The sequence below is a fragment of the Streptomyces cucumeris genome (assembly GCF_024295805.1).
GTDB classification, from domain to species: Bacteria; Actinomycetota; Actinomycetes; order Streptomycetales; family Streptomycetaceae; genus Streptomyces; species Streptomyces cucumeris.
In genome coordinates this window covers 1-43,392 of sequence record NZ_JANCLX010000036.1, presented here as the reverse complement: position 1 = coordinate 43,392, position 43,392 = coordinate 1, and the positions used below count along the sequence as shown (strand labels likewise).

The following is a 43,392-nucleotide window of genomic DNA, read 5'->3' as shown; positions in this document are numbered from 1 at the left end:
CATCCAGCGCGGGGGCCTCGACGGGCTCCTGGACCACCAGGCGCACCCCGTCCTCGGCCGCGGTCCGCCGGGCCCGGCGGACGCTCCACCGCTCGCCCTTGGGGAGCCGGGCGAGGAACTCCTCGTCGCTGCCCGTGGTTTCGGTGATCCAGCTGATCTTCTGGGGCTTGGGGACGAAACCCCGGGCGCGCAGCGCGGGCCAGGCGCCGCGCGGTGGCTCCGCCACCCGCAGCACATCGGCGTCCCCGCCGCGATCCGGGGCGGCCGTGCCGTCCAGCGCCTCGTCGAGCGTCAGCCACCGTATGGTCAGCCCGTCCTCCTGGCGTGTCTCCACCGGTCACCCCCGGCCGCGATGGGTGTGGGCGCGTGCGATCCGGTCGAACCGCCGGTGCTGGACGCGGTCGGCCACCTCCAGATCGGCGGCCAGTCCCGGGTCGTCGGCGGTCCGTACATAGGCCACCAGATGGCGCGGTGAGCACCCCCGGCTGCATTTCGTCTCGTAGGAGCCCATCGAGTACGAGATCGAGGAAATCCCCTCACGGATCGCCACCTGGATCGGATGGTAGAAGAGGAGGTTGAAATAGAGATAGATGTCCGGTCCCGCGGAATAGTCGAATCCGGGGAACCGGGCCCACCACACCGGCCCGTCCTGGAGGAATGTGACAAATCCCAGGGCTTGTCCCTGCCGCCGTGCGACAAAGACCGTCATCGCGTCCCCGATGTGTTCGCGCAGTTCCCGGTAATCGGCGACGGTGGCCTCCAGATCGGCCTTTCTTCCGTATTTCTGGCGCCATTGGAGTTCCAGACCGGCCAATTCACGGTCCAGCGCCTCGGCGCCGTGCCGCTCGACGGTCACCCCCGCCTCGGTGAACGCCCGCACCTCCCGCTGGACCGACCAGCGGCGCTTGGCGCTGAAGCCCCGCAGATACCCGTCAAAGCTGTCCCAGGTGACCGGAAGGTGGCAGTCCGCCCCCACCGACACCCGGGTGTACCCCCGCTCCCGCAGCACGGTATCGGCGGTCCCATCGGCGTCCTCGATGAAGTAGACCCAGGCCACCAGTGCCGCCGAGGCGGCCTCGGCCTGCCGCTCCAATGCGTCCGCGGCGAGCCCGAGCGCGGCCCGGCGGTCCCGCGCGGACAGCGGACCGGCATAGCTGACACCCCCCATCCGCCCCGGTGAACCGCTCACCACCGAGGGGCGGGGCGCCAGGGCCCCGAGCCGTCCGCGCAGCCGCGCCAGCGCCGCCGCGCCCCCCGGCTCGGCGGCGACGTCCTCCTCCGGGACGTCGTCCATGGCCAGGAAACGCGCCGGGTCATATCCCGGATGGGAGGAGCTGTCGGTGAGAAAGGCGGGGACCCCCAGCACCGCTTCGCCGTCCGGGCCCGCCACCCCGACGAACCGCGGCTTTCCGTGAAGGGTCGCGCTTCTGGCCCGTAACCAGTCGAAACCGAGATAGGGCGAAGGATGGGACAGACTCTCCCACCAGTCGCGGGGAATTTCCATGGGATCGGAATACACCTGGACGGTGCATGCGGATAACGTGCCCTGGTCGGAATCGCGGCCAGATGAGTACATCAAGTCTCCCCAATCTGCGACGATCAAACCCACCGTACCGCACGGCACGGCATTCCGGTGACCCTCCGTCAATTCCGGAAGGGAAATACCGCGGGGCCGGCGGAGCGCGGCGGGCAGCCCGCCGCCGTAGGGTGGATGCCATGGTGGACGCGGACCCGCCACCTCAGGACACCGACCCGCCGCCGTCGGCCGGGGCGGCGGAACGGCTGCTGGAAGAGCTGGTCAGAACCACCCAGGAGGCGTCCTCCGCGGAGCTGCCGGAGGTCCTGGACCGCTATGCCGGGGCCATGGGCATGGGCCGTGCGGTCGTCTACCTCACCGATCTCCAGCAGCGGCGGCTGCTGCCGCTGGCCGAGGACGAACCGGGCCTCGACGTCGACGCCTCGCTCGCGGGCTGGGCGTACCGCACCGACGCACTGCGGGTCGAGGCCGCCGACACCGGCGGACTGCTGGTGTGGCTGCCGCTGGTGGACGGCGCGGAGCGGCTGGGCGTGCTGTGTCTGCGGACGGACACCCTGGACGGGCTGCGGCTGTGGCGCTGCCGGGCACTGGCCTCGCTGCTGGCCCCCATCGTCACCTCCAAGCGCGCCTGCATCGACACCTTCGCCCGGCGCACCCGGACCCGCCCGATGCAACTGCACACCGAGATGCTGCGGGCGTTCCTCCCGCCGCGGTCGATCGGCACCGGTCGGGTGGTGTCCACCGCGGCCCTGGAGCCCGCGTACGAGCTGGGCGGTGACGCCTACGACCACTCCTTCACCGAAGACGTGCTGCACGCCACCATCCTCGACGCCATGGGCCATGACCTGGCCTCCGGGCTCACCACCTCGGTGGCCATGGCGGGCTGCCGCAACGCCCGGCGCACCGGCGCCGACCTGGCCGAACTCGTCGCCACCGTGGACAAGGCGCTCGCGCAATGGCTCCCGGACCAGTTCTGCACGGGCATCTTCACCCGGCTCCATATGCGCACCGGAGTGCTCCGCTGGGCCAACTGCGGTCATCCGCCACCACTGCTCATCCGCCGCCACCGGCTGCTGGACCATGCCCTGGAGCGCACCGCCGAACCGCCGCTCGGCCTGCCCGTCGGGCTCGCGGCGGAGACCCGGCACGTGTACGAGACGAGCCTGGAACCCGGTGACCGCTTCCTGCTCTACACCGACGGGGTGGTGGAATCGCGCGACGAGACGGGGGAGCCGTTCGGCCTGGAGCGCTTCGCCGACTACATCATCCGCTCCACCGCCGCCGGGCAGAACGCCACCGAGGTGCTGCGGCTGCTCATCCACGCCGTCCTGGAGCACCAGCACGACGAACTCACCGACGATGCCACGATCCTGATGGTCGAATGGCATCCGCCCGGCGGCTGACGATCACGCCGCAAGCACTCAATGTGTCGCGTCGCACACACTCCGTGGCCAGTGTCCGGGGTGTGGCGCCGTACCCGCCCCGCGCCCGGCCGTATGTCCTGGGAGGAGCACCGGGGTGCCGAGATTCGACCCCACAGGCGCAGGCGCGCCGCCCCCGGGCCTTGCGACGGTGAACGCGTAGGTCTTTCACCGAGCCCCGCCCGGATTTCCTCACCTGCACCGGGGCGGGTGTCCACCGGTGCCTCGGAAGGAGTGGCCATGGCCAAGGCAGTCGGAATCGACCTGGGCACCACCAACTCGGTGATCGCCGTGTGGGAGGGCGGTGAGGCCGCGGTCGTTCCCAACTCCGAGGGCAGCCGCACCACCCCCTCCGTCGTGGCGTTCACCGACGGTGGCGAGCGCCTGGTGGGCCAGCTCGCCCGGCGCCAGGCGATCCTCAACCCCAAGGGCACCATCTACTCGGCCAAGCGGTTCATCGGCCGGATGTACGACGAGATCCCCGACGAGGCCAGGGCGGTCGCCTACGACGTCGTCGAGGGCGAGGGCGGTGTCGCGCGCTTCAAGGTGGGCGACAAGCTCTACGCGCCCGAGGAGATCAGCGCCCTGGTGCTGCGCAAACTGGCCGACGACGCCGGGAAGCAACTGGGCGAGCGGGTGACCGAGGCGGTCATCACCGTCCCCGCGTACTTCAACGACGCCCAGCGCACCGCCACCAAGGACGCGGGACGGATCGCCGGTCTCGAGGTGCTGCGGATCATCAATGAGCCGACCGCCGCCGCCCTCGCCTACGGCATGGACAAGAAGGAACACGAGACGGTGCTCGTCTTCGACCTCGGTGGCGGCACCTTCGATGTGTCCGTCCTCGACGTCGGGGACGGAGTGGTGGAGGTGCGCTCCACCGCGGGCGACAGCCATCTGGGCGGCGATGACTTCGACCGCCGTCTGGTGGACCACCTCGCCGACTCCTTCCAGCAGGACAACGGCATCGACCTGCGGCAGGATCCGCAGGCGCTCCAGCGCCTCTTCGAGGCCGCCGAGAAGGCCAAGACCGAGCTGAGCACGGTGACCCGGACCCAGGTGAGCCTGCCGTTCATCACCGCGGACGCCTCCGGCCCGAAACACCTGACCCAGTCGGTGATGCGGTCCACCTTCGACCAGCTCACCGCCGATCTGGTGGAACGCTGCCTCGGCCCGGTCGAGCGGGCCATGGCCGACGCCAAGGTGGGCGAGCACGACATCGACGAGGTGATCCTGGTCGGCGGTTCCACCCGGATCCCCGCCGTACAGGCCCTGGTCCGCCGGCTGACCGGGGGCAAGGAACCCAATATGAGCGTCAACCCCGACGAGGTGGTGGCGCTGGGCGCAGCGATCCAGGCCGGGGTGCTCAAGGGGGAGGTCAAGGACGTCCTGCTGCTGGACGTCACCCCGCTGTCGCTGGGGGTGGAGACACGCGGCGGTGTGATGACGAAGATCATCGAGCGGAACACCACCATCCCGGTGCGCCGTACGGAAACCTTCTCCACCGCCGAGGACAACCAGCCCGCCGTCGATGTCGTGGTCCTCCAGGGCGAGCGCGAGCGCGCCGCCGACGACCGCGTCATCGGCCGCTTCCGGCTGAGCGACATCCGCCCGGCCTCGCGCGGTGAACCACAGATCGAGGTGACCTTCGACATCGACGCCAACGGCATCCTCAACGTCACCGCGCGGGACCGGGACACCGGCAAGGAACAGTCCATCCAGATCACCGAGAGCTCCAACCTGGACCGCACCGAGGTGGAGCGGATGGTCTCCGAGGCCGAACGCAACCGGGGTGAGGACCACGCGCTGCGCGAGGCGGTGGACGCGCGCAACGAACTGGACGCCGCCGCCTACCAGGTGGAGAAGCGCCTGGCCGAACTGGGCGCCGCGGCACCCGCCCATGAGAAGGCCCGCGCCGAGATGCTGGTCGCCGACGCACGGCAGTCCGTCAAGGACGAGGCGGGGACCGACCGGACCCGGCCGCTGATCTCCGAACTCCAGCAGGTCCACGCCGCACTCGCCGCCCATGGCGCGGCGGCCGCGGGAGGTGGCCCCGGAGGTGGCGTACCTCCTGCCGGAGCGCGGGGCGGCGGAGGGCCGGACACCGGACCGGGCGCGTCCGGTGGCGGCGACGACGACGTCATCGACGCCGACTTCGACAAGGGCTGAGGCGGCGCCCCGTGGCCACCCGCCCCCAGCCGCCCGACCCGGTGCCCGAGGGCGCCGTCACGGACCCCGCGCAGGACCTGCCCGCGCCCGCGGACGAGCGGGAGCGGCTCGCACCGGAGCCCGGACCCGACGCCGCCACCGGCCCGGACGGCGCCGGAGCGGACGACACCGGGCGGGCCCTGGCCGAGCTGGAGGACCGCTGGCGGCGCGCCCTGGCCGACCTGGACAACCTCCGCAAACGACACGCCCGGGAACTGGAGCGGGAGCGGACCGCCGAACGCGCCCGTACCGCCGCGGTCCTGCTGCCCGTCATCGACAACCTCGACCTCGCCCTGACCCACGCCGGGGCCGACCCCGGATCGATCGTGGACGGCGTCGAGGCCGTGCGCGACCAGGCCGTGGACGCCTTCGCACGCCTCGGCTACGCACGCCACTCCGAGACCGGGGTGCCGTTCGACCCGGCCCGGCACGAGGTGGTCGGCGTGGTGGAGGACCCCGAGGCCGAGCCGGGCACGGTCGTCGAGGTGCTCCGCCCCGGCTACGGCGACGCGGACCACCAGCTCCGGCCGGTCGCCGTGGTCGTCGCACGACGGGAGTGACCGGCCGTGGCACGGGACTTCTACGACGTCCTCGGCGTCTCGCGGGGCGCGAGCGCCGAGGAGATCCAGCAGGCGTACCGCAACCTGGCCCGCAGACACCATCCGGACGTCAACAAGGACCCGCGGGCCGAGGAGCGCTTCAAGGAGCTGGGCGAGGCGTACAGCGTGCTCTCCGACCCCGGCAGCCGCGCCCGCTACGACCGGTTCGGCGAGGACTTCCGCAAGGTTCCCCAGGACTGGGAGGAACGGGTGGGCGCCGGTGCCGGAGGTGGCGGCGGCCGCCGGGTCCGGGTGGTCCGCGGTTTCGACGGTGAAACAGGCGGAACGGGCGTGGACTTCGAGGACCTCTTCGGTTCGTTCTTCGGCGCCGGGGGCGGCGGTGCCGGTGGTGTCCGCATGGATGTCCCCGGGGCCGACCAGGAGGCCGAACTGCCGCTCACCGTCGAGGAGGCGTACCGCGGCGGACGGCGCGGGCTCACCCTCGGCGGAGCGGAGGGACAGCGCTCCTACGAGGTGGACGTGCCCCCCGGTGTCACCGACGGGCAGCGCATCCGGCTCGCTGGACAGGGCGGCCGGGGCAGTGGTGACGGTCCCGCGGGCGATCTGTTCCTGCGGGTGCGGATCGAGCCGCATCCGCGGTTCCGGCTGGACGGCCGGAACATCCACGTCCAGCTCCCGGTCACCCCGTGGGAGGCCGCACTCGGCGCCAGCGTCCCGGTGCCCGTTCCCGGCGGCACCGCCAAGGTCACCGTTCCGGCCGGTTCCTCCAGCGGAAGGCGGCTGCGGCTGCGCGGCGAGGGCATGCCCAACCCCCGTGGCACCGCCGGCGACCTCTACGCCGAGATCAGCGTCAAGGTGCCGCCCCACCCCGACGACCGGGAGCGGGAGCTGTTCGGGAAGCTGGCCGCCGCCTCCTCGTTCGACCCCAGGAGGGCGTCATGAGCACCCGTGCCACCGGACCGGGGACGACCGCGCGGGCCACCGCGCCCGTCGCCGCCACCCGCTTCGCCCTGGTGCCGGTCCGCAGACTGTCACTGGAGACCGTGGCCCGCCGCTCCGGACTCCACCCCGAGCTGGTGCGGCGCTTCGTCGCTCTCGGCCTCATCGGAGCCGAACGCGACGCCGCGGGGCGGCTGGTGTTCGACCCCACCGCTCCGGCCACGCTCGCCCGTATCCAGCGGCTGCGTGCCGGGCTGTGCCTGAACTACGCATCCATCGGTCTGGTGCTCGATCTGCTCGACCGCATCGACCGGCTCGAAACGGCGCTGCGCCGTGGCGGCACGAGGAGTGATCAACCACCATGGACATGAACCGCCTCACCCAGAAGTCGCAGCAAGCCCTCCAGGAAGCCCAGTCGACGGCCGGACGGCTCGGCCAGACCGAGGTGGACGGCGAACATCTGCTCCTCGCCCTGCTCGACCAGCCCGAGGGCCTGGTACCCCGGCTGGTGGACCAGGCGGGCGCCGATCCCACCGCGCTGCGCACCATGCTGGAGGCCGAGGTGGCCCGCAGACCGAAGGTCACCGGACCCGGCGCCACCCCCGGGCAGGTCTTCGTCACCCAGCGGCTGGCCCAGCTGCTGGACACTGCCGAGAAGGAGGCCAAGCGGCTCAAGGACGAGTACGTGTCGGTGGAACACCTCGTCCTCGCGCTCGCCGACGAGGGTCCGGGCACCCCCGCCGGGCGGGTGCTCAAGGACCACGGCATCACCAAGGAGGCGTTCCTCTCCGCCCTCACCCATGTGCGCGGCAGCCAGCGCGTCACCTCGGCCAACCCCGAAGTGGCCTACGAGGCGCTGGAGAAGTACGGGCGCGATCTGGTGCTCGAGGCCCGCACCGGCAGACTCGACCCGGTCATCGGACGGGACGCCGAGATCCGCCGGGTGACCCAGATCCTCAGCCGGAAGTCCAAGAACAACCCCGTGCTCATCGGTGACCCCGGTGTCGGCAAGACCGCCATCGTCGAGGGGCTGGCCCAGCGCATCGTCCGCGGCGACGTCCCCGAAGGGCTGCGCGAGAAGACCGTGTTCGCCCTCGACATGGGCTCCCTGGTGGCCGGGGCCAAGTACCGGGGCGAGTTCGAGGAACGGCTCAAGGCCGTGCTCGGCGAGGTCAAGGCAGCCGCCGGGCGGATCCTGCTCTTCGTCGACGAACTGCACACCGTGGTCGGCGCCGGAGCCGCCGAGGGCGCCATGGACGCCGGGAACATGCTCAAACCCATGCTGGCCCGCGGCGAACTCCACATGATCGGCGCCACCACCCTCGACGAGTACCGCAAGCACATCGAGAAGGACGCCGCGCTGGAGCGCCGCTTCCAGCAGGTCCTGGTGGAGGAGCCCAGCGTGGAGGACACCATCTCGATCCTGCGCGGACTGCGCGAACGCCTCGAGGTGTTCCACGGTGTGAAGATCCAGGACACCGCCCTGGTCACCGCCGCCACCCTCAGCCACCGCTACATCAGCGACCGGTTCCTGCCGGACAAGGCCATCGACCTGGTGGACGAGGCGTGCGCCCGGCTGCGCACCGAGATCGACTCCATGCCCGCCGAACTCGACGAGATCACCCGCCGGGTCACCCGGCTGGAGATCGAGGAGGCCGCGCTCTCCAAGGAGACCGACCCCGCCAGTCGGGCCCGGCTGGCGGAACTCCGCCGGGAACTGGCCGATCTGCGGGCCGAGGCGGATGCCGGGCACGCCCAGTGGGAAGCCGAACGGCAGTCCATCCGCCGGGTGCAGGAACTCCGTCAGGAACTGGAACAGGTCCGGCTGGAGGCGGAGGAGGCCGAACGCGTCTACGACCTCAACCGGGCCGCCGAGCTGCGCTACGGACGGCTCCAGGAGCTGGAGCGCAGACTCGGTGCCGAGGAGGAGCAGCTCGCCGCCAAACAGGGCGAACACCGGCTGCTGCGCGAGGTCGTCACCGAGGACGAGATCGCCGAGATCGTCGCCGCGTGGACCGGTATCCCCGTCTTCCGCCTCCAGGAGGGCGAACGGGAGAAGCTGCTGCGGCTGGACGAGATCCTCGGTGAGCGGGTCGTCGGCCAGGACGAGGCGGTCGGACTGGTCTCCGACGCCATCATCCGGGCCCGGTCCGGTATCCGCGACCCCCGCCGCCCGATCGGCTCGTTCATCTTCCTCGGCCCCACCGGGGTCGGCAAGACCGAGCTGGCCAAGACCCTGGCCGCGGCGCTGTTCGACTCCGAGGACAACATGATCCGGCTGGATATGAGCGAGTACCAGGAGCGGCACACCGTCAGCCGGATGCTCGGGGCGCCGCCCGGATACGTCGGCTTCGAGGAGGGCGGTCAGCTCACCGAGGCGGTGCGCCGCAAACCGTACTCCGTGGTGCTCTTCGACGAGATCGAGAAGGCGCAAACCGATGTGTTCAACACGCTGTTGCAGGTGCTCGACGACGGGCGGATCACCGACTCCCAGGGACGGCTGGTCGACTTCCGCAACACCGTCATCATCATGACGTCCAACATCGGCTCCGACCACCTCCTGGACGGTGTCACCTCCCAGGGCGAGCTGAAACCGGACGCCCGCAGCCTGGTCATGGCGGAGCTGCGCGCCCACTTCCGCCCCGAGTTCCTCAACCGGGTCGATGACATCGTGCTCTTCAAACCGCTCGGCGAACCGCAGATCGAGCGCATCGTGGAGCTCCAGTTCGACGAGTTGCGCGAGCGGCTGGCCGAGCGCCGGATCACCGTGGAGCTCACCCCGGCCGGCCGCGAGGTCATCGCCCACGAGGGCTATGACCCGGTGTACGGCGCCCGTCCGTTGCGCCGCTTCATCTCCCATGAGGTGGAAACCCTCATCGGACGCGCCCTGTTGCGCGGTGATGTGCAGGACGGTGCCGTCGTACGGGTCGACGCCCAACACGGTGAACTGGTGGTCACCTATGAACAGCCCGAGACCGAATGGCTGGGGAAGGCCGCATGAGGACCGTGCCGCCCCCGGCCGCAGGAGAAGAGGTGAACGCGTCATGACCAGCGAATCCGATCCGCATCTGAGCATGGTGCGCGAGGTCACCCCGCGCACCCCCGAGGGATGTGAGGAATGCCTGCGGATGGGCTCCCCCTGGGTCCATCTGCGGCTCTGCCTCACCTGCGGACACGTCGGCTGCTGCGACTCCTCGCCGCTGAAGCACGCCCGCGCGCACGCCTACGCCGAGCAGCACCCCATCGTCGAACCCCTGGAGCCGGGGGAGGAGTGGCGGTGGTGCTTCGCCCACGAGGCACTGGTCTGACGGGCGGCGACGGCCGGGTGGCGGGCGGGAGCCCGCTGGCGGGGGGTGCCGACCGGGACGATAGTGGAGGTGAGGAGGGATTCCCCGAAGATCGGAGGACGCACATGATTGTCCTCGGGCTCATTCTTCTCATCATCGGCGCGCTGACCGGCGTTTCCATCCTGTGGACCATCGGGATCATCCTGCTGGTCATCGGCGCGATCCTGTGGGTGCTCGGCGCCATGGGCCACGCCGTGGGCGGCCGTCGGCACTACTGGTAGCGGCCTCGACGCCGGTGGTTGTCCGGACAGCGCGTCCGGTATGGCGCGGGGTCAGATGATTCCGCGGATGGCCGTTTCGAACCCTTCCACATGGCCGGAGGCGAGGGCGGCGGCCTTCTGCGGATCGCCGTCGATGACGGCGCGCAGCAGCGGGCCGTGCTCGCGTACATGCCCGGCCAGCCCCGGCAGCCGGTCGATGAACAGGCACCAGATACGGGTGGCCAGGTTGTCGTAGCGGATCAGGGTGTCCTGGAGGTACGGGTTGTAGGTGGTGGCGTAGAGCGCCCGGTGGACGGCCATGTCCAGCCGGATCAGATCCGCGCCGCCGTCCGCGGTGGCGTGGCTCTCGTTCTCCAGCCGGGTCAGCAGCTCACCGAGTCCGGCGCGGTCGCGCTCGGTGGCGCGCTCGGCCGCGAGGGCGGCGGCGAGCGGTTCGAGCTGCTGGCGGACCTCGGAGATATGGCCGAGGTCGGCGATCTGGACCTCGGTGGCGAAGGTGCCGCGGCGGGGGTAGGCGACGATCAGCCGCTCGGTCTCCAGACGCTTGAGCGCCTCGCGCACCGGGGTGCGGCCGAAGCCGAGCTCGGCGGCGATCCGCTCGTCGTTGACGGGCTCGCCGGGCCGGATGCCCAGGGTGACGAGACGCTCGGAAATCGCCTGGTAGGCGCGGTCGGCCAGGCTCTGGCCGGTCTGGCCCGCGACGGATGGTGAAGTCACCCGGATCCCTCCCTTGACGTACCCGGAAGCGCACTCCTACGGTACCTCAACAGCCAACTGATATATCAGTCGCACTTCTCTTCGGTCCCCGAGGGAGTTCTCATGACTGCCGCCATCCCCGACCGGCGAGTGGCTCGCTCCGCGGCGCTCTCCGAACCGCTCCATGACGCCGACCCCGAGGTCCACGCCGCGATCGGGGCGGAGCTGGCCCGCCAGCGCGGGACGCTGGAGATGATCGCCAGCGAGAACTTCGCCCCGCTCGCCGTGATGCAGGCGCAGGGCTCGGTGCTCACCAACAAATACGCCGAGGGCTACCCCGGCCGCCGCTACTACGGCGGCTGCGAGCACGTGGACGTCATCGAACGGCTCGCGATCGAGCGGGTGAAGGAGCTGTTCGGCGCCGAGGCGGCCAATGTCCAGCCGCATTCGGGCGCACAGGCCAACGCGGCTGTCATGGCGGCACTGCTGGAGCCCGGTGACACCATCCTGGGACTCGATCTGGCGCACGGCGGCCATCTCACCCACGGGATGCGGATCAACTTCTCCGGGCGGCTGTACCGGGTGGCCGCCTACCAGGTGGATGAGGACGACCACCGCGTCGACATGGAGCGGGTCCGCGAGCTGGCCCGGGAACACCGGCCGAAACTGATCGTGGCCGGGTGGTCCGCGTATCCGCGCCATCTGGACTTCGCCGCCTTCCGCGCCATCGCGGACGAGGTCGGCGCCCATCTGATGGTGGACATGGCCCATTTCGCGGGTCTGGTGGCGGCGGGACTGCACCCCTCGCCCGTGCCGCACGCCCATGTGGTGACCACCACGACCCACAAGACACTCGGCGGTCCGCGCGGCGGAGTGATCCTCTCCACCCGGGAGCTGGCCAAGAAGATCAACTCGGCGGTCTTCCCCGGTCAGCAGGGCGGTCCGCTGGAGCATGTCATCGCGGCCAAGGCGGTCGCGTTCGGGATGGCGGCCCGGCCCGAGTTCGCCGAACGCCAGCGGCGCACCCTGGAAGGCGCCTCGATCCTCGCCGCGCGGCTGCTGGCCGAGGACACCAGGGCCGCCGGGGTGAGCGTGCTGACCGGTGGCACGGACGTACACCTGGTCCTGGTGGACCTGCGCCACTCCGCACTGGACGGACAGCAGGCCGAGGACCGGCTGCACCAGGTGGGCATCACCGTCAACCGCAACGCCGTGCCCTTCGACCCCCGTCCGCCGATGATCAGCTCCGGAGTACGGATCGGCACTCCGGCGCTCGCCGCCCGCGGCTTCGGCGCGGCGGAGTTCCACGAGGTGGCCGACATCATCGCCACCGCGTTCCTGCCCGGTTTCGACGCGCAGATCTCCGCCGCGCTGCGCAAGCGGGTCCAGGTCCTCGCCGACCGCTTCCCGCTCTACCCCGCCCAGGAGGCCGACGCGTGACGACCTACGCGAACACCCCGCACACCCCCGGGGACGTGCTGCCCGACCACCCGGACTTCCTGTGGCGCAACCCCGACCCCAAACCCTCCTACGACGTGGTGGTCGTCGGGGGCGGCGGACACGGTCTGGCCACCGCCTACTACCTGGCGAAGAACCACGGCATCACCAATATCGCCGTACTGGAGAAGGGCTGGCTGGCCGGTGGCAACATGGCCCGCAACACCACCATCATCCGTTCCAACTACCTCTGGGACGAGAGCTCCGGCATCTACGAGCACTCCCTGAAGCTGTGGGAGACCCTGGAGGAGGAGCTCGACTACCCCATCCTCTTCAGCCAGCGCGGAGTGCTCAACCTCGCGCACAGCCTCCAGGACGTACGGGACAGCAGGCGCCGGGTCCACGCCAACCAGCTCAACGGTATCGACGCCGAATGGCTGGAGCCCGACGAGGTGGCCAAGGTCTGCCCGATCGTCAATGTCTCCTCCGACGTCCGCTACCCGGTGCACGGTGCCACGTACCAGCCCCGCGCGGGTATCGCCAAACACGACTACGTGGCCTGGGGGTTCGCCCGCCGCGCCAATGACCTGGGCATCGACCTCATCCAGGACTGCGAGGTCACCGGCATCGACATCAGCGACGGCCGGGTGACGGGCGTGCGCACCACCCGCGGCCGGATCGCCGCCGGGAAGGTGGCGCTCGCCGCCGCCGGACACTCCTCCGTGCTGGGAGCCATGGCCGGGCTGCGCCTGCCGTTGCAGAGCCATCCGCTGCAGGCGCTGGTCTCCGAACTGCTTGAGCCGGTGCACCCCACGGTCGTGATGTCCAACGCGGTGCATGTCTACGTCTCCCAGGCGCACAAGGGCGAACTCGTCATGGGCGCGGGCATCGACTCCTACAACGGCTACGGCCAGCGTGGTGCCTTCCACATCATCGAACGCCAGATGGCCGCCGCGCTCGAACTCTTCCCCGTGTTCGCCCGCGCCCACATGCTGCGCACCTGGGCCGGGATCGTGGACGTCACCCCGGACGCCTCGCCCATCGTCGGACTGACCCCGGTCCGCGACCTCTACCTCAACTGCGGCTGGGGCACCGGCGGTTTCAAGGCCACCCCGGGGGTCGGCTGGTGTTTCGCGCACACCGTCGCCACCGGTGAACCCCACCCCTACAACGCGCCCTTCACGCTGTCCCGGTTCACCACCGGCGCCCTGATCGACGAACACGGCGCCGCCGCCGTCGCCCACTGACGACCGCCGGATCGAGGAGATTCCATGCAGCTCATCGAGTGCCCCTGGTGCGGCGCGCGCGAGGAGGCCGAGTTCCACTACGGCGGACAGGCACACGTCGCCCACCCCGAGGACCCCCACGCCCTGGACGACGAGCAGTGGGCCCGGTACGTGTTCTTCCGCGACAACCCCAAGGGCCCGTTCGCCGAGCGCTGGGCACACGCCGCCGGATGCCGCCGCTGGTTCAACGCCCTGCGCGACACGGTCACCCATGAGTTCCTCGCGGTCTACCGCGTGGGTGACCCGCCCCCGCCGGTCCCCGGCACCGCCCCCGCCACCCACCGCACCGCCCCCGGCGCACAGCCGCGGCAGGGCCAGGAGGCCACCTCATGAGCGACACCTACCGCACCGCGGACCACGGCCACCTCGACCGCGGCACCACCCTGTCCTTCGTCTTCGACGGTGTGAGGTACACCGGACACCCGGGGGACACCCTCGCCTCCGCGCTGCTGGCGAGCGGGGTGCACCGGGTGGCCACCGGCATCAAGTACGGCAGGCCGCGAGGCATCATGGCCGCCGGGGTGGAGGAGCCCAACGCGCTGGTCCAGATCGAGGCGCCGTTCCCCGAACCGATGCTCACCGCTACCACCGTGGAGCTCTACGACGGGCTGGTGGCGCGGGGCCTGGGCGGTCAGGGCAGACTGAGCGACCAGCCGGACCCGGCCCGCTACGACACCCTGCACGCCCACTGCGACGTCCTGGTCGTCGGTGCCGGACCGGCCGGACTCACCGCGGCGCTCACCGCCGCCCGCTCCGGCGCCCGGGTGGTCCTGGCGGACGAACTGCCCCTCCCCGGCGGTTCGCTGCTCGGCGGGGCGGAGACCCTGGACGGCGCCCCGGCGACCGCCTGGGCCACGGCCGTCATCGACGAGCTGGCCGCCTGCCCCGACGTCACGGTGCTCAGCCGCACCACCGCGTTCGGCCACTACGACGACGGTCTGGTGCTCGCCCTGGAGAAGCGCACCGACCACCTCGGCGCCGCCGCGCCCGCCCATGTCTCCCGGCAGCGGATCTGGCGGATCCGGGCCCGTCAGGTCGTCTACGCCACCGGGGCCTACGAGCGGCCCGTGGCCTTCGACGACAACGACCGCCCCGGCATCATGCTCGCCGGTTCCGCCCGCACCTACCTGGGCCGCTTCGGTGTGCTGGCCGGGCGGCGGGCCGTGGTGTTCACCACCGACGACTCCGCCTACCGCGCCGCCCTGGACCTGGCGGACGCCGGGATGCGCATCGCCGCGGTCATCGACGCGCGCGAGAGCGTGGCCGCGCATCTGCTGGCCGCCTGCGCCGAGCGCGGTATCGAGGTGCGCCCCGGCCATGTGGTGACGGGCACCAGCGGGATCGACCGGATCTCCCGCGCCCATGTCGCCCCCTTCGCCGACGGCGCACTGGGCGAACGCCAGGGCGTCGACTGCGATCTGCTGCTGGTCTGCGGCGGCTGGAACCCGGCCGTCGCCCTGTTCAGCCAGGCCGGTGGTCCGTTGGTGTACGACCCGGAGCCGGGCGCGTTCGTCCCCGCGGGCGCGCTGCCGACCGTGCGGACCGCCGGTGCGGCCCGTGGCACCACCACCCTCGCCGGATGTCTGGCCGACGGGGTGGACGCCGTCGCGGACGCGCTGGCGGCGCTGGAGCGCTCCGTGTCCCCGGCCCCGCTCCCGGCGGTGGCCGCCACCGCGCCCGCCGCGCCCGGCCGGGTGCTGTGGCGGGTGCCCAGTCCGCAGGACACGCCCGACGGCTCCCACCAGTTCGTCGACCTCCAGCGCGATGCCCTGGTGACGGATGTGCTGCGGGCCACCGGCGCCGGGCTGCGGTCGGTCGAGCACGTCAAGCGCTACACCACCATCGGCACCGCCCATGACCAGGGCCGTACCTCGGGTGTGATGACCTCCGGCATCGTCGCCGAGGCCCTGGGTGTGGACATCGCCGACCTGGGCACCACCCGATTCCGGCCGCCCGCCGTGCCGGTGGCCTTCGCCGCGTTCGCCGGGCGCAACCGGGGTGAGCTGTTCGACCCCGTCCGCGTCACCGCGCTGCACCCCTGGCACGTCGAGCACGGCGCGCTGTTCGAGGACGTCGGCCAGTGGAAGCGCCCCTGGTACTACCCCCGTGAGGGGGAGTCCATGGACGATGCCGTGCAGCGGGAATGCCGTGCGGCGCGCGAGGGCGTGGCCATGATGGACGGTTCGACCCTGGGGAAGATCGATGTCCAGGGTCCGGACGCCGGGGTGCTGCTGGACCGGCTCTACACCAACCTGATGAGCACCCTGAAGCCCGGCCGGATCCGCTACGGCGTGATGTGCGGGGTCGACGGTATGGCCATGGACGACGGCACCGTGATCCGGCTGGCGGAGGAGGAGTTCCTCCTGACCACCACCACCGGGAACGCCGCCAGGGTGCTGGAGTGGATGGAGGAGTGGCTGCAGACCGAGTGGCCGGAGCTGCGGGTGCACCTCACCTCCGTCACCGAACACTGGGTGACCATCCCCCTGGTCGGGCCGCGCTCCCGGGAGGTGCTGGCCTCGGTCGCCCCTGGACTCGACGTCGGCAACGACGCCTTCCCGTTCATGTCCTGGCGCGACACCACCGTGGCCGGTGCCGCGGCCCGCGTCTGCCGGATCAGCTTCTCCGGTGAACTCGCCTACGAGATCAACGTGCCCGCGTGGGACGGCCTCGCGGTCTGGCGGGCGCTGTACACGGCCGGCGCCCCGTTCGGTCTGACCACCTACGGCACCGAGACCATGCACGTGCTGCGCGCCGAGAAGGCGTACCCCATCATCGGCCAGGACACCGACGGCACCGTCACCCCGCAGGATCTCGGCATGTCCTGGGTGGTGTCCAGGAAGAAGGCCGACTTCATGGGCAAGCGCTCCTTCGCCCGGCCGGAGAACCAGCGCACCGACCGCAAGGAGCTGGTGGCACTGCTGCCCGCCGATGAGCGGAGGCTGCTGCCGGAGGGCGCCCAGATCATCGCCACCAGCACCGTCCCCGCACCACCGGTGCCGATGCTCGGACACATCACCTCCAGCTACCGCAGCGACGCCCTGGGCCGGACCTTCGCCCTGGCGCTGGTGCGCTCGGGCACCCGGCGGATCGGCGAGACCCTCTACGTCCCGCTGGACGGCGAGACCGTACCGGTGACCGTGTCCGAGCCCGTGCTCTTCGACAAGGAGGGAGCTCGCCGTGACGGTTGAGACGCCCGTACGCTCCAGCCCGCTGGACGGGTGGCAGAACACCTTCGACCGGCTGCCCGAGTCCCTGGCCATCAGGGAGATCCCCTTCCTGACCCAGCTCTCGCTGCGGGTGGAACCCGGCAGCCCGGCGGCCCGCGCCGTCGAGGACGCCCTGGGGATCGCCCTGCCCGGTCCCTCGCGCGCGGATATGTCCGGGGAGGTGAAGGCCCTGTGGCTGGGCCCCGACGAATGGCTGCTGGTGGCACCGCCCGACCAGGGCCACGACCTGGTCACGCGGCTGCGCGCGGCGATCGGTGACGCGTTCGCCACCGTCACCGATGTCTCCGCCCAGCGCACCACCCTCGCCCTCTCCGGCCATCTCACCCGTGAGGTGCTGGCCCGCGGCTGCGCCATCGACCTGGACCCGCGGGTGACCCCGGTCGGCTCCTGTCTCACCACTCTGCTCGCCCAGGCCGGGGTGACACTCGTGGTCAGGGGAGTGGCGGCGTCCAGCGCCTGGCTGCTGGTCCGTTCGTCCTTCGCCGGTTACCTGGCGAGCTGGCTGGTCGACGCCTGCACGGAATACCGGGGGGATGTATGAGCGGCCGCTATCTGCTCACCCTCACCTGCTCCGAACGCCCCGGCGTCGTCCACGCCGTGACCTCGTTCCTGGTGCGGCACGGCTGTGACATCACCGAACACCAGCAGTACGACGACACCGAGCACGGAACCGTCTTCCTGCGCACCGCGTTCACCGCGCAGGACGCCGGCCTCACCCTGGACCGGCTGCACACCGCCTTCGCCCCGGTGGCGGCGTCCTTCGGCATGGAGTGGCAGCTCTGGGACGCCGGGACCAGGCCCCGGGTGCTGGTGATGGTGTCCCGCTTCGACCACTGTCTGGCGGATCTGCTCTACCGCTGGCGCAGTGGTGCCCTGGACGCGGAACTGGTGCTGGTGGTGTCCAACCACCCGGACCTCGCGGGGACCGCGGAGGCCGCCGGTGTGCCCTACGCACATGTGCCGGTCACCGCCGACACCAAGCCGCGGGCCGAGGCCCGACTGCTGGAGCTGATCGAGGAACACCGGGCCGACCTGGTGGTCCTGGCCCGCTATATGCAGGTGCTCTCGGACGATCTGTGCAAGCGGCTGGAGGGCCGCGCGATCAACATCCACCACTCCTTCCTGCCGAGCTTCGCGGGTGCCAAGCCCTATCACCAGGCGTACCGGCGCGGGGTGAAGTTCGTGGGCGCCACCGCCCACTACGTCACGGCCGACCTCGACGAAGGGCCGATCATCGAGCAGGAGGTGATCCGGGTGGACCACCGTGCCACCCCGGACGACCTGGTCACGGTGGGCCGCGACGCCGAACGGCTGGCCCTGGCCCGCGCCGTCAACTGGCACTGCCAGGGGCGGGTGCTGCTGCACGGCAACCGCACCGTCATCTTCAACTGACACCGGGCGGTACCCTGCCGCGATGAGCCGACTCCTCCACCGCGACCGCACCCTGGAAGAGCTGGACGGCGTCCGCTGGCCGGACGCCCCGGACAATGCCACCGGACTGGTGCGGACCGTGCACGCGCTGCGTCGGCGCAAGCTGGGCGCGCTCACCGTCGAGGACCTGCGCACCCTGATCGCCCAGAACGTCGGTCTGCCCTTCCTGCTGCCCCTGGCGCTCGAGGTGCTGCGGGACGAGCCGCTGGCCGAGGCCCGCTACTACGAGGGCGACCTGCTCTCCGTCGTGCTGCGCTGCGACCCCGGCGTCTGGGCCGTGCTCCCCGACCTCGTCGGGGAACTGGTGGCGATCGTGTCCGGTCTGCCCGAGGTGGAGGACCATCTGACGGGCGACGCCCAGCACTTCCTCGCCACGCGGGGCGCGGCCACCACCCCCGAAGAGGCGGCCGCACACCCCTGTCCCTGACACCGTTGCGTGTCGCTCACCGCGGATCCGGAAAGGACTTGTGCGCAGTACTACGAAATCGTAATATCCGAAATCGTGAAGTCAGAGTCCGTACCCATGGAACCCTCGGTGCTGCTCGCCCTGCAGCGCGCCACTCATGCCACGCTCCAGGTGCTCGCCGCGGAGCTGGCCGACCTCGAGCTGACCGCTTCGGAGATCAACGCGCTGGCCAACCTCGCCGACGGGCGGGGGCGCACGGTGTCGCAGCTGGGTGCCGCCGTGGGCAGCCGTCCCACCACGCTGACCAGCGTGCTGGACCGGCTCGAACGCCGTGGGCACATCACCCGGGGCCCGCGTGCCGGGGACCGCCGGGCCGTGGTCGTCGAGCTCACCGACTCCGGCCGCCTGGCGGCCGCCACCATCCGGCGGACCCTCGCCGAGCTGGAGGAGCGCGCGCTCGGGGCGTTGCCGCCCGAGGCGGTCACCGGCTTCCACACCGTCCTGCGGGCCCTCACCGAGGAGTCGTCATGACCACCGACCGATCCGCCTCCGACTCCGCGTTCGACGCGTTGATGGGCGAGGTGATGGCAGGTGCCGAGCACTTCGGCCATCGCCAGCACATCCACCTCACCTGGCTCGCCGTCCGGCGCCACGGGGTGGTGGCCGCGGTGGACCTGGTCAGCGACGGCATCCGGCGCACCGCCCGTTACGCCGGTGCGCCGCAGAAGTACCACGTCACCGTCAGCCGGGCGTGGGTCGAGCTGGTGGGCCACCATACGGCCACCACCCCGGTCGAGGACTTCGACACCTTCGCCGAGCGCAATCCGGCGCTGCTCGACAAACGCCTGCTCACCCGGTTCTACCGGTCCGCCACGCTCGCGGCCCCGAGCGCCCGCACCGGCTGGGTCGAACCGGATCTCACCCCGTTCCCCTGGCGGTCCGAGGAACGGGGCGCGCGGCTCAGTCCGGCAGATCGGCCGGGCCGCCGGACGGGGTGAGGATCACCGCCGTGGGTGTCACCGGCCAGAGGCCGGCCAGTTCGGCGGTCACCGTGGCGATGAGCTTGCCGACATCCGCGGGGGCGCTGTCGTGCAGCGCCTCGGCGACGATCAGGGCCGAAGCCGTGGTGTCGCGGACGACGGAGTGACCGCTCTGCCGGTGGGTCCAGCGACGCGCATGGGCACGGCCCGAGCCATCGGCGAAGATCACCTCCCCGGGGTCCGGATGTTCCGTACGGCCGGAGAACGACAGGAACACCTCATCGCCCACGGCGTGCCGGACCTCCAACGGGCCGGTGACACACCCCAGATCGAAGACCCCGACCGGGATGGCGTACGCGACCGAGACGGCGTTGCACAGATCCACCAGCGGATGGACCGACGGCAGCGACCCCTCCTTGCGGTAGCGCCGCAGCAGCGCCTCCGCCGCGTTCCGGTACTGCGTGGGTTTCACCCCCATCCGGGTGAACGCCCGCCGCCACGCCTGGATCTCGGGGAACTCACCCTCCGTTCCGTCCCGGAGCCGCGTCCGCGCGACGGCGGTGTGCCGTGCGACCGCCGTGGCGAGCGCGCCGGGGTCGGCGTCGGCCGTGATCCCGGTGACATGGACGGCCCCGGAGACCAGCTCCGGATGCCCGGTCCACAGCGCGGGGGAGTACAGGAAACGCATGGATGTCCTTAGGGGTTGACCAGGGCCAGCTTGAGACTCAGACCGACGAACGACCCGGCGAACAGCCGCCGGATCCAGGCCAGCACCTTCGGGCGGGCGATCACCTGATCGCGGACCGCCGCGGCGAAGGCGCCGTACCCGGCGAAGACCATGAACGTGGCCAGCATGAAAACACCACTGAGCAGCGCCATACGGGGCAGCGCCCGGGGGTCGTCGGCGGCCACGAACTGGGGGAGGAAGGCGACGAAGAACATGGTCAGCTTGGGGTTGAGCAGGTTGATCAGAACGGCGGAGGAGATCACCCGGCCACTGGACCGCGGCCCGGACCCGGCCGGTACGGCGACCGACTGACGGTCCCTCAGCGTGGCCCACGCCATGTACAGCAGATAGGCCACCCCGAGGTACTTCAGCACCTGGAACGCCACCGCGTTGGTGTGCAGTGTGGCCGCCAGGCCCAGCAGGGTGGCCGCCGCGTGCGGAACGGTGCCGAGCGTGCAGCCGAACGCGGCCGCGACACTGGCCCGCCGGCCCTGCGAGAGCCCGGCCGACAGGGTGTAGACGACCCCCGTGCCCGGAGTGGCCACCACGATCAGGGTGGTGAGGAGGAAGGCGATGCTCATACGGCCACCCTGCCTGAGACAATGGTCCGGTGAGGAGAGCCAAAGAAGGCCCGGACAACAGGTCCAAAGAGCCGGGTGCCGACTTCCTGCAACTCGACATCGGCGATGCCCCCGTCCGGGGCCGGACCCAGTGGCTGGCCGAACGGCTGCGCCTGGCCATCGCGGACGGCCGCCTCCCGGTGGGCAGCACCCTGCCCGCGAGCCGGCGGCTGGCCGCCGACCTCGGTGTCTCCCGCGGGGTCGTCACCGACGCCTATCAGCGGCTGGCCGAAGCGGGCCATGTCACCGGCAACGGCCGCGGCGGCACCACCGTGGTCTCCGCCCCGGCGCTGCCCCGCCCCGAACCGCCGCCGGCCGGTCCACCGTCCTCGTCGGCGCTGTTCGGCCCCGCCCCGCCCGGCGCGGACATCTTCGACCGCCTGCGCACCACACCCGCGCGCATCGACCTCTCACCCGGTCTGCCGGACTTGGCCGCCTTTCCGCGCGCGGCCTGGCTCCGCGCCGAACGCACCGTGCTGAACACCCTGGAGCCGTCCGCGTTCGGCTACAGCGATCCGAGCGGCGCTCCGGCCGTCCGCCGGTCCATCGCCCGGTGGCTGGCGCTCAACCGCGGGATCCGCGTCGACGCGGACGAGGTGATGATCGTGGCCGGTGTCTCCCAGGCGCTGTCCCTGATCGCCCATGTGCTGCGCCAGGACGGCATCACCGGTATCGCCGTCGAGGACCCCTGCTCGCTCGGCATCCGCCAGCACCTGGACTACTGGGGCATGGACACACCCCCGGTCCGAGTGGACGGCGACGGCGTCTGTGTCGAGGAGCTGCGCGCCACCGGGGCGAAGGCGGTCGTGCTCACCCCCGCGCACCAGTTCCCCACCGGAGTGGTGCTCCACGGCGAGCGGCGCCGGCAGCTCTCACGGTGGGCCGAGGACGGCGGCCTCATCATCGAGGACGACTACGACGCCGAGCACCGGTACGACCGCCCGCCCGTCTCGGCGCTGCGCGCGGCCCTCCCGGAACACGTCTTCTACACCGGATCCATCTCCAAGCTCCTCGCCCCCGCCCTGCGGCTGGGCTGGCTGCTCGCCCCCACCCGCTACCGCGGCGACCTCGCCCTGGCCAAACGCAACAGCGACCTCGGCAACGCGGTACTGCCCCAGCTCGTCCTGGCCGAACTGCTGGACTCCGGGGAGCTGGAGCGCCAGTTGCGCCTGCTGCGCCGCCGCCACGTACAGCGCCGGGACGTGATGATCAAGGCCATCGCCGATCAGCTGCCCGGCACGGTGGTCCACGGGGCGGCGGCCGGCCTGCACCTCACCCTCACCCTCGCGCCCGGGGTGGACGATGTCGCCCTCGCCGCCGCGGCGTTCGCGCGGGGGGTCAAGGCGCATCCGCTGTCCTGGTACGGCCAGCGGCCCGGGCGACCCGGGATCGTCCTCGGCTACGCGGCGTCCCCGCCCGGCGACATCGTGGAGGGCATCGCGGCACTCGGCGCCGCGCTGCGCGGCCGGACGGGCCGAAACCAGGGATGATGCGGCGTGTTGTCGGATAGGTTGCACCCACAGCACACAGTCCATCGAAGAGCACATGAGCGCGTCAGGGGGACATGATGCCGTCGAGCGGGTCCGACCACGGACGCCCGGGCCACGGGCATGAGAAGACGGACGCGCCGTGGGACCCCGGAGCCCCCGGGATCCTCCGGCTGCCCTCCGGCCGTCTGGTGCGCGGGCGGGGTCTGCGCCACCCCCTGCCCGACGGGCCGCGGCCTGCCTACGCGGTGTATCTGCTGGGCGCCCAACCCCCGGAAACGGCCTGGGAGTCCGACTGGCTCCGCTGGCCGGACTTCCGGCTCCCCAGCGACCGGGGCCGGGCCGAGACCCTGTTCAGGCAGGTGTGGCGGCGTGCGGAGCACGAACGGGTCGAGGTCGCCTGCGGGGGCGGCCGGGGCCGTACGGGCACCGCCCTGGCCTGCGTCGCCGTGCTCGACGGGGTTCCGCCCGCCGAGGCGGTGGCCTTCGTACGGCGGCACTACGACCGGCACGCCGTCGAGACACCGTGGCAGCGACGCTATGTGCGCCGCTTCACCGCCGCCGCCCCCGGCTGAGCGCCGGGCCGGCGGCGGCTGCGAGGATGTCCGCCATGAGCGATGAGACGGGGAACCGCGACGAACTGCTGGCCGAGGCCGTCGGGTTGCGTACGCGGGGCGAACATGAACGGGCGCGGCGGGAGCTGGTGGCGCTGGCCGCCGCGTACCCCGATGACGTCGAGATCGCGTACCAGACGGCCTGGGTCCACGATCTGCTCGGTCTGGAGGCCGAGGCCGTCCCCTTCTACGAGCGCGGCCTCGCCGGGCCGGGTCTGTCGGACGAGGACCGCCGTGGCGCGCTCCTCGGGCTCGGCAGCACCTTCCGGGTGCTCGGCCGGTACGCCGAGGCGGTGGACACCCTGCGCCGGGGCGCGGAGGAGTACCCGGACGACGGGGCGTTCCGGACCTTCCTGGCGATGGCCCTGTACAACACCGGCGACCACCACGACGCCATGCGGCTGCTGCTCACCCTGCTCGCCGAGACCAGCGACGACCCGTCGGTGCGGCGCTACCGGCGGGCCATCGCCCACTACGCCCAGGACCTCGACGAAACCGTCTGAGGGCCGGGGCGGGGCGGGCCGGGGTCAGGCGGCCGGCGCGGGAGCCAGCGGCTCGTAGCAGTCGTAGTTGCGCTGGCCGGTGATCTTTCCGTCGCGGAAGTCGATGAAGGTGGCGATGTGGGCCCGCAGGACATGGCCCGCCGGAAGGTCACCGCGGGACACCGCGAGCGTTCCGGTCCAGCGGACCTCCAGGGCCACCTGATCGTCCGAGGCGACCGCGCCGATCACCTCGAAGCTCTGCTCGCGGAGCACACGGCGGCCTGCCTCGGCCGCCGCGTCCATGCCTGCCACATCGCGTACCGCACCCTCGGGGAACAGGGCGTTCGGCAGTTCGTGGTGAACCATGTCCGGGTGGAGGAAGGCGGCGAGCTCCTCGCCGCCGGCGAAGCGGGACACCGCCTCGTGGTAGCGCAGGGCGATGTCGACATTGGGGTGTTGCGGTATTCCGGTCATATTGACAACCATAGTTGCACAACCGAGGTTGTCAAATAGAGAATGGCGGTATGCCGCAGCCCGTGGAACCCCAGCAGCTCGACACCGCCTCCCTCGCCCTCTTCGTGGGCCTCGCCGCCTCCGATCTGATCCAGGAGCGGATGGCCGCCGAGGGCTTCGGTGACGCGCGGTTCTCCCACGGCTATGTCTTCCAGCACCTCATCGACGACCGGCCGACCGTCGGTGAACTCGCCACCGCGCTGGACATGACCCAGCAGGGGGCCTCGAAGGCCGTCGCCGAGCTCGAGCGCCTCGGCTACGCGGAGCGGGTCCCCGACGACCGGGACGCCCGGGTCCGCCGGGTCCGGCTGACCGACCGCGGCCACGCCGCGGTGAACGCCGCCCGCGCGGCGCGGGCGGCACTCGACGAACGGCTGGCCGCCCGCTTCGGCGACCGGCGGCTCGCCGAGCACCGGGCACTGCTGGCCGAGGTACTGGACGAACTGGGAGGCGGAGACGCCGTCCGCCGCCGGGACATCCGCCCACCGCGGTGACGGCCGGCCGTGGGTGACCTCGGCGGGCCCGCTACCGCGAGCCGGTGGCCGTGAACCCCAGCTCGCGGTCGCCCAGCGGTGCGAAGAACGCGGCCACGTCCTCGTCCGTCACCTCGGCGAGAGTGGCGGGGGACCACCGGGGCTCGCGGTCCTTGTCGACCAGCTGGGCGCGGATCCCCTCCACCAGGTCCGGGCTGGACAGCGCGGCACACGAGACGCGGTACTCCTGCTCCAGCACCCGCTCCAGCGAATCCAGGGACCGGGCCCGGCGGAGCGCCACCAACGTCACCTTCAGCGCGGTGGGGGACCGGGACAGCAGGGTCTCGGCGGCCTCCTTCGCCGCGGCCCCGGGCAGGGCGTGCAGCCGGTCCACGATCTCCTCCACCGTGCCGCGCGCGTACGCGTCGTCGATCCACCCGCGCTGGGCGGCCAGTTCACCGGGCGGCGCCTGCCGCGCATAACGCGGCAGCACCTCGGCCACCGAGGACCGGGCGAGGTCCGCCAGCAGCGCGGGCACCCGCTCCGACGGTACGAAGTGGTCGGCGAGCCCGCACAGCAGCGCGTCGCCCGCGCCCACCGCCCGGCCCGTCAGCGCCAGATGCGTACCGAGCTCACCGGGGGCGCGGCCGAGCAGATGGGTGCCGCCGACATCGGGGACGAAGCCGATACCGGTCTCGGGCATGGCGACCCGGGAGCGTTCGGTGACGATCCGTACGCTTCCGTGCGCCGAGATCCCGACCCCGCCGCCCATCACGATGCCGTCCATGACCGCCACATACGGCTTGGGGAACCGGGCGATCCGGGCGTTGAGCCGGTACTCGTCGGCCCAGAAATCCGCCGACGCCGTGCCCCCGGCACGGGCATCCGCGTGGACGGCCACCACGTCCCCGCCCGCGCACAGTCCGCGCTCGCCCGCACCGGTGATGACCACCGTCTCCACGGCCGGATCCCGTTCCCAGGCGGTCAGCGCCCCGTCGATCCGGGTGACCATGGAGTGGGTCAGGGCGTTGAGGGCGCTCGGGCGGTTGAGGATCAGACGGGCCGCGTGTCCTTCGGTGCGCAGGAGCACCTGCGCGTCATCGGCCGCCGTCATCGGGTCGCCCCGGCCGGAGCGGTCCGTGCGCAGGACGGGGTGAAACACATGATCTCGTCGATTCCTTCCACGGTGCGGCGCGGCCGCTCCACGCGCGGACGACCGCGCCGGTGGCCGCGTTTTCCGGGGCCATACTGCCCAGGTCCGGCCGGTCCCGGCTAGCCTTGGCGGAATGACGGCAATCCTGGTCAGTGCGTGTCTGCGCGGAGTGCCCTGCCGGTATGACGGGGGCCACAAGGCGGTGTCCGCCCTGGACGAGGCGGTGGCCGGCCACGAGGTGGTGTCCTTCTGCCCGGAGGTGGCGGGCGGGCTCACCACCCCGCGGCGCCCCGCCGAGCTGGTGGGCGGCGACGGCCACGCCGTCCTGGACGGTACGGCACGGGTCGTCGAGGACACCGGCCGCGATGTCACCGCCGCGTTCGTGGACGGCGCGCACCGCGCCCTCGAGACCGCCCGGCGGAGCGGCTGTACCGAGGCCCTGCTGATGCCGCGCAGCCCGTCGTGCGGCCGGGGCGCGGTCCACGACGGCTCGTTCTCCGGGGAGCTGACACCGGGCGACGGGGTCACCGCGGCGCTCCTGGAGCGCAATGGCATCGCCGTACGCCCCGCGCCCGGGGTGTGAGGACGCCGCGTCCGGCCGGCGCCCGCCGGTCGCTCCCCGGCGGCTACCAGGACACCGGGAGGGCCGTCGGACCCCGGACGATGGCTTCCGGGGGCCGCCAGCGCAGGGCGGCCGGGTCCGCGTCCAGGGACAGCCCGGGGCACACCGCCACCAGCTCCTCCAGGGCCGTCCGTAGCTGGAGCCGGGCGAGTCGGGCACCGAGGCAGATATGCGGACCGTGCCCGAAGCTGAGGTGGCGGGCGGTACGCCGCCGCACGTCCAGCACTCCGGGGCACCCGTCGTCGGGAAGGTCGAAGTTGGCGTGCAGGAGGGAGACCAGGACCGCCTCCCCCGCCCGGAGCGGCTGTCCGGCGAGCTCGGTGTCCTGACGCGCCAGCCGGGTGAAGCTGATGGGGACCACCGGGGCGAAGCGCAGCAGCTCCTCGACCGCGCCGGGGATCAGACCGGGGTCCGCCACCAGCCGGCGCCACTCGCCGGGGCTCTCCAGCAGCGCCAGCACCGCCAGACCGGTCTGCCCGATCGTGGTCTCGTACCCGGCGTTGAGGAGGAGTTCGACCAGGGCGGTCAGTTCCGCTTCGCTCAGCGCACGGTCCTCGTCATGGGCCCGCACCAGGGCGCCGAGCAGATGTCCGCCGGGCTCCCGGCGGGCCAGCCGGATCAACCTGCCGAACTGCTCGTGCAGTTCGGCACGGGCGGCGGCGGACTCCTGGGGTGTGCACGGCACCAGGGCATGGCCGAGGTCGGCCAGAGCGGCGAAGCGGTCCCGTTCCGCTTCCGGGACGCCGAGGATCCGGCAGATGGTGGCCGCCGCCAGCGGCATGGTGTAGTCGCGGACGAGGTCGCGCGGACCGCCGCGCCGCAGCAGTCCCCGGGCCTCCGCGCGGATGCCGTCCTCCAGCGCGGCGATGGCCTGCGGGACGAACGCACGGTTGACCAGGGCCCGCAAACGGCTGTGGGCGGGAGGGTCGAGGCTGGTCAGACTGGCCGGATCGGGGCGCAGGGGATGGACCGCGGGAGCCGGCGGCGCGACCGCCGCGGCGCGGCTGAAGCCCGGGTCCGTCAGCACCCGGCGGCCGAGGGCGAACCGGGTGACCAGCCACAGCCGGTCACCCGTGGGGGCGAGGATCCGCACCAGGCCGGGCACCGGCCACCGCGGCAGGTACGGCGGCAGCGGACCCCGCTGCGCCGCGGTGGCCGGAGCACCGGCCCCGGTGGTCCCGGGGATGCGTGAGGCGCTCATCCGGGTCCGTCCGCTACTTGACGCCGACGACCATGTACTCGGGTCCGTCGAGATGGGTCACGGCGATGTCCCGGAATCCCGCCTCGGTCAGCCACGCACGCGCCTCGGCCCCGGTGTAGCCCAGCCCACCGGCGGAGACCAGCGACACATTGAGGCTGATCAGCAGCCCGGTGGTGCGCTGTCGCCGGTCGTCGTCGATGAGCGATTCATAGAGGATCAGCGAGCCACCGGCGGGCAGTGCCTCATGGGCCTTGCGGATGAGCGTCTTCTTGGTCTCGAGGTCCCAGTCGTGCAGTACATGGCCCATGACGAGGACGTCGGCGGTGGGCATGGGTTCCGTGAAGAAGTCGCCACCGGCGAATTCAGCCCGGTCGCCGACGCCCGCGGCGCGGGTGTGATCGGTGAAACCGGGGCCCACGGAGGGCAGATCGAAACCGATGCCCCGCAGCTGCGGATGGCGGTCCAGGAGCTGCACCAGGAGCGAACCCTCCGCACAGCCGATGTCGGCCACCGTGCCCACCGGCCCCCAGTCATGGGCTTCGGCGAGCGCCTGGTTGGCGCCCATGCTGTATCCGGTCATGGCCCGCAGAAAGCCCCTGACCTGCTCGGGGGTCGCGAAGGCCTCCCCGAAGGTGTCACTGCCGGAGTCCCCCTCCACCAGCCGCGCGCCACGTCCGCGCCGGGTGTCCTCCTCACCGCCCGCCGCCGCCAGCGCCGTGGAGAAGTCGAGCCTGCCGCCCTCCCGCAACCCGTCGGCCATCCGCGCCCACCAGCCGAATCCCGCGTTCAGGAACTCCAGATAGCCGGAGATGTCGGTGGCCGGACGACGGGGGTCCAGATGACGTGCGGCCAGCACGGAGTTCCGGTACACCCCGTCCTCGCGCTCCAGCACGCCCATCGACACCAGGGCGTCGAAGAAGTCGGCGGCGCCGCGGCCCTCGACACCCAGCCGCTTGCGCAGGTCGTCCAGGGTCCCCGGCTCCTCGGCCAGGGCCGCGAACACGCCCAGTTCCACCGCGCTCAGCAGCACCTTCGACTTCCAGAAGGCCACCGCGATGTCGATGAGGGCATGGGGTGAATCGGGCTTCGGCTCGTGCTCGGTCATGTCGTGGTCAGCCATGGTGTTCTCCGTCGTCGGTAGCGGATGCGGCAGCGGAACTGCCGGAGGTGAAGCGGTGAACGGGGGCCAGGGGGAGTCAGACCAGGCCGAGATCGCGGTACACGGCGTCGCAGAGGGCGACCGTGCGTTCCTGGTGCTCCTCCTGCCACGTCTTTCCGTTGAGGTGCAGGGCGGTCACCAGACCGGCGTCCGGGTCGGCGAAGACCAGGGACGTCCACAACCCGTAGTGCCCGAAGGTGCGCAGTGAGGCGTGTCTGCTGTACGCCGTGCACCGGTCACCGAGATGGTGTGATTCCATACGGAAGCCCAGTCCCCAGTCGGCGTTGCCGAACGGGTCGACCAGCCCGACCCGGTGGTGGGCGGTCAGCGCCGCGACCGTCTGCGGGCGCAGGATCCGCCCCGCACGGCCCTGGCCGCGGGCGAGCAGGGCTTCGAAGAACAGTCCGAGGTCGGACATCGGACCACGGATGTTCAGCCCCGGGATCGGCCGGGTGCAGGACGCCTCGGTGGCGAACCAGTGGGTCGGCTGGGCCGGCTGACCGCCCCCGGTGATGTAGATCAGGGGCAGTCGGGCGGCCGAGCGCCGGTACTCCTCCGGGGTGAGGATGATCCGGGTGTCCGCCATCCCGCAGGGCGCGAGGACCTCCTCGGTGAGGTAGCGCTCATAGCTCCGTCCGTCGACCGCCTCGACCACGTCCGAGAGCAGGAACCAGGCCCACCAGGGCGCGTAGTTGATCCTCGCCCCGGGGACGGCGCCCGGCGGCGGTGTCAGGGCCTTGAGCCGGCCCCGCCGCAGATTCTTGGGTGTGGCCACGATCCCGTGCAGCGGGTCCAGCGCCATCGGCACCGCACTGGTGTGGGTGAGGAGCTGGTACAGCGTGATGTGCTCGCGGCCGTCGCCGGAGAACCAGGGGAGGTAGTCGGCCACCGGCCGCTCCGGATCCACCAGCTCCCGCTCCCAGAGCTGGCCCAGGGCCACCGCACCGAGCGTTTTGGAGCAGCAGTACCAGATGGGCAGGGAGGCGCGGGTGAACGGGACACCGGGGCGGCATGCGCCCAGCCCCGCCGACACCCGGGTGCCCGACGCGGCGTGCGAGACATAGAGCTGGGCGCCCGGTGTCGTACGGCCGAGCTCGGCCCGCAGCCGGGCCATCGTCTCCGGGAGGGCATCGGCGGCGGCGCGTACCGCGTCCGCCTCGTCGCCACCGGCGGGTGGCGCCGGGGGGATGGGCGCGGGTGCCGCGGCGGACACCGGCCCCTCGGTACGGCCGCGCAGCGCGGCCAGACACCCGGCGGTGTCCTGCTGCAGCAGCCGGTCGAGGAAGAAGACGAACAGGAAGACGCCCTCGAGCCCCAGACCACCGTGTTCGAAGAGCCGCACCCGCCGCTCCGCGTCGCCGAAGAGAAAGGTGGCGGCGTCGGCGTGGTCCAGGGAGCAGGACACCGTGGGGCGTTCGGACACCGTCCCGCCCAGGAACCGCAGCGCCCCGGTGGCCAGGTCGGCCAGGACGGTGACGGTGTCCCGGGTGCCCGGTGGCGCGTCGGTGAGACGCAGTTCGACCCGGATGGCCTCCGCCGGGTCGAGGGCCCGCGCCGCGGGATGGGCGGCGGCGAGCTCCAGCCAGGCCGGGGAGAACAGGGGGTGCCGGGCCGCCGCCGCGCCGTGGGTGTGGCGGGCGGCGGCCCCGGCCTTGCTCATCAGTCCGTCCTCGCGACGGTGAACCGCACCACGGACGAACTGGTGAGACTTCCGTCCGGCGCCATGAGCTTCGTGAGCTCGGCGTCGACGGCGGCGGTGGCTTTCTCCATCGCGTCCTCGGGGACGCTCTCCCAGAACTGCCGTCCGGCGGTCGACCACACCCACCGCCACCACTGACCCCGGCCCACGAAGCGGGTCACACAGCTCTCCTCCAGCGTCCGGACCGAGCGGTATCCGGCCTTCTCGAGCGCGGTGTGCAGGGCGTCCTCCGACAGGAACGGGCTGTCCTCGGGCAGCCGGTGGGCGGAGAGTCCGCCGTACGGGGCACTGGCGCGGAACACCGCGTCCCAGCGCGGATCGGGCCTGCCCCACCACGACAGGGCGAGCCGTCCGCCGTCGTTCAGCAGCTCCCGGTAGCGCACCATGGCCGCCACCGGGTCGACGAAGAAGAACATCGAGATCCCGGCGAGCACCGCGTCGAAGCCACCGGTCACGGACGGTTCCGAGGCGCCGGGTTCCACGGTCTCCGCGTCCCCGGTGTGGGCCCGCGCGTTGTCCAGACCGGCCTCGGCGACACGCTCCCGGGCCCGCGCCACCATTCCCGGGGAGAGATCGACACCGACGGCCTCACCTCCCGGTCCGGCGGCCGCCCGCGCGGCGGGCAGCAGCACCGCACCGGTGCCACAGCCCACGTCGAGGACGCGTTCGCCCGCCCGGATCCCGGCGTGCTCCACCAGCCGCCGGCCCAGGTCGTCGAAGTGGGTGACCCCCACACGTTCGTAGGTCGGCGCGCTGCGGTCGAAGAGGCTCGCGAGGGCCGCCTTCCGCTCGGCGGAGGCCGCGGTGGGGGGCAGGGTTTCGCTCATGGCGCTGCTGGTCCTTTCGGCGGGTGCCGCGGTGTTCACCGCGGCGGGGCGTCCGGCGGCTCCGGCGGACGGCGGACGGGGCGGGAGGCGGACGGGCGCTCCGGTGCGGCTGGACTCGTACACCGCGGTCACCGCGGACACCGCCCGCCATCCGGCCACCGCGTCCACCAGCGGCGGGCGCCCGTCCGCCACCGCGTCGACGAAGTCCATCACCTGGTCGTGGTGCGGCTGGTAGAGCAGTCCGATGGGGTCCCGTTCCGGGTCCCGGTCCGCTCCGGGGTGGCGCGCGAGCCGTTCGGCGGCCTGGTCGCCCTCGCCGTAGGCGCCGAAGTCGGCGGCCTCCTCGCCCGCCGCGGCGGCGTGGAACCAGACCAGCTCGTCGTTGTCGATGACGGCCGAGCCGCGGTCGCCGTGCACCGCGATCCGGGCGGTGCGCCCGGGATAGGCGGCCGTGGTGGCCAGGACGGTGCCGAGGGCGCCACCGGTGAACCGCAGACTGGCGGTGGCCACATCCTCGACCTCGATGTCACGGTGTGCGAGCAGGGCGGTGTGTGCCGCCACCTCCGCCACCGGCCCGGCCAGCCACTGGACCAGGTCCAGGGTGTGCACGGCCTGGTTCATCAGGGCCCCGCCACCGTCCAGGCCACGGGTGCCGCGCCAGGAACCCGAGCTGTAGTACCGCTGTCCACGCCACCATGGCAACTCCACCAGTACGGAGGTGATCCGGCCCAGTTCACCGCCGTCCACGGCGGCCTTCACCAGCCGTGCGGCGGGGTCAAACCGGCGCTGGGAGACCACTCCCAGCGTCCGGTCCGGATACCGCGCGGCCACCGTCAGCAGCCGTTCCGCCGCGTCGGCGGTGACCTCCAGCGGCTTCTCCACCAGGACATGCTTGCCCGCTTCCAGGGCCGCGGCGGCCAGCTCGCCATGGGTGCCGCTGGGGGTGCACACGACGACGGCGTCCACGTCGGGGCGGGCCAGCAGATCGGCCACCCGCCCGGCGGGGCAGCCGAGTTCGGCCGCCCACGCCGCCGCCCGCCCCGGGTCGCGGCAGGCCACGCCCGCCAGCCGGGCCCTTCCGTGCAGCGGCTGTCCCCGGCGGGTGAGCAGACGCCCCAGGAAACCGCCGATGGATCCGCGGCCGATGATTCCGAACCGGAGCATGGCCCCGCCTCCTTCAGCCGACCGGCACGATGGCGTTGCCGAGGAAGTTCGGCAGTTCGGTGAGGCGCCGCTGCTGGGCGTCGAGGTCCACCGGGTACTCCTCGCGGTAGCGCCGGGTCACTTCCTGCACCTCCTGCCAGGTGGCCGGTCGCACACCGCCGTTGAGAGCGGGGGCCAGCTCGTCGTAGAGGCTGGTCCCGGGCCGCAGATAGAGCTGGTTGATGCCGAACCACGCGGGCATCCCGGCCGCCCAGTCCACCAGCCGTCCGGAGACGCACGCCTCGTCCCCGGGCAGCCCGAGGAGGACGAACGCGAAGGGGGTGATGCCTGCGTCGCGGAGTTTCATCACCGCGTCGTGGACCTGCTGTTCGGTGACCCGCTTGTGCACCCCGGTGTCGGCGATGGCGGGTGACTCGGCGCCCAGCCACATGCCCTGGCAGCCGGCCTCGGCCCATTCGGAGACATCGTTCTTCAGCACGATCTCGGCGCGGGTCTGGCCCACCCAGCCCAGCCCCCGGCCCTTCAGCCGCCCGCACAGCTCGCGGTAGAAGCCCTTGTTGATGCCGAAGACGTAGTCCAGGAAGAACACGAACTCCAGCCCCGCCGCCTGCTGGGCCTCGATCTCGGCCAGCACCCGGTCATGCGGCTGGGTGCGCATCCGGGTGCCGAACGGCAGGTGGCAGAAGGTACAGCCGTAGGTGCAGCCACGGGCGGCCAGCACCATGCCGCACGGACCGGGCATCGGCAGTCCCCCGGTGATCACCTCGGCGGTGTACCGCGCCACCGGAACCAGGTCGAAGGCGGGGAACGCGAACTCCTCCAGCGGAACCGGGGGGTAGGGCCGCGCTCCGGTGGACGCCAGCAGGTTGCCGGAGTCGGGGGTCAGCACCGGGTCGGTGGCGCCCGCGGTGAGGGAGCGCACCGCGCTGACCGCCGCCGAGTCCACCTCGCCGAGGGCGACGTGGTCGACACCGAGTTCGGCCCGGGTGGCCTCGGGGAGATGGGTGGGGTGGGCGCCGACCGCGAGGGTGCGGGCCCGGGGGAAGCGCGCCGTCGCGCGTTCCACGGCGGCCGCCACCGGGCCCAGCTCCAGCGGGTAGCACTGGGCCCGGTCGGCGATCGCGGTGATGGCGATCAGCAGGTCGAAGTCGTCCTCGGCGGTGTCGGGCTGGTCCTGGAGGCGCTGGTCCCAGATGGCCACCGCGTGGCCGTCGGCGCGCAGTTGCCCGGCGGCGGTGACCGCGTCCAGGGGCAGTTGCACGAAGTACTGGTCGAACGGGTTGCTGGGGATGACGAAGCAGATGCGGGTCATGGGCGCGTCACTCTCACAGGGGGGAGGGGAGGTCGGCGGGCACGGAGTGCACGGGCTCGGCGGAGCGGGCCAGCTCCGCGAGCTGGCCGATACGGCGCACCGGCGCGAAGTCGTACTCCGGCGGCGAGGTGTCGGCCAGCAGTGCGGTCATGGCCCGGCGCAGCGCGTTCTCCAGCGGGGAGTCGTACACCAGCCACTCCTGGCGGCGGCCGCGCAGATCCACCGTCAGCCGGTGGGTGTTGCGCGGCAGCGCGGTGCCGCGCGGCAGGCTCACCGGGTCCAGCTCCAGGGTGAACCGCGCCGGGCCCGCGTCGAGTTGGACCAGCCGCAGCCGGTCGTCGGCTGCCGGGCCGGGCCGTGCGGCCCAGCCGGGCACCGGAACCCAGGGCTCGGAGTCCGGTCCGACGATGCTGGAGTACAGCTCGACGGCGCCGAACCCGTCGAGCGCCACCGTGTCATGGGCGGCGGTGCTGATGAGTTCGGGATCGGGCGCCACGCGCACGGTGTCCGGGCCGGGCGCGGTACACAGATAGCTCCGGAACGATGCGCGGGGCAGTACGGTGCCGAGCAGGGCGAGCATATGGAGCCACTCGTAGCCGAACACCCCGTAGTCGCGGTCCACGAACCGCCCGGCCGCGATATCGGCGCGGCGGTCCTTCACGAACGCGATGCGCACCGCGCTCACCGGGTCGTGGCGGGCGACGTCCTGTTTGACCGTCTTCAGCAGCGCGGGCGCCTGGGCGTGCTGGTACTGGTTCATCACCACCATCCGGGCCCGTGGGTACTCCCGGAGCAGCGCGCCGAACGCGGGCACCTCCCAGGAGCCGCACACCGGTTTCTCCACCAGCAGCCGGGCCGCCGGGTCCCGGGCCAGTACGGCCGCCACGGTGGGCAGGTGATCGGCGGTCGGGGTGCACACCGACCACAGGTCCACCGCGGGTTCGGCGGGCAGCTCCGCCACCGACTCCGCGATCCGCATTCCGGGCCGCCGCAGCGACCGGGCGGCCGCGTCGACCACGCTCACGGTCACCCCGAGCGACTCCAGCAGCCGGTGGTGCAGCCGCCCCGCCACGCCGTAGCCGACGACGCACACATGTGTCCTACCGGGCATGGCCGGCCACCTCGCTCGGCGGCTGCGCGGTCCCGCAGAGGTACCGGTCGTAGTAGGCCGTGAACAGCCCCGCCTCGTCGATCGCCCGGTTCACCGGATCCAGGTGCACACCCGGCGGGAACGCGTCCAGGTCGCGGCAGAGCCGCTTCGCCGCGAGCAGCGTGCCGGCGCGGTAGGCGTCGTAGCCGCGGTTGGCGATCCCCTCGTACTCGAAGAGGTTCAGCGAACGTCCGTCGCCCAGGACGGTCACCGACTTCCCCGACGGCAGCGCGTAGTGCAGTCCCACATGGGGGATCACGGTCTCCCGGGCGTCGGCGTGGCCGTCGGCCAGGAGGCTGAAGTCCTTGGTGGCGAAGCCCGCGAGGAACACCCCGTCCGGCAGCAGCGGCAGATCAGCCGGGGTGACCGCGAGTTCACCGGTGCCGCCCATGATGAGGAACGGACGGCGGTGGGTCAGGGCCTCGGCCGTGGAGCGGTAGGTCTCGAAGCCGTCCTCGGCGGCGGTGATGAGAGTGAGGACGTCGGTGTCCACCACGCCCACCCGGCAGCCCAGGGCGCGCAGCGCGTGCGCCGTACGGGAGCCCAGGGTGCCGTAGCCCAGCAGCAGCACATGGCGGCCGATGAACTTCTCGCCCGGGATGATGGCGCGCAGTCTGCGCACGCACGAATCGGCGATCTCGTTGTAGCCCAGCTCCGTCTTCACCTGCGAGCGGGCCATGTTGAACACCGGGATGGTCAGCTTGCCGGGCGCCCCGGCGATGCGCTTCAGCCCGCTGACGGTGAGTTCGACGGCCGCGTCGACGTGTTCCAGGAACGGGTCGTCGGAGCCGTAGCCCTGCGCGAGCAGCCCTCCGTCGTCGATGACCAGCACCCGGCGGCCCTCGGCGTGCGCCCGGCCCACGAAGGCGCTCACCCGCTCGTTGACCCTCCGGGCGTGGGCCAGGGCGGTGCCGTCGGCGGTGCCGTTGATCACCGAGTTGTCGAGGGTGTCACTGCGGTAGCCGTGGCGGACGAACCAGGCGTGCACCCGGTCCCGGTGCTGGGTGCGGTCGCCCTTGGAGAGCGCGTAGATCCACTCCCGTGGCAGTCCCGCGCGCTCCATGGCGAGCAGGAAGCCGACGCTGTTCTCCACGTAGTGGTCCCGGAAGACCAGCGCCCAGCCGGTGAGCGCGGGTTCGGGGGTGGCGTAGCGTTCGACCAGCGGCAGCCCGTTCCGGATGGACCGGATCTCGGCGGCGGTGTAGCAGCGCGCCCGCAGCCCGATCTCCGCGACCAGCGCGGCGTACAGCTCCCCGGCCCGCTCCGGCAGTGGTCCGGCGGTGGATGTGGCGCTCACCAGCACCCGTCGCCGGGGCGGGGCGGGCAGGACCGGGTCGAGCGTGCCGGGCGGACCGTCCGGCAGCGGCCGGCTGCGGATCTCCAACCGGGCCCCGGCCACGCTCACCACATGGTCGTCCGGGCCCCGGGAGACGAGCACCGGCGCGTCCCCGGACGCCTCCTGCCGGCCGAGGACCGTACGTATCGCGTCGAGCAGTTCGGCGCCGTCCAACGGGCCGTCCAGCACCTCGTAGGGACCCACGGCGGGGGGAGGGGGAGCACCGGGGGTCTCCAGCGGATGACTCGGTGCGACTTCGGATAGTGACATAACTCCCGTCCACGTCCGGCGAACAACGGAGAGGCGGTTCCTGCGTCGGCACACGTCGTTCGCACTCGGTGGCACGTCAGCGCGGGACCCTCCCGGCAAGACTGCGACGCGGCCGCCGCCGCGGGCATCTGTCGTTCGACTGCGCCGGACCGGCGCCCCTATCAGTCGTCCGGCCGGACGGCCACCCCCGTCGCATCCGTCGTCCGACTGGGGGTGCTCCGCGGGGCCGTCCGAAACCGGCCCCCATGCGCTGGATCCACACCGGGCGTTCGGTGAAGGTGATCCGTGAGCCGACGGGGGTCTCGACACAGGGAGGACCTCGTATGCCGGTCGTCGGACGGGCGGATGAACAGCGCACCCTGGCCGCGATGGCGGCCGCCGCGCGTGACGGCCACAGCACGGCCCTCCTCCTGCGCGGCGCGGCGGGCACCGGCAAGAGCGCCCTGCTGAGCGATCTGGCCGAGGGATCCGCCGACGGTCTGCGGGTGCTCTGGGCGATGGGGGCGCGCAGTGAGGCGGCGCTGCCGTTCGCCGGACTGCACCAGGTGCTGCGGCCGCTCATGCGGTTCGAGGGGCGGCTGCCGCCGCCCCAACGCGCCGCGCTGCGCTCGGCGTTCGGGATGGACACCACACCACCCGACACCTTCCTCACCGCGCTCGCCGCGCTCACCCTGCTGTCGGAGGCGGCCCAGGAGACACCGCTGCTGCTCCTGGTGGACGATGCCCAGTGGATTGACGCCGCGTCCGCGGACACCCTCGGATTCGTGGCCCGCAGACTCGGACCCGAAGGCGTGGCGATGGTCCTCGCCGTCCGCGACGGCTCGTCCTTCCAGGCGCCCGGCGTACCCGACCTCACGCTGCGGCCCCTGGACACCCCGGCCGCGGAGCGCCTGCTCACCGATCTGGCCCCTGAAACGACCCCGGCCGTACGGGAGTTACTCCTGCGGGAGGCCGAAGGCAATCCGCTGGCGCTGACCGAACTGTGCTCCGCCCTGAGCCGGGACCAGCTGCGCGGCGCCGCCCCGCTGACCGACGGCCTTCCGCTCACCAAACGGCTGCACCGCGTCCTCCCGCACAGCGCCGAACCCCTGCTCGCCGAGGAGTCCGGGGTCCTGTTGCTGGCCGCGGCCGAACCCACGGGGTCCCTCACCACCATCCTGGCCGCCGCCGACCACGCCGACCGGGCCCTGAACGTCCTGCACCAGGCCGCCTCCGCCCGGCTGCTCACCATGAACCAGCAGTCCGTCCGCTACCGGCACCCGCTCTACCGCTCGGTGATCTACCAGGGCGCCGCCCCCGACCGCCGCCGCGCCGCCCATCTCGCCCTGGCCCGCGCCGTCCAGGACGAGGACCAGCGGATCTGGCACCGGGCGGCCGCCGTCACCGGACCGGACGAGGAACTCGCCCGCTCTCTGGTCACCCTGGCCCGGCGGGTGCGGCACACCGGTGACGCGGCCACCGCCGCCCGCGCCCTGCGCCGCGCCGCCGCGCTCACCCCGGAACCGCGTCACCGGTCCCGCTGGCTGATCGACGCCGCCGAATGCGCCTGGACCGCCGCCGAACACCACCAGGCGGAGCTGCTGCTGCGCCAGGCCGAACCCCTGGCGGACACCCCCGGGCTGCGCGCCCGGCTCGCCCAGTTGCGCGGCGCCATCACCCATGCCTCCAGCGACCCCGCCGTGGCCTGCGCCACGCTGCTGGACGGCGCCCGGCTGGTACTCGACTCCGACCCCGAACTGGCCCGCGAGACCCTGACGATGGCGGCGCGCTCGGCGTGGATCGCCGGTGACCCGGTCCGGCTCGACGACGTCGCCGAGCTGCTGGAACGTCTCGCGCGGGACTGTCCCGACCCCGAGGCCACGGTGTCCCGGCGGATGGCCGAGCGCTGCCGCTATCTCAGCGGGCTGGCGAACGCGGCGGCCACCGACGGGCCGACGCCCTACCGCACCTCCTACAGCGACCTCCACCAGGCCGCCCCGCTGAGCTGTCTGCCGCGCACCAGCGTGATGCCCTGGGCCGGCCCGCCCACCTTCCTGCCCTATCTGGTGGGGGTCACGGACACCGTCCTGGACGCCTACCAGCGGACCCTCGACACCCTGCACCGGGACGGTTCGGCCGGGGCGCTGCCGATGCTGCTCGCGCCGATGGCCACGCTGCACCTGGTCACCGGCCGCTGGACGGATGCCATCGCCCTGGGCACCGAAGGCGTCTCCCTGGCCGACGAGACCCGGCAGCTCGGCCCGGCGAGCCATCTGCGCGCCCTGCTGGCCTGGCTCGCCGCCGTCACCGGTGACGGCCACGGCTGCGACCGGCTGGTACGGGAGGCGCTCGACATCGCCGAACCCCACCGCATCCCCTCGGCGGCGGCGTTCGCGTACTGGGCGCTGGGGCTCCAGGCGCTGTCCGACGGGCGGCCCGACCGCGCGGCACACATCCTGGCCGAGGTCACGGCGGCCGACAGCCCGCGTTTCCACTTCATGATCAGCTGGTTGGCCTACCCCGATCTGATCGAAGCCCTGGTGCGCTCCGGTGAACCGGACCGGGCGCGCGAGGCGCTGCACCGCTTCGAACGCCAGGGTGTGCCCGACGAGGCCACCCAACTGCACGCGGCGCTCCAGCGCTGCCGCGCCCTGCTGGCCCCCGACGCCGAAGCCGATGCCCTGTTCCACCGGGCCCAACGGGCCGCCGGGCTGTCGGTGTTCGAACTTGGCAGGACCCAACTGCTGCACGGGGAATGGCTGCGCAGGCGCCACCGCGTCAAAGACGCCCGGGAACAGCTGCGCCGGGCCGAGGAACGGCTGCGCACCGCCGGAGCCGTGCCGTGGGCCGAACTGGCCCACGCCGAGCTCCGGGCGGCGGGGGTTCGGGGGACGGGGATCCGGGCCGCCCGGCCCGCCTCGGTGGTGTCCGGGGAGGTGGTATCGCCGTCCGCGCGGCCGGCGCCGTCCACACCGTCCGGATCCTCCACACCGTCCGGGGCGCCCGCACCGGACACACTGCTCACCGCGCGCGAGCTCCAGGTCGCGCGGCTGGCCGCCCAGGGGATGACCAACGGGGAGATCGCGGCCCGGCTCTTCCTCAGCCCGCGGACCGTCGGCTACCACCTCTACAAGGTGTTCCCGAAACTGGGTATCACTTCGCGCAATCAGCTGTCGCTGTGCTTCGGCGAAGCCCTGCTGTCGACCGGTCAGCACCTGGGTGACCGGGCTTCCGGCCAGTGACGGTGGCCCGTCGGACAGGGGGTCCATGAGATTCGGCCAACCTGGTCAGGGGGCCGCCGCAGGAGTCTCGATGGAAATCCCTAGCGTTGTGTTTGAGGACGCGCGGCACCGCCGTGGCACGGCCGGATGCGGGTGTCGTCCCTCGTGAGGAACCCTTGCCGGGGTGTGCGGGGGCAAACCCGCCGGTGTCCGAAAGCCCCTGTGATTGCGCCGAGTTATGACCGTGGGCTGATTCACGGTTACCACGGCACAGCAAAAGGATCAGCGGTCGGGAACGATCCCAGAACGCGGAATATCCTGTTCCGTAACGGCGGGTGACGAGTGCCGCTGTGATCATCCGCCGTTGAACACTGCACCTTCCGAGGGCGGTTGTCTCGTTCGTTGCTCCGAAAACCACCTCGACTTGATGATCCGTTCGACCCTGCCAGCATGTGGCGGCGCGGGCCTGATCACGGCCCGACCCCCAACGAAGCCGAAAGACAGGAGTCGACCCATGTCGCGTCCCTCCCGGCGCCTGGTGCTGCACCGCGGTGCGGCGGGCCTGGCCGGAGCGGTGCTCGCCGGACCGGCCGCCGTGGCCGCCGCCCCGGCCGCCCACGCCCGTCCCGCCGCCGACAAGGACCACCCGAGGGCACATGGACCCGCGGGCCACGAGATGCCCGAGCCCTTCGACGAGATCTATGAGGGCCGCCATATCGAGGGCTGGCCGGAGGAGGGCGGTCACGGCGGTCACGGCGGCCATGACGGTCCGCACGAGGGCATGGGGTTCGTCGTCCGGATCGACAACGACGACCTGCACGTCATGGAGAACGCGAACGGCAGCTGGGTGAGTGTGGTGAACCACTACGAGACGTTCACCTCGCCGCGGGGCGTGGCCCGCGCGGCCGTACGCGAACTCAACGGCGCCGACCTGGTCCCCGTGGTGACCGGCTGAGATCCACCAGCCCGGTATCCCCCCACCTCCCGAGGAGTCCCCGACCCATGGCAGTCCGGAAGAACCAGGCGAACCTCACCGCCACCGAGAAGCGCGACTTCGTCGACGCCATCCTGGAGCTCAAGCGCACCGGCCGCTACGACGAGTTCATCAGCACCCACAACGCCTTCATCATGTCCGACACCGACAACGGGGAGCGGACCGGCCACCGTTCGCCGTCCTTCCTGCCCTGGCACCGCAAGTTCCTGCTGCAGTTCGAGGAGGCACTGCAGAGCGTCACCCCGTCGGTCACCCTGCCCTACTGGGACTGGACCGTGGACCGTTCGCCCCGCAGCTCGCTGTGGGCCGAGGACTTCCTCGGCGGCGACGGACGCAGCGGTGACGGCCGGGTGACCAGCGGGCAGTTCGCCTTCGGCAGCGGCAAGTGGCCGATGAACATACGCGTGGACGGCCGGACCTTCCTGCGCCGTGCGCTCGGCGCCGGGGTCCGCGATCTGCCCACCCGCGCCGAGGTGGACCGGGTGCTCGCCATGACCACCTACGACGCCGCTCCCTGGAACAGCTCCTCCGACAGTTTCCGCAACAACGTGGAGGGCTGGCGCGGCCCCAATCTGCACAACCGGGTGCACGTCTGGGTCGGCGGTCAGATGACCACCGGGGCGTCCCCCAACGATCCGGTGTTCTGGCTGCACCACTGTTTCATCGACAAGCTGTGGGCCGACTGGCAGCGGCTGCACCCCCGGTCGGGATATCTGCCGACCACCGGCACCACGAACGTCGTCGCCCTGAACGACACCATGAAGCCGTGGAACGACGTCACCCCGGCCGACATGCTGGACCACACCCGGTTCTACACCTACGCATGACAGGTGCATGACTGACCGGGTCGGCCGACGGCGGTGCGACACCGGGGACCGGGCCCGTGCGGCCCGGCCCCGGGCGGTGGCGTGGCACGCTGGGCACGCGCAAGTTCCGCACCACCCGAGGAGATGTACCACGTGCCGCAGCACCATCCGGCGGAGGAGTCCCTCGCCGCCCCGGCGGTCCTCGCCGAGGAGCGCAGACTCCAGAAGGACCTCGGATTCTGGGGACTGACCGCGATCGGCTTCTCCAACATCCTCGGCTCCGGCTGGCTGTTCGCGGCCATGTACGCGGCCCAGGAGGCCGGGCCCGCCGCCCTGCTGTCCTGGGTGGCGGCGGGTGTGCTGTGCGCACTGATCGCCCTGGTCATGGTGGAGCTGGGAGCCACCCGCCCGGAGGGCGGCGGCACCGTGCGCTGGCCGCTGTACGCGAGCGGACGGCTGGTCGGCACGATGATCGGCTGGTCCGTGGTGCTGTCGGTGGGCGGCACGGCGGCCGAGATCAGCGCCATCATGCAGTACGCCGCCCATTACGTACCGGGTCTGTACGACCACGGCAGGCTCACCGCCTCGGGCCTCGGCGTGGCCGTCGCGCTGAGCGTGCTGCTGACGGCGCTCAACTGGTTCGCGGTGCGGATATTCGCCCGGATGAACAACCTGGTGTCGGTGTTCAAGGTGGTCGTGCCCGTCGTCACCATCGTCGCGCTGTTCCTCTCCGGCACCCACGGCGGACGTCTCACCGACCACGGCGGCTTCGCGCCCTACGGCTATGCGGCGTGTCTGACCGCGCTCGCCGGTGGCGGCATCGTGTACTCCGTCAACGGCTTCCAGGCCCCGCTGGACTTCTCCGGCGAGGCCCGCAACCCGCGGCGCACCGTACCGGCCGCGGTGCTCACCGGGATCGGCCTCGCCGTCCTGGTCTACCTCGGGCTCCAGCTGGCCTTCCTCTACGCGGTGCCGGAGTCGCTGCTGGCCCACGGTTGGCAGGGGGTCAACTTCGAGTCGCCCTTCGGACAGCTCGCGCTGGTGCTCAACCTGCACTGGCTGGCCACCCTGCTCTACGCGGACGCGGTGGTCTCACCCGGCGGTTCGGCCTATGTGGGAGTGGCCATCGACGCCCGGCACACCTACGCCCTGGCCAAGAACGGGCTGCTGCCGCGCTTCTTCATGCGGATCGACCCGCGGTCCGGGATGGCTCACCGGGCCCTGGTGCTCAACCTCGTGGTCATCGTGGTCTTCATGCTGCCGTTCGGTGGCTGGCAGGACATCGTGAGCGTGATGGGGGACATGTATCTGCTCATCTACGCCGCCTCGGCGGTGGCCGTGGCCGCGTTCCGGGCGCACGACCGCGAGCGGGGCGTACCGCGGGCCGAGGGGCAGGTGCCCGGTGTGCGCTGGATCGCCCCCGTCGGCTTCGTGGTGGCCACCGAGTTCGTCTACTGGTCGGGCTGGCACGACCTGCGGCTCGCACTGCCCCTGGTGCTGGCCGGAGTTCCGCTGTTCCTGCTGCAGCGCCGTGGCGCGGACGGGGTGCCGGTCCGGGAGGAACTGCGCCACGGCGCCTGGCTGGTGCTGCATCTGGCCGTACTGACGCTGCTGTCGTGGCTCGGGACGTTCGGCGGCTCCGGACGGCTCCCCGCGCCGTACGACTCCCTGGCGGTGGCCGCCCTCGCGGGCGCCGTGTTCTTCTGGGCGGTGCGTTCGGGCGCCGACCATCTCAGGACGGCGCCGCCCGCGATGTCCTAGGTGTATTGGCCCGCAGGGTTGTTCACACGGTTGATCGGTGGCTGACCTCCGAGTGCGGTGTGGCAGCGATGGTAGTTGTAGGTGTGGAGGAAGTCGGCCAGGGCTGCGCTGCGTTCGTCGTTG

General features: G+C 72.0%; 39 protein-coding genes and 2 pseudogenes. 26 read left to right on the top strand and 15 right to left on the bottom strand.

Annotated elements, in window-relative coordinates:
- Nucleotides 1-334, bottom strand: a pseudogene (locus NMK44_RS34945) (GNAT family N-acetyltransferase); the annotation flags it as partial.
- A gap of 3 nt (nt 335-337) precedes the next feature.
- Nucleotides 338-1,504, bottom strand: a complete 1,167-nt coding sequence (locus NMK44_RS34940) for a GNAT family N-acetyltransferase (protein ID WP_254750769.1) — start codon at nt 1,502-1,504, stop codon at nt 338-340.
- 212 nt (nt 1,505-1,716) lie between these two features.
- On the opposite strand from NMK44_RS34940, the gene NMK44_RS34935 reads away from it, so the two are divergent.
- The 8 genes from NMK44_RS34935 to NMK44_RS34900 all read left to right on the top strand — a co-directional run bounded on the left by NMK44_RS34935 (nt 1,717) and on the right by NMK44_RS34900 (nt 10,233).
- Entirely contained in the window at nt 1,717-2,940 is a 1,224-nt protein-coding gene (locus tag NMK44_RS34935; RefSeq protein ID WP_254750767.1) for a PP2C family protein-serine/threonine phosphatase, read from the top strand.
- Between the two features lie 258 nt (nt 2,941-3,198).
- On the top strand, nt 3,199-5,127 hold the full coding sequence (gene dnaK / locus NMK44_RS34930; RefSeq protein WP_254750765.1) for a molecular chaperone DnaK: 1,929 nt from the start codon (nt 3,199-3,201) through the stop codon (nt 5,125-5,127).
- Between the two features lie 11 nt (nt 5,128-5,138).
- Entirely contained in the window at nt 5,139-5,726 is a 588-nt protein-coding gene (locus NMK44_RS34925) for a nucleotide exchange factor GrpE (RefSeq protein ID WP_254750763.1), read from the top strand.
- A 6-nt stretch (nt 5,727-5,732) separates the two neighbouring features.
- Nucleotides 5,733-6,668: a DnaJ C-terminal domain-containing protein gene (locus NMK44_RS34920; RefSeq protein ID WP_254750761.1), complete on the top strand. Its 936-nt coding sequence runs from the start codon at nt 5,733-5,735 to the stop codon at nt 6,666-6,668.
- Nucleotides 6,665-7,036 carry a chaperone modulator CbpM gene (locus tag NMK44_RS34915; protein ID WP_254750759.1) on the top strand — a complete coding sequence of 124 codons (372 nt, stop codon included), beginning with the start codon at nt 6,665-6,667 and terminating at the stop codon, nt 7,034-7,036. The genes NMK44_RS34920 and NMK44_RS34915 overlap by 4 nt, the downstream gene beginning before the upstream one ends.
- Nucleotides 7,027-9,666, top strand: a complete 2,640-nt coding sequence (gene clpB, locus NMK44_RS34910) for an ATP-dependent chaperone ClpB (protein ID WP_254750757.1) — start codon at nt 7,027-7,029, stop codon at nt 9,664-9,666. Before NMK44_RS34915 ends, clpB begins: the two co-directional genes overlap by 10 nt.
- Before the next feature lie 43 nt (nt 9,667-9,709).
- A complete protein-coding gene (locus NMK44_RS34905) occupies nt 9,710-9,973 on the top strand; it encodes a UBP-type zinc finger domain-containing protein (RefSeq protein WP_254750755.1) in 264 nt (87 codons plus the stop codon).
- A 104-nt stretch (nt 9,974-10,077) separates the two neighbouring features.
- Nucleotides 10,078-10,233: a DUF6131 family protein gene (locus NMK44_RS34900; RefSeq protein ID WP_254750753.1), complete on the top strand. Its 156-nt coding sequence runs from the start codon at nt 10,078-10,080 to the stop codon at nt 10,231-10,233.
- Nucleotides 10,234-10,284: 51 nt separating this feature from the next.
- Here NMK44_RS34900 and NMK44_RS34895 read toward each other — a convergent pair whose 3' ends face one another.
- A complete protein-coding gene (locus tag NMK44_RS34895) occupies nt 10,285-10,950 on the bottom strand; it encodes a GntR family transcriptional regulator (RefSeq protein ID WP_254750751.1) in 666 nt (221 codons plus the stop codon).
- A 102-nt stretch (nt 10,951-11,052) separates the two neighbouring features.
- Between NMK44_RS34895 and glyA the strand changes: the two genes are divergently transcribed.
- From glyA to NMK44_RS34855, 9 genes are all read left to right on the top strand, one after another.
- A complete protein-coding gene (gene glyA, locus NMK44_RS34890; protein WP_254750749.1) occupies nt 11,053-12,369 on the top strand; it encodes a serine hydroxymethyltransferase in 1,317 nt (438 codons plus the stop codon).
- The gene (locus NMK44_RS34885; RefSeq protein WP_254750747.1) at nt 12,366-13,613 is read left to right on the top strand and encodes a sarcosine oxidase subunit beta family protein; all 1,248 of its coding nucleotides are present in this window, start codon (nt 12,366-12,368) and stop codon (nt 13,611-13,613) included. The genes glyA and NMK44_RS34885 overlap by 4 nt, the downstream gene beginning before the upstream one ends.
- Nucleotides 13,614-13,637: 24 nt before the next feature.
- On the top strand, nt 13,638-13,985 hold the full coding sequence (locus tag NMK44_RS42815; RefSeq protein WP_374215386.1) for a sarcosine oxidase subunit delta: 348 nt from the start codon (nt 13,638-13,640) through the stop codon (nt 13,983-13,985).
- The gene (locus tag NMK44_RS34880) at nt 13,982-16,843 is read left to right on the top strand and encodes a 2Fe-2S iron-sulfur cluster-binding protein (protein WP_374215385.1); all 2,862 of its coding nucleotides are present in this window, start codon (nt 13,982-13,984) and stop codon (nt 16,841-16,843) included. Before NMK44_RS42815 ends, NMK44_RS34880 begins: the two co-directional genes overlap by 4 nt.
- On the top strand, nt 16,833-17,423 hold the full coding sequence (locus NMK44_RS34875; RefSeq protein WP_254750745.1) for a sarcosine oxidase subunit gamma: 591 nt from the start codon (nt 16,833-16,835) through the stop codon (nt 17,421-17,423). The genes NMK44_RS34880 and NMK44_RS34875 overlap by 11 nt, the downstream gene beginning before the upstream one ends.
- Nucleotides 17,420-18,274: a formyltetrahydrofolate deformylase gene (gene purU, locus NMK44_RS34870; RefSeq protein ID WP_254750743.1), complete on the top strand. Its 855-nt coding sequence runs from the start codon at nt 17,420-17,422 to the stop codon at nt 18,272-18,274. Before NMK44_RS34875 ends, purU begins: the two co-directional genes overlap by 4 nt.
- Before the next feature lie 22 nt (nt 18,275-18,296).
- Nucleotides 18,297-18,740 carry a contact-dependent growth inhibition system immunity protein gene (locus tag NMK44_RS34865; protein ID WP_254750741.1) on the top strand — a complete coding sequence of 148 codons (444 nt, stop codon included), beginning with the start codon at nt 18,297-18,299 and terminating at the stop codon, nt 18,738-18,740.
- A gap of 75 nt (nt 18,741-18,815) precedes the next feature.
- Nucleotides 18,816-19,250 carry a MarR family winged helix-turn-helix transcriptional regulator gene (locus NMK44_RS34860; RefSeq protein ID WP_254750739.1) on the top strand — a complete coding sequence of 145 codons (435 nt, stop codon included), beginning with the start codon at nt 18,816-18,818 and terminating at the stop codon, nt 19,248-19,250.
- Nucleotides 19,247-19,717, top strand: coding sequence for a hypothetical protein (locus NMK44_RS34855; RefSeq protein WP_254750737.1), 471 nt, complete (start codon nt 19,247-19,249; stop codon nt 19,715-19,717). Before NMK44_RS34860 ends, NMK44_RS34855 begins: the two co-directional genes overlap by 4 nt.
- Here the strand turns inward: NMK44_RS34855 and NMK44_RS34850 are convergent.
- Both NMK44_RS34850 and NMK44_RS34845 read right to left on the bottom strand, forming a co-directional pair.
- A complete protein-coding gene (locus NMK44_RS34850; RefSeq protein ID WP_254750735.1) occupies nt 19,680-20,387 on the bottom strand; it encodes a B3/B4 domain-containing protein in 708 nt (235 codons plus the stop codon). The two genes, NMK44_RS34855 and NMK44_RS34850, sit on opposite strands and share 38 nt — an antisense overlap.
- 8 nt (nt 20,388-20,395) lie before the next feature.
- On the bottom strand, nt 20,396-21,007 hold the full coding sequence (locus NMK44_RS34845) for a LysE family translocator (protein ID WP_254750733.1): 612 nt from the start codon (nt 21,005-21,007) through the stop codon (nt 20,396-20,398).
- Between the two features lie 29 nt (nt 21,008-21,036).
- On the opposite strand from NMK44_RS34845, the gene pdxR reads away from it, so the two are divergent.
- The 3 genes from pdxR to NMK44_RS34830 all read left to right on the top strand — a co-directional run bounded on the left by pdxR (nt 21,037) and on the right by NMK44_RS34830 (nt 23,650).
- Nucleotides 21,037-22,536, top strand: a complete 1,500-nt coding sequence (gene pdxR / locus NMK44_RS34840; protein ID WP_254750731.1) for a MocR-like pyridoxine biosynthesis transcription factor PdxR — start codon at nt 21,037-21,039, stop codon at nt 22,534-22,536.
- A 77-nt stretch (nt 22,537-22,613) separates the two neighbouring features.
- Nucleotides 22,614-23,108, top strand: a complete 495-nt coding sequence (locus tag NMK44_RS34835; protein ID WP_254750897.1) for a protein-tyrosine phosphatase family protein — start codon at nt 22,614-22,616, stop codon at nt 23,106-23,108.
- Between the two features lie 35 nt (nt 23,109-23,143).
- The gene (locus NMK44_RS34830) at nt 23,144-23,650 is read left to right on the top strand and encodes a tetratricopeptide repeat protein (protein WP_254750730.1); all 507 of its coding nucleotides are present in this window, start codon (nt 23,144-23,146) and stop codon (nt 23,648-23,650) included.
- A 24-nt stretch (nt 23,651-23,674) separates the two neighbouring features.
- Here NMK44_RS34830 and NMK44_RS34825 read toward each other — a convergent pair whose 3' ends face one another.
- Complete coding sequence (locus NMK44_RS34825) at nt 23,675-24,103, bottom strand: nuclear transport factor 2 family protein (RefSeq protein WP_254750728.1); 429 nt, start codon at nt 24,101-24,103, stop codon at nt 23,675-23,677.
- A gap of 50 nt (nt 24,104-24,153) precedes the next feature.
- On the opposite strand from NMK44_RS34825, the gene NMK44_RS34820 reads away from it, so the two are divergent.
- Entirely contained in the window at nt 24,154-24,636 is a 483-nt protein-coding gene (locus NMK44_RS34820) for a MarR family transcriptional regulator (protein ID WP_254750726.1), read from the top strand.
- 31 nt (nt 24,637-24,667) lie between these two features.
- Here NMK44_RS34820 and NMK44_RS34815 read toward each other — a convergent pair whose 3' ends face one another.
- Entirely contained in the window at nt 24,668-25,729 is a 1,062-nt protein-coding gene (locus tag NMK44_RS34815; RefSeq protein ID WP_254750895.1) for an enoyl-CoA hydratase/isomerase family protein, read from the bottom strand.
- 172 nt (nt 25,730-25,901) lie between these two features.
- Between NMK44_RS34815 and NMK44_RS34810 the strand changes: the two genes are divergently transcribed.
- Nucleotides 25,902-26,351: a 2-thiouracil desulfurase family protein gene (locus tag NMK44_RS34810; RefSeq protein WP_254750724.1), complete on the top strand. Its 450-nt coding sequence runs from the start codon at nt 25,902-25,904 to the stop codon at nt 26,349-26,351.
- 43 nt (nt 26,352-26,394) lie between these two features.
- Here NMK44_RS34810 and NMK44_RS34805 read toward each other — a convergent pair whose 3' ends face one another.
- From NMK44_RS34805 to NMK44_RS34775, 7 genes are all read right to left on the bottom strand, one after another.
- Entirely contained in the window at nt 26,395-27,591 is a 1,197-nt protein-coding gene (locus NMK44_RS34805; protein WP_254750722.1) for a cytochrome P450, read from the bottom strand.
- 13 nt (nt 27,592-27,604) lie between these two features.
- The gene (locus tag NMK44_RS34800) at nt 27,605-28,711 is read right to left on the bottom strand and encodes a methyltransferase (RefSeq protein WP_254750720.1); all 1,107 of its coding nucleotides are present in this window, start codon (nt 28,709-28,711) and stop codon (nt 27,605-27,607) included.
- A gap of 76 nt (nt 28,712-28,787) precedes the next feature.
- A complete protein-coding gene (locus tag NMK44_RS34795; protein ID WP_254750718.1) occupies nt 28,788-30,410 on the bottom strand; it encodes a serine hydrolase domain-containing protein in 1,623 nt (540 codons plus the stop codon).
- Nucleotides 30,410-32,440, bottom strand: a complete 2,031-nt coding sequence (locus tag NMK44_RS34790; protein ID WP_254750716.1) for a Gfo/Idh/MocA family protein — start codon at nt 32,438-32,440, stop codon at nt 30,410-30,412. The genes NMK44_RS34795 and NMK44_RS34790 overlap by 1 nt, the downstream gene beginning before the upstream one ends.
- Nucleotides 32,441-32,453: 13 nt before the next feature.
- Entirely contained in the window at nt 32,454-33,752 is a 1,299-nt protein-coding gene (locus NMK44_RS34785; RefSeq protein WP_254750715.1) for a B12-binding domain-containing radical SAM protein, read from the bottom strand.
- A 13-nt stretch (nt 33,753-33,765) separates the two neighbouring features.
- The gene (locus tag NMK44_RS34780) at nt 33,766-34,863 is read right to left on the bottom strand and encodes a Gfo/Idh/MocA family oxidoreductase (RefSeq protein WP_254750714.1); all 1,098 of its coding nucleotides are present in this window, start codon (nt 34,861-34,863) and stop codon (nt 33,766-33,768) included.
- A complete protein-coding gene (locus tag NMK44_RS34775; protein WP_254750713.1) occupies nt 34,853-36,508 on the bottom strand; it encodes a hypothetical protein in 1,656 nt (551 codons plus the stop codon). The genes NMK44_RS34780 and NMK44_RS34775 overlap by 11 nt, the downstream gene beginning before the upstream one ends.
- A gap of 323 nt (nt 36,509-36,831) precedes the next feature.
- Between NMK44_RS34775 and NMK44_RS34770 the strand changes: the two genes are divergently transcribed.
- The 4 genes from NMK44_RS34770 to NMK44_RS34755 all read left to right on the top strand — a co-directional run bounded on the left by NMK44_RS34770 (nt 36,832) and on the right by NMK44_RS34755 (nt 43,269).
- Entirely contained in the window at nt 36,832-39,729 is a 2,898-nt protein-coding gene (locus NMK44_RS34770; RefSeq protein WP_254750711.1) for a helix-turn-helix transcriptional regulator, read from the top strand.
- Between the two features lie 493 nt (nt 39,730-40,222).
- The gene (gene melC1 / locus NMK44_RS34765) at nt 40,223-40,663 is read left to right on the top strand and encodes an apotyrosinase chaperone MelC1 (RefSeq protein ID WP_254750709.1); all 441 of its coding nucleotides are present in this window, start codon (nt 40,223-40,225) and stop codon (nt 40,661-40,663) included.
- Nucleotides 40,664-40,710: 47 nt separating this feature from the next.
- On the top strand, nt 40,711-41,529 hold the full coding sequence (gene melC2, locus NMK44_RS34760) for a tyrosinase MelC2 (protein ID WP_254750707.1): 819 nt from the start codon (nt 40,711-40,713) through the stop codon (nt 41,527-41,529).
- Between the two features lie 123 nt (nt 41,530-41,652).
- The gene (locus NMK44_RS34755) at nt 41,653-43,269 is read left to right on the top strand and encodes an APC family permease (protein ID WP_254750705.1); all 1,617 of its coding nucleotides are present in this window, start codon (nt 41,653-41,655) and stop codon (nt 43,267-43,269) included.
- Here the strand turns inward: NMK44_RS34755 and NMK44_RS34750 are convergent.
- Nucleotides 43,266-43,392, bottom strand: a pseudogene (locus NMK44_RS34750) (IS481 family transposase); the annotation flags it as partial. The gene NMK44_RS34755 and the pseudogene NMK44_RS34750 overlap by 4 nt on opposite strands.

Excerpts from the sequence above, each read along its gene's own strand:
- NMK44_RS34775 (WP_254750713.1), bottom strand. The coding sequence starts at position 36,508 with ATGTCACTATCCGAAGTCGCACCGAGTCATCCGCTGGAGACCCCCGGT.
- NMK44_RS34810 (WP_254750724.1), top strand. The coding sequence starts at position 25,902 with ATGACGGCAATCCTGGTCAGTGCGTGTCTGCGCGGAGTGCCCTGCCGG.
- NMK44_RS34815 (WP_254750895.1), bottom strand. The coding sequence starts at position 25,729 with ATGACGGCGGCCGATGACGCGCAGGTGCTCCTGCGCACCGAAGGACAC.
- NMK44_RS34855 (WP_254750737.1), top strand. The coding sequence starts at position 19,247 with ATGACCACCGACCGATCCGCCTCCGACTCCGCGTTCGACGCGTTGATG.
- NMK44_RS34800 (WP_254750720.1), bottom strand. The coding sequence starts at position 28,711 with ATGGCTGACCACGACATGACCGAGCACGAGCCGAAGCCCGATTCACCC.
- melC2 (WP_254750707.1), top strand. The coding sequence starts at position 40,711 with ATGGCAGTCCGGAAGAACCAGGCGAACCTCACCGCCACCGAGAAGCGC.
- NMK44_RS34905 (WP_254750755.1), top strand. The coding sequence starts at position 9,710 with ATGACCAGCGAATCCGATCCGCATCTGAGCATGGTGCGCGAGGTCACC.
- NMK44_RS34835 (WP_254750897.1), top strand. The coding sequence starts at position 22,614 with ATGCCGTCGAGCGGGTCCGACCACGGACGCCCGGGCCACGGGCATGAG.
- NMK44_RS34785 (WP_254750715.1), bottom strand. The coding sequence starts at position 33,752 with ATGACCCGCATCTGCTTCGTCATCCCCAGCAACCCGTTCGACCAGTAC.
- NMK44_RS34845 (WP_254750733.1), bottom strand. The coding sequence starts at position 21,007 with ATGAGCATCGCCTTCCTCCTCACCACCCTGATCGTGGTGGCCACTCCG.
- NMK44_RS34805 (WP_254750722.1), bottom strand. The coding sequence starts at position 27,591 with ATGAGCGCCTCACGCATCCCCGGGACCACCGGGGCCGGTGCTCCGGCC.
- NMK44_RS34880 (WP_374215385.1), top strand. The coding sequence starts at position 13,982 with ATGAGCGACACCTACCGCACCGCGGACCACGGCCACCTCGACCGCGGC.
- glyA (WP_254750749.1), top strand. The coding sequence starts at position 11,053 with ATGACTGCCGCCATCCCCGACCGGCGAGTGGCTCGCTCCGCGGCGCTC.
- NMK44_RS34865 (WP_254750741.1), top strand. The coding sequence starts at position 18,297 with ATGAGCCGACTCCTCCACCGCGACCGCACCCTGGAAGAGCTGGACGGC.
- NMK44_RS34790 (WP_254750716.1), bottom strand. The coding sequence starts at position 32,440 with ATGCTCCGGTTCGGAATCATCGGCCGCGGATCCATCGGCGGTTTCCTG.
- clpB (WP_254750757.1), top strand. The coding sequence starts at position 7,027 with ATGGACATGAACCGCCTCACCCAGAAGTCGCAGCAAGCCCTCCAGGAA.
- purU (WP_254750743.1), top strand. The coding sequence starts at position 17,420 with ATGAGCGGCCGCTATCTGCTCACCCTCACCTGCTCCGAACGCCCCGGC.
- NMK44_RS34770 (WP_254750711.1), top strand. The coding sequence starts at position 36,832 with ATGCCGGTCGTCGGACGGGCGGATGAACAGCGCACCCTGGCCGCGATG.
- NMK44_RS34940 (WP_254750769.1), bottom strand. The coding sequence starts at position 1,504 with ATGGAAATTCCCCGCGACTGGTGGGAGAGTCTGTCCCATCCTTCGCCC.
- NMK44_RS34830 (WP_254750730.1), top strand. The coding sequence starts at position 23,144 with ATGAGCGATGAGACGGGGAACCGCGACGAACTGCTGGCCGAGGCCGTC.
- NMK44_RS34795 (WP_254750718.1), bottom strand. The coding sequence starts at position 30,410 with ATGAGCAAGGCCGGGGCCGCCGCCCGCCACACCCACGGCGCGGCGGCG.
- NMK44_RS34935 (WP_254750767.1), top strand. The coding sequence starts at position 1,717 with ATGGTGGACGCGGACCCGCCACCTCAGGACACCGACCCGCCGCCGTCG.
- NMK44_RS34915 (WP_254750759.1), top strand. The coding sequence starts at position 6,665 with ATGAGCACCCGTGCCACCGGACCGGGGACGACCGCGCGGGCCACCGCG.
- NMK44_RS34780 (WP_254750714.1), bottom strand. The coding sequence starts at position 34,863 with ATGCCCGGTAGGACACATGTGTGCGTCGTCGGCTACGGCGTGGCGGGG.
- NMK44_RS34820 (WP_254750726.1), top strand. The coding sequence starts at position 24,154 with ATGCCGCAGCCCGTGGAACCCCAGCAGCTCGACACCGCCTCCCTCGCC.
- melC1 (WP_254750709.1), top strand. The coding sequence starts at position 40,223 with ATGTCGCGTCCCTCCCGGCGCCTGGTGCTGCACCGCGGTGCGGCGGGC.
- NMK44_RS42815 (WP_374215386.1), top strand. The coding sequence starts at position 13,638 with ATGCAGCTCATCGAGTGCCCCTGGTGCGGCGCGCGCGAGGAGGCCGAG.
- NMK44_RS34755 (WP_254750705.1), top strand. The coding sequence starts at position 41,653 with ATGTACCACGTGCCGCAGCACCATCCGGCGGAGGAGTCCCTCGCCGCC.
- NMK44_RS34825 (WP_254750728.1), bottom strand. The coding sequence starts at position 24,103 with ATGACCGGAATACCGCAACACCCCAATGTCGACATCGCCCTGCGCTAC.
- NMK44_RS34850 (WP_254750735.1), bottom strand. The coding sequence starts at position 20,387 with ATGCGTTTCCTGTACTCCCCCGCGCTGTGGACCGGGCATCCGGAGCTG.
- dnaK (WP_254750765.1), top strand. The coding sequence starts at position 3,199 with ATGGCCAAGGCAGTCGGAATCGACCTGGGCACCACCAACTCGGTGATC.
- NMK44_RS34900 (WP_254750753.1), top strand. The coding sequence starts at position 10,078 with ATGATTGTCCTCGGGCTCATTCTTCTCATCATCGGCGCGCTGACCGGC.